General features: G+C 68.7%; 35 protein-coding genes and 1 pseudogene (1 of these 36 running past the window's edge). 17 read left to right on the plus strand and 19 right to left on the minus strand.

The features are described from left to right. Window positions 1-93: 93 nt before the first annotated feature. Complete coding sequence (locus CA951_RS35570) at window positions 94-7,221, plus strand: non-ribosomal peptide synthetase (protein WP_256974219.1); 7,128 nt, start codon at window positions 94-96, stop codon at window positions 7,219-7,221. Window positions 7,222-7,291: 70 nt separating this feature from the next. Here the strand turns inward: CA951_RS35570 and CA951_RS35575 are convergent, their stop codons facing one another. From CA951_RS35575 to CA951_RS35585, 3 genes are all read right to left on the minus strand, one after another. Next, window positions 7,292-8,740: a dynamin family protein gene (locus CA951_RS35575; protein ID WP_087561345.1), complete on the minus strand. Its 1,449-nt coding sequence runs from the start codon at window positions 8,738-8,740 to the stop codon at window positions 7,292-7,294. Beyond that, a complete protein-coding gene (locus CA951_RS35580; RefSeq protein WP_087561346.1) occupies window positions 8,737-10,482 on the minus strand; it encodes a dynamin family protein in 1,746 nt (581 codons plus the stop codon). Before CA951_RS35580 ends, CA951_RS35575 begins: the two co-directional genes overlap by 4 nt. Before the next feature lie 87 nt (window positions 10,483-10,569). Continuing rightward, entirely contained in the window at window positions 10,570-12,036 is a 1,467-nt protein-coding gene (locus tag CA951_RS35585) for a hypothetical protein (RefSeq protein ID WP_087561347.1), read from the minus strand. Between the two features lie 248 nt (window positions 12,037-12,284). Between CA951_RS35585 and CA951_RS35590 the strand changes: the two genes are divergently transcribed. Next, window positions 12,285-13,805, plus strand: a complete 1,521-nt coding sequence (locus tag CA951_RS35590; RefSeq protein ID WP_087561348.1) for an Hsp70 family protein — start codon at window positions 12,285-12,287, stop codon at window positions 13,803-13,805. Between the two features lie 56 nt (window positions 13,806-13,861). Here the strand turns inward: CA951_RS35590 and CA951_RS35595 are convergent, their stop codons facing one another. Further along, window positions 13,862-17,158, minus strand: a complete 3,297-nt coding sequence (locus CA951_RS35595; RefSeq protein ID WP_087561349.1) for a (Fe-S)-binding protein — start codon at window positions 17,156-17,158, stop codon at window positions 13,862-13,864. A 620-nt stretch (window positions 17,159-17,778) separates the two neighbouring features. Here CA951_RS35595 and CA951_RS35600 point away from each other — a divergent pair. The 4 genes from CA951_RS35600 to CA951_RS35615 all read left to right on the plus strand — a co-directional run bounded on the left by CA951_RS35600 (window position 17,779) and on the right by CA951_RS35615 (window position 20,983). Continuing rightward, window positions 17,779-18,225, plus strand: a complete 447-nt coding sequence (locus CA951_RS35600; RefSeq protein ID WP_087561350.1) for a hypothetical protein — start codon at window positions 17,779-17,781, stop codon at window positions 18,223-18,225. Between the two features lie 292 nt (window positions 18,226-18,517). Continuing rightward, entirely contained in the window at window positions 18,518-19,192 is a 675-nt protein-coding gene (locus tag CA951_RS35605; protein ID WP_087561351.1) for a hypothetical protein, read from the plus strand. A 382-nt stretch (window positions 19,193-19,574) separates the two neighbouring features. Further along, window positions 19,575-20,285, plus strand: a complete 711-nt coding sequence (locus tag CA951_RS35610) for a hypothetical protein (RefSeq protein ID WP_256974218.1) — start codon at window positions 19,575-19,577, stop codon at window positions 20,283-20,285. After that, a complete protein-coding gene (locus CA951_RS35615; RefSeq protein ID WP_087561353.1) occupies window positions 20,282-20,983 on the plus strand; it encodes a hypothetical protein in 702 nt (233 codons plus the stop codon). The genes CA951_RS35610 and CA951_RS35615 overlap by 4 nt, the downstream gene beginning before the upstream one ends. A gap of 140 nt (window positions 20,984-21,123) precedes the next feature. On the opposite strand, the gene CA951_RS35620 is transcribed toward CA951_RS35615, so the two are convergent. The 5 genes from CA951_RS35620 to CA951_RS44980 form a co-directional block, all read right to left on the minus strand. Then, window positions 21,124-22,434, minus strand: a complete 1,311-nt coding sequence (locus tag CA951_RS35620; RefSeq protein ID WP_087561354.1) for a S1 family peptidase — start codon at window positions 22,432-22,434, stop codon at window positions 21,124-21,126. 258 nt (window positions 22,435-22,692) lie between these two features. After that, window positions 22,693-24,012, minus strand: coding sequence for a S1 family peptidase (locus CA951_RS35625; RefSeq protein ID WP_087561355.1), 1,320 nt, complete (start codon window positions 24,010-24,012; stop codon window positions 22,693-22,695). 112 nt (window positions 24,013-24,124) lie between these two features. Further along, the gene (locus CA951_RS35630) at window positions 24,125-25,288 is read right to left on the minus strand and encodes a hypothetical protein (RefSeq protein WP_087561356.1); all 1,164 of its coding nucleotides are present in this window, start codon (window positions 25,286-25,288) and stop codon (window positions 24,125-24,127) included. Between the two features lie 120 nt (window positions 25,289-25,408). Beyond that, entirely contained in the window at window positions 25,409-27,364 is a 1,956-nt protein-coding gene (locus tag CA951_RS35635) for a LuxR C-terminal-related transcriptional regulator (RefSeq protein ID WP_087561357.1), read from the minus strand. Between the two features lie 7 nt (window positions 27,365-27,371). Beyond that, window positions 27,372-29,195, minus strand: a complete 1,824-nt coding sequence (locus tag CA951_RS44980) for an Hsp70 family protein (RefSeq protein ID WP_087561358.1) — start codon at window positions 29,193-29,195, stop codon at window positions 27,372-27,374. A gap of 358 nt (window positions 29,196-29,553) precedes the next feature. On the opposite strand from CA951_RS44980, the gene CA951_RS35645 reads away from it, so the two are divergent. The 3 genes from CA951_RS35645 (at window position 29,554) to CA951_RS35655 (ending at window position 36,478) form a co-directional block, all read left to right on the plus strand. Then, window positions 29,554-32,955: an IniB N-terminal domain-containing protein gene (locus tag CA951_RS35645; protein WP_087561359.1), complete on the plus strand. Its 3,402-nt coding sequence runs from the start codon at window positions 29,554-29,556 to the stop codon at window positions 32,953-32,955. Between the two features lie 170 nt (window positions 32,956-33,125). Continuing rightward, a complete protein-coding gene (locus tag CA951_RS35650; protein ID WP_087561360.1) occupies window positions 33,126-34,970 on the plus strand; it encodes a dynamin family protein in 1,845 nt (614 codons plus the stop codon). Then, a complete protein-coding gene (locus CA951_RS35655; protein WP_087561361.1) occupies window positions 34,967-36,478 on the plus strand; it encodes a dynamin family protein in 1,512 nt (503 codons plus the stop codon). Before CA951_RS35650 ends, CA951_RS35655 begins: the two co-directional genes overlap by 4 nt. On the opposite strand, the pseudogene CA951_RS45255 reads toward CA951_RS35655, so the two are convergent. Next, window positions 36,475-37,694: pseudogene (locus tag CA951_RS45255) on the minus strand (RNA-guided endonuclease InsQ/TnpB family protein). The gene CA951_RS35655 and the pseudogene CA951_RS45255 sit on opposite strands and share 4 nt — an antisense overlap. A 22-nt stretch (window positions 37,695-37,716) precedes the next feature. Between CA951_RS45255 and tnpA the strand changes: the two are divergent. Next, the gene (gene tnpA / locus CA951_RS35665; protein WP_087561362.1) at window positions 37,717-38,133 is read left to right on the plus strand and encodes an IS200/IS605 family transposase; all 417 of its coding nucleotides are present in this window, start codon (window positions 37,717-37,719) and stop codon (window positions 38,131-38,133) included. Window positions 38,134-38,228: 95 nt separating this feature from the next. On the opposite strand, the gene CA951_RS35670 is transcribed toward tnpA, so the two are convergent. The 7 genes from CA951_RS35670 to CA951_RS35700 are packed head-to-tail and all read right to left on the minus strand — an operon-like array spanning window position 38,229 to window position 46,943. Next, window positions 38,229-39,548, minus strand: a complete 1,320-nt coding sequence (locus CA951_RS35670; protein WP_087561363.1) for a DUF2252 domain-containing protein — start codon at window positions 39,546-39,548, stop codon at window positions 38,229-38,231. A 28-nt stretch (window positions 39,549-39,576) separates the two neighbouring features. Next, entirely contained in the window at window positions 39,577-40,569 is a 993-nt protein-coding gene (gene galE, locus CA951_RS35675; RefSeq protein ID WP_087561364.1) for a UDP-glucose 4-epimerase GalE, read from the minus strand. Window positions 40,570-40,584: 15 nt separating this feature from the next. Then, window positions 40,585-41,667 (minus strand): ABC transporter ATP-binding protein, encoded by a 1,083-nt coding sequence (locus CA951_RS35680; protein ID WP_087561365.1) that lies wholly within the window; start codon window positions 41,665-41,667, stop codon window positions 40,585-40,587. Window positions 41,668-41,721: 54 nt separating this feature from the next. Beyond that, window positions 41,722-42,912 (minus strand): galactokinase, encoded by a 1,191-nt coding sequence (gene galK / locus CA951_RS35685; protein WP_087561366.1) that lies wholly within the window; start codon window positions 42,910-42,912, stop codon window positions 41,722-41,724. Next, the gene (galT, locus tag CA951_RS35690) at window positions 42,909-44,075 is read right to left on the minus strand and encodes a galactose-1-phosphate uridylyltransferase (protein ID WP_087561367.1); all 1,167 of its coding nucleotides are present in this window, start codon (window positions 44,073-44,075) and stop codon (window positions 42,909-42,911) included. Before galT ends, galK begins: the two co-directional genes overlap by 4 nt. Further along, on the minus strand, window positions 44,062-44,868 hold the full coding sequence (locus CA951_RS35695) for a DeoR/GlpR family DNA-binding transcription regulator (protein ID WP_087561368.1): 807 nt from the start codon (window positions 44,866-44,868) through the stop codon (window positions 44,062-44,064). Before CA951_RS35695 ends, galT begins: the two co-directional genes overlap by 14 nt. Then, window positions 44,865-46,943: a beta-galactosidase gene (locus CA951_RS35700; protein ID WP_087561369.1), complete on the minus strand. Its 2,079-nt coding sequence runs from the start codon at window positions 46,941-46,943 to the stop codon at window positions 44,865-44,867. The genes CA951_RS35695 and CA951_RS35700 overlap by 4 nt, the downstream gene beginning before the upstream one ends. A 231-nt stretch (window positions 46,944-47,174) precedes the next feature. Between CA951_RS35700 and CA951_RS35705 the strand changes: the two genes are divergently transcribed. From CA951_RS35705 to CA951_RS35720, 4 genes are read left to right on the plus strand one after another with little or no spacing between them, the layout of a single operon-like run. Continuing rightward, window positions 47,175-48,470: an ABC transporter substrate-binding protein gene (locus CA951_RS35705; RefSeq protein WP_087561431.1), complete on the plus strand. Its 1,296-nt coding sequence runs from the start codon at window positions 47,175-47,177 to the stop codon at window positions 48,468-48,470. 55 nt (window positions 48,471-48,525) lie between these two features. Further along, a complete protein-coding gene (locus tag CA951_RS35710) occupies window positions 48,526-49,449 on the plus strand; it encodes a carbohydrate ABC transporter permease (RefSeq protein ID WP_087561370.1) in 924 nt (307 codons plus the stop codon). Then, a complete protein-coding gene (locus tag CA951_RS35715) occupies window positions 49,449-50,384 on the plus strand; it encodes a carbohydrate ABC transporter permease (RefSeq protein WP_087561371.1) in 936 nt (311 codons plus the stop codon). The genes CA951_RS35710 and CA951_RS35715 overlap by 1 nt, the downstream gene beginning before the upstream one ends. Continuing rightward, window positions 50,381-52,645, plus strand: coding sequence for an alpha-galactosidase (locus CA951_RS35720; protein ID WP_087561372.1), 2,265 nt, complete (start codon window positions 50,381-50,383; stop codon window positions 52,643-52,645). Before CA951_RS35715 ends, CA951_RS35720 begins: the two co-directional genes overlap by 4 nt. Window positions 52,646-52,720: 75 nt before the next feature. On the opposite strand, the gene CA951_RS35725 is transcribed toward CA951_RS35720, so the two are convergent. Next, entirely contained in the window at window positions 52,721-53,263 is a 543-nt protein-coding gene (locus tag CA951_RS35725; RefSeq protein WP_087561373.1) for a DinB family protein, read from the minus strand. A 111-nt stretch (window positions 53,264-53,374) separates the two neighbouring features. Then, complete coding sequence (locus CA951_RS35730; protein ID WP_087561374.1) at window positions 53,375-53,941, minus strand: hypothetical protein; 567 nt, start codon at window positions 53,939-53,941, stop codon at window positions 53,375-53,377. A gap of 298 nt (window positions 53,942-54,239) precedes the next feature. On the opposite strand from CA951_RS35730, the gene dnaK reads away from it, so the two are divergent. The 3 genes in view from dnaK to dnaJ are tightly spaced (at most 22 nt apart) and all read left to right on the plus strand, a layout consistent with a single transcriptional unit that may run on beyond the window. Further along, window positions 54,240-56,084, plus strand: a complete 1,845-nt coding sequence (gene dnaK, locus CA951_RS35735; RefSeq protein ID WP_087561375.1) for a molecular chaperone DnaK — start codon at window positions 54,240-54,242, stop codon at window positions 56,082-56,084. Further along, window positions 56,081-56,731, plus strand: coding sequence for a nucleotide exchange factor GrpE (grpE, locus tag CA951_RS35740; protein ID WP_087561376.1), 651 nt, complete (start codon window positions 56,081-56,083; stop codon window positions 56,729-56,731). The genes dnaK and grpE overlap by 4 nt, the downstream gene beginning before the upstream one ends. Window positions 56,732-56,753: 22 nt before the next feature. Further along, window positions 56,754-57,671, plus strand: the 5' portion of a protein-coding gene (dnaJ, locus tag CA951_RS35745; RefSeq protein ID WP_087561377.1) for a molecular chaperone DnaJ. 273 nt of this gene lie beyond the right edge of the window; the window shows 918 of its 1,191 coding nt (coding positions 1-918); it begins with the start codon at window positions 56,754-56,756; its stop codon lies off the right edge, out of view.

Consider the following 57,671-nt stretch of genomic DNA (forward strand, 5'->3'; position numbering starts at 1 on the left):
CGGGTGATCTTCGAGGCGTCGACGGTCGCGGCGCTGGCGGTGCGGGCCGAGCAGCATGCCGGTGAGGGTGGGCGGCCGGCGTTGACGCGTCGGGTGCGGCCGGCGCGGATCCCGTTGTCGTTGGCGCAGCAGCGGATGTGGTTCTTCAATCAGTTCGACCCGGAGTCGGCGGCCTTCAACATACCCCTGGCAATTCGGCTGTCCGGTGATCTGGACATCGAATTGCTGCGGACCGCACTGGTCGACGTGATCGACCGGCACGAAGCGTTGCGCACGATGTTCCCGGACTCGGACCAAGGGCCGTCTCAGGTGGTCGTCCCCACGTCGGCGCTCTCGCTGAGTGTGACGCCGGAGCGGGTCGCTCCGGAGGAGGCTCATGCCCTCGTGTTCGACTTCGTCGGGCGCGGGTTCGACGTGGCCTGGGAAGTCCCGTTGCGCGTGAAGCTGTTCCAGCTAGACGGCAACGAGTTCGTCCTGGTGATGGTGGTGCACCACATTTCCAGCGACGGCGGCTCGGCCGCGCCGATGTCGCGCGACCTCGTGGTGGCGTATGCCGCCCGGCATGAGGGGCATGCGCCAGGCTGGTCGCCGCTCGAGGTGCAGTACGCGGACTACACCCTGTGGCAGCGGGAGATTCTCGGCGCGCAGGACGATCCGAAGTCACTGATCTCGGAACAAATGCGGTACTGGACCGAGGTTCTGGCGGATCTACCGGAGATGGTGGAGTTGCCGACGGATCATCTGCGTCCGGCCGTACAATCGCCGCGCGGCGCCAAGGTCGGCTTCACCCTGAGTCCCAATCTGGCCGGGCGTATCGACCAGCTCGCACGAGAATATAACTCGACCTTCTTCATGGTCGCCCACGCGTCGCTGGCAGTGCTGATGGCCCGCCTGAGTGGAACTGAGGACATCCCCATCGGCACACAGATCGCCGGACGCGGCGAGGCGGCACTCGACGACCTCATCGGCATGTTCGGAAACACGCTGGTGCTGCGCACCCGCGTCGACCCCGCGAAATCCTTCGCAGATATTCTGGCCGACGTCCGGGAAGTCGACCTCGCCGCATTCGGCAACCCCGACGTTCCGCTGGAACGCCTGGTGGAAGTCCTCAATCCCACGCGCTCCACGGCCCGTTCGGCGCTGTTCCAGGTACTGCTGGTTGTTCACAATTTCGCCCGGCCCAGGATAACTCTGCCGGGCCTCGAGATCGCCCCGCTGGAAACGGACGTCGTCGGTGCGAAACTCGATCTCGAGATCCACTTCACCGGCACTTCGGATTCCGAGGGGCATCGGACCGGAATCGAGGGATCGATCGTGTATGCGCTCGACCTGTTCCAGGAATCGACCGTCGCCCGATTCGCGAACCAACTCGTCACCATCCTCGAGGCGGTCACACGTGATGTGACCACACCGGTCGGCGAGATCGAGTTGCGAAGCGTCGACGAGTGTGCGGCGATGGATCGATGGAACGCCACCGCCGCGGTTGTCGAGGACGGGAACCTGGTTCAGCTCTTCGACGATCAGGTACGCCGGACGCCGGACGCGGTGGCGGTGGTATTCGAGGAACAGTCGTTGACCTACGCCGAGTTCGATTCTCGCGCGAATCGGCTCGCCCGCTACTTGATCTCACGAGGGGTGGGACCGGAGTCGCTGGTGGGGCTGGGCATGAGTCGCTCCCTCGAGATGATGGTGAGCATTTACGCCGTGCTCAAAGCCGGTGCCGGGTACCTGCCGCTGGATCCGGAACATCCTGCACACCGCACCGAGTACGTGATTGCGACCGCGAAGCCCGTCGTGGTGCTGACCACGTCCACGGACCGTGGTGACCTGCCGGCGTCGGTGGACGCCGACGAAGTCGACATCCTGGACCTGTCGGTCTTCGACACGGAGACGGTGACCGACGCGTCCAGGCGGGCGCCGCTGCGGTCCGAGAATCTCGCGTACGTAATCTTCACGTCCGGATCCACCGGGCGACCGAAAGGCGTCGCGGTCAGCCACCGCTCGGTGGTGAACCAGATCGAGTGGATGCGTGGCCGCTACGCGCTCGGCGATCGCGACACGGTGCTGCACAAGACGCCCATCGCGTTCGACGCGTCGGTGTGGGAGTTGTTCTATCCACTCCAGGTCGGTGCTCGATTGGTGATTGCCGCGCCTGGCGGACATCGTGATCCCGAATACCTGATGCGGATGTCCGACCGGTGGCACGTCACGATCTTGGAATTCGTGCCGTCGATGCTCGCGTTGTTCCTCGCGGAATCGTCGTTCGCACTGCCGCGGTCGCTGCGGTACGTCTCGGTCGGCGGCGAGGCGCTGCCCTCGGACTTGACCGCTCGGTTCGCCGCGCGCACCGAGGCAGTGCTGGACAATACCTACGGTCCGACGGAAGCCACGGTGACCTCGACCGTGCATCGCTGCCTGCGGGGCGTGTCGGGTCCGATACCGATCGGGAGGCCGATAAGGAACACCCGCACGTTCGTGCTGGACCGCCGGTTACACCGCGTGCCCGTCGGCGTGCCGGGGGAGTTGTATCTCGCCGGAATCCAGGTCGCCCGCGGCTATCACACCCGCGGGGCGCTTACGGCAGAACGTTTCGTTGCCAGTCCCTTTGCCGACTCCGGTGAGCGGCTCTACCGCACGGGTGATCTGGTGCGGTGGAATTCGAACGGTAACCTCGAGTATCTGGGCCGCACCGATTCTCAGGTGAAGGTGCGTGGCCTGCGGATCGAACTCGGGGAGATCGAGACCGCACTGACGGCAGACGAGTCGGTGGACCAGGCCGTGGTGGTCGTGCGCGACGGTGAATTCGGTCAGCAGCTGGTCGGTTATGTGCTGCCGACCAGCGGGCGAACCGTCGACGTCGAGGCGGCACTCGAGGTGGTGAGTACTTCGCTGCCGAAGTACATGGTGCCCGACGTACTGATGGTCCTCGACGAGTTGCCTTTGAATCCCAGTGGGAAGCTCGACCGACGGGCGTTGCCCGCGCCGTCGTTCGTCGTCCGGGAGTTTCGGGCGCCGACCACGCCGGTCGAGGAGNTCGTGGCGGGGATTTTCGCGGAGGTGCTCGGGCTCGAGCGGGTCGGTCTGGACGACGATTTCTTTGCGTTGGGCGGTAATTCGTTGGTTGCGACGCAGGTGGCGTCCCGGTTGGGTGCGGCGTTGGACACCCGTGTGCCGGTTCGGGTGATCTTCGAGGCGTCGACGGTCGCGGCGCTGGCGGTGCGGGCCGAGCAGCATGCCGGTGAGGGTGGGCGGCCGGCGTTGACGCGTCGGGTGCGGCCGGCGCGGATCCCGTTGTCGTTGGCGCAGCAGCGGATGTGGTTCCTCAACCAGTTCGACCCGGAGTCGGCGGCATACAACATTCCGCTTGTCCTCCGCCTGTCCGGTGAACTGGATGTGGCAGCGATACAGGCCTCGGTGCTCGACGTGTTCGCTCGGCACGAGGCGCTGCGCACGGTGTTCCCGGATTCGGACCACGGGCCGACGCAGAACATCGTGCACGCGTCGGGAGTGTCGCTGGACCTGACGACGATTCCGGTCGAGGGCGAGGAAGAGCTGCGGATGCGGGTGGCTGCATTGCTCGCGGCGGGATTCGACGTCACGGAGTCGGTGCCGGTGCGCGGGGCGCTGTACCGGGTGTCGACGTCCGAGCACGTCTTGGCGGTGGTGGTGCACCATATTTGCGCGGACGGCTTCTCGACGGGACCGATGGTCCGAGACATGCTGGTGGCATATGCCTCCCGGCACGCAGGACATGAGCCGTCCTGGGCGCCGATGCCGGTGCAGTATGCGGATTACGCGATGTGGCAGCGGGAAGTGCTGGGTTCGGAGGACGATCCGGGGTCGCTGATGGCGCAGCAGGTCGCGTACTGGGCGGGTGCGTTGTCAGGGCTGCCGGATGCCATCGCGCTGCCGACCGACAGGCCACGGCCGCCGATGCGGACGGGCCTCGGTTCCAGCGTGGATTTCACCGTGCCGGCGACAACGGTGGCGCGTCTCGTGTCGCTGGCGCGAGGCGCGGGTGCGACGCCGTTCATGGTGGTGCATGCGGCGTTGGCGGTGCTCTTGGCGAGGCTGAGTGGGTCGACCGATATCGCGATCGGCTCGCCGGTCGCCGGCCGTGGGGATGCGGCGTTGGACGATCTGGTGGGCATGTTCGTCAATACGTTGGTACTGCGGGCTCGGTATGAGCCGGGCGAATCATTCGCGGAGCTACTGGGGCGGGTGCGCCATGTCGATCTCGAGGCTTTCTCTCGAGCGGATGTTCCGTTCGAGCGATTGGTGGAAGATCTGAATCCGATTCGGTCGCAGTCGTTCTCTCCGTTGTTCCAGGTGATGTTGGCGTTCCAGAATTTCAGTCGGCCCGCGGTGACGCTTCCGGGATTGACTGTCTCGCCGGTGGAGGTCGATCAGCAAGCGGTGCAGTTCGACCTGTCGATGACGGTGGGTGAGCCGCCGGATGGCGGGGATGGTTTCGTGGGACGGCTGGCCTACGCGACGGATGTTTTCGACAGCGCGACGGTGCGCGAGATCGCGGGGCGGTTCGTGCGGGTTCTCGAAGCGGTGGTGGATGATCCGATGATGCCGGTGGGCGACATCGCGATCGTCGAAGAGAACGAGCGGCGTCAGATACTGCGCGAATGGAACATCACGGGACACGACGTCCCGGAGGGACTGCTGCTCGACGGATTCGATGCGCAGGTGGCCCGAACACCGGATGCCACGGCAGTCGTGTATGACGACGAGTCGCTGTCGTACGCCGAGTTCGCTGCTCGGGTGAACCGATTGGCTCGCAGATTGATCGACGAGGGGGTGGGACCGGAGTCCGTGGTGGCCCTGGGGATGCGCCGGTCGCTGGAGTTGGTGACAGGGATCTACGCGGTGCTCCGAACCGGTGCCGCATTCGTGCCCTTGGACCCGGACCAACCCCCGGAACGCAACGACTACATCCTGGAAACCGCAGCACCCGTGTGTGTCCTGTCCACCTCCCGAGGCGGATTCGTCACGTCTCGGAATCGAGTGCTGAACATCGACACCCTGGACTTGTCGGCGTATTCGTCCGAATCGAGTGGGCAGTCCGAAGTCGTGGCATCCGCACGGCCGGACAATCTGGCGTACGTAATCTTTACCTCGGGATCGACCGGACGGCCCAAAGGTGTTGCGGTCAGCCACCGCGCGATTGTCAACCAAATGTCGTGGTTGGCTGCGGAATACGAGTTCGATGACTCCGATGTCGTGCTGCACAAGACGCTGGTGACGTTCGACGTATCGATGTGGGAACTACTGGTTCCGCTGGCCGTCGGTGCCCGGATGATCGTCGCGCGTCCCGACGGACATCGGGATCCGGACTATCTGCTGTCGCTGATGGAAGACGCCGGTATCACCGTGGCCGCGTTCGTACCGTCGATGTTGGCGGTGCTCCTGGCCGATCCCGAGGTGTGTCTACCGGATTCGTTGCGGTGTGTGTTTGCCGGTGGCGAAGAACTGCCGGTGGAATTGTCCGCGCGATGGGCTTCGCGGTCGAATGCTCGTCTCGACAACAAGTACGGTCCCACCGAATGTGCGGTCACTGCGACGTCCCACCGATGCGACGGACTCGAGCGGGAATCGGTACCGATCGGTGCACCTGTATGGAACACCACCGCACTGGTCTTGGATCGACGACTCCACCCGGTGCCCATCGGGGTCGAAGGAGAGCTGTATCTGGCGGGTGTGCAGCTGTCACGCGGCTATCATCGCCGCCCGGGGTTGACGGCGGAGCGATTCGTGGCCGATCCGTTCGGGGTAGCAGGGACGCGTCTCTATCGGACGGGAGACCTGGTCAAATGGAACCCACGCGGGCAGCTGGTGTATCTGGGTCGGTTGGACTCTCAGGTGAAGGTGCGTGGGCTGCGTATCGAGCTCGGCGAGATCGAGACCGCGCTCATGGCGCAGGAGTCGATCGCGCAGGCCGTTGTGATCGTGCACGACGGCGACTTCGGTCAGCAGCTGGTCGGGTATCTGGTCCCCGCGGCAGGTCGGTCGGTCGACGTGGAATCCGCCCGCACCACGGCGGCCAGGTCGCTGCCCCGGTACATGGTGCCGGATGTACTGATGGTGCTCGACGAATTGCCTCTGACCGCGAGCGGCAAGCTCGATCGGAAGGCCTTGCCGGCCCCGGGGTTCACGAAGCGGGAGTTCCGGGCGCCGACGACGCGCGTCGCGCGTGTCGTCACCGCGGCCTTCGCCGACATGCTCGGTGTCGAACAGGTGGGGCTGGATGACGACTTCTTCGCGTTGGGCGGCAACTCCCTTCTCGCGCCGAGGATCGTCGCCCGATTGCAGCACGACCTGAGTGCGGCAGTCCCGTTGCAGTGGCTGTTCACCGATCCCAGCGTCGAAGCATTGGCCGCCCGGATCGAGAACGGAGCCACGGGTACGGCAGGGGAAGGGTTCGAGCCGCTGCTTCCGATCCGGGCGGACGGTGAAGCGGGGGCGCCGCTGTTTTGTATCCATCCCATCGTCGGACTGTCGTGGTGCTACTCGGGTCTACGGCAGTACATCGACCCTGATCTGCCGATCTATGGGATCCAGAGTCCGTCGATTCTCGAGGACAGCTATCTTCCGGAGTCTCTCGATGACCTTGCGGACCGTTACGTCCGTGAGATCCGTAAAATCCAGCCATCCGGTCCGTACCGACTGCTCGGCTGGTCACTCGGCGGTGTCATCGCACACGCGATGGCGGTCCGGATTCAGGCAGCCGGCGAGAGTGTGGATTTGCTGGCGATGATGGACAGCTTCGCCGGTGCGGGGGTGGCCGAGGAAGAGTCGGCCACGGATGTCTCGGTGAGTGAGCTGCTGGGTGGGTTCGGCATCGAAGGGACAGCAGTCGAGCGCATCGCCGACCCGAGCCTGGGCGGTCTCGCTGCCGCGTTGGCTGAAATGTTCGGGCACTCCGTAGCGCAGACGGAGAAGGTTGTGGGGCGGCTCGTGTCGACGGCAGACCGGAACTCGAGGTTGATGTCGGAGTACCGGCCTGCGCGGTTCGACGGAGACATTGTGTTTTTCACCGCGGCGGCCGAGGATGCCACCGGCGAGAGGGCGGCCCGCGGATGGGAGAACGCGGTCACGGGAGTGGTGCACAACCACGCCGTGGCAGTCACGCATTGGCAGATGACGTCACCTGACGCGCTTGCCGTCGCCGGCCCGATCTTGAACGAGGCACTGGGAGAACAAGCAACGTGATGGGTGACCCGGTCAGTTGCGGTCGGCGGCGCTGTCGAAGCCGCCACCGACGTCTGCACGCACCGGCCGGTCAGCGCGCGAGCAGGGCCTCACAGGACCGCGCCGCACACGCGCATGCCTGCACCGTCGCCGTGTCGATGGTCGGGCGTCCCGCCTGGGACCGCCAGAATCGCAGAGCCGTCAGCGCGACGCGTGAGATCTGCTCCGGGGCGGCGTCGGCGGGCATGCCGAGGCGGGTGTGCGGTGACATGCCCTCACCGCCGAGCACCCGCTCGAGCAGCACGACGTCCGAGTCCCGGAGCTGCAGACCGGTCGAGCGCAGGCCCGACAGCACCCGCAGTTCCCGGAACACGTGGGTGTCGGCGAGCAGGCGATCCGCCGCCCGGCTCAGGCTGCGGCTCGCCGACGACGGGGTCCGGGCCAGCACGGCCTTCAGCGTACGGAGCGCGGAGTGCGCCTTCAGTTCGGTGCTGCGCTGACCGAACTGCAGGTGCAGCGTGCGGCGCAGGTCCTCGAGGCCGCTGTGCGTCGTCAACTCGCGGGCCAGTGCCGGCGCGTCGGTCGCGCCCGCGCGGATCAGCATGACCGCGAACCGGATACCGAACAGGCCGAAACTCTCGAGGAGGTCGCGGCGCGGCGTAGGCGGCAGCACGAGGTCGGTGTCCTCCGCCGTGAAGCGGGTGATCGAACGCAGCGCGGACTCGAGCACGCTGTCCGCAACGGTGGCGAGTACCGCCAAGTCGTCGAACTCGGTCTGGCGCAGAGTGCGACCGCGCAGCGCGAGAAGACCCGACACGGGCAGCAGGCTGCGTTGCACCCGGCGACCCGCATCATCGGCGGCAGCGCGGGCCGCGTCGAGGGTGCGTTCGCGGCCGCCCTTCACCTCGTCGGCCCGCGACAACACACCGACGATGCCCAGCGGGCCGGCCGCCGTGCCGACCCGCGTCTGCAACTGGTCGAGCAACCGCACGTCCGCGCCGTCGGTGCCCCGGGTCAGGTAGACGACGGCGTCGACGTCGCACGGGCCGTCCTCGGGGAGGAGCAGCGCCCGGGTCCGCGCCGACACGTCCCGCGAATTCGACGACGTTCCCGGCGTGTCGACGAGTGTGAACTCGCCGAGCAACGCCGACGGCCACCCCACCTGCAGCCGCTCGACCCGATCCGCGGTCACCGTGCCCAGGTCCAGCGACAGCCTGCCCTCGTCCCGGTGCACGGGCAGTCGCGTCCGGCGTCCGGAGTCGTGCGTGAGATCGATGCGCGGGGTGGCGGACTGCTCGAACCAGGTGACCACCCGGGTGCACTCGGTGGCGTCGGTGGGTGCGATCTCCTCGCCGACGAGCGCGTTCAGCAGCGTCGATTTGCCGGCCTTCAGCGTGCCGGTGAGCGCGACGCGGAGTGGCTCCTCGAGGCGGGCGCCGCAGTGCCGGAGTTCGTCGACGGTGGCGGGGTCGTTGCGCAGTTCGTGCCGGGCGGCGTCGATCAACTGGCGGGTCTGGGAGCCCAGACGAGTGACGCTCATGCCGCCACCTGCCCCGCGAATCCGGCGGCCTGCATTCGGATCTGCCGCAACGTGTCGAGTTCCGTGCGGATCTGAGCCGACCGCGTAGCACGGTGATCGTCGTGCATCTTCGACGCTTCGGTCGCCGCACGCAGCGAATCGTCGACGGAACGCAGCATCTCGTTCGCCAGGTCGGTGAAGTGGTCGCGCAGGACGCGTTGCACCTCCCGCAGTCGCTGTTTCGATTCCTTCCCCACCTGGAAGATCACGTCGTCCATCAGCCTCGACACCGCCACCTTCGCCTCCGCCTGCCTGCGGGCGGTGCGCGCCTTGCGGTCCTCGCGATACGTGTTGGCGCCGAGCAGCACTCCCGCGCCGATCGAGAAGGGGTTCACCAATGCCAGGCCGGCCAGGCTCGTGACGAGACCGACCATCAGCACACCGCCGTACGACCCTCGCATGCTGGACAGGACACGCTGCGTGAAACCCTGCGCGCTCTCCAGGGATTCGAGCGTATTCACGGGTTCGAGCACGTGATCCACATTGTCGATGTGCAGGGCGGGAACCGGGACCTTGCCGTCCTCGGCGAAGCGCCCCGCGACCGACAGCGCGAGGGCCTGCGAACGGGTGTGGGCCATCACGAAGTTCTCCCGCACACACGTCGCGATTTCGCCGTCGAGCCAGGAACCGAACTCCTCCCACCGCGGTGCCGGATCGGACTTGCCGATGTCCTCCTCCGCCGCGCGGATGACGGTGCGCAGACGGTGACGCAGGTCGTGCTCGATGTCGGTCATCAGTTCGATCGCGCCGTCGGCCAGGGTGTACTGCCAGTTCGCGGATCGCTGGCGGAGCTGATCCGCCGCCGCGCGGGCCCCGGTCATCTGTTCGACGAGCGCGGCACCGCGCTGCGGATCACGCAGTGTGTCCAGTTCGGCGCTCAGCGACAGCGACAGGTGGTCGGTGACCGTTCGGACGTCGGAGATCACCGAATTACGGAGCACCACATCCGCTTTCGCGACCACCTGGTTGCGCAGATAGTCGACCAGCTGCGGAATGCCGGATTCGACGTCGAGCGCGTCGTCGCCCGCCTCGAGAGCGTCCGCGTGCATCATCGCGGACACCGGCAGCAACGGCAGCGCGAGATCCGCATTCTGCAAGTGGGTGCGGTTGGCCTTCTGGATGTCTGCCCACCGCGGATAGAAGTCGATCTTGTTGACGACGCAGATCACCATCGGGCACAGCTTGTGCACCTGCGTCAGCAGGGCGACCTCGGGTTCGGTGTATTCCTGACTCGCATCGGAAACGAACAGCACCGCATCCGCCGTGGGGACCAGTGCCAGCGTGTCCGCCGCGCGGGCCGGCGCGTGACCGGAGAAACCGGGTGCGTCGACCAGCACCAAACCCTCCGCGAGCAGATCATGCGGGAGGGTGACCGTCGAATCCGGATCCGCCGCGACAGGCCCATACTCGACCACCACCGGCTCCTGCCGCGACCGTGCCGCCGCCGACACGTCCGCGTCGACGAGCGCACCCGCCACGGAACTGACACCCTTGTCGGTCAGGCCGAGCACCACCACCCGCGTCCGCGGATCGGCGAGACGAGACTCGGTGTGCGACAGCCGAGTCAGGAGATCGCCGCGACCCGCAGTCCGGGTCAGCGCCGCCAACTGCGACAGCAGCGCCATCATCGACGCAGTGGTCTCGGCGGGAAGATTCGGGCGCACAGGGGCGTTGGCGGCTGAGGATTCGAGGGTGGCGTTCATGATCTCCGCGAGAGTCGGTGACGGGCATTCGAGAGAGGGGAGTGGCGGGACCGCTGCAGGGGAGTGGGCGGTCCCGCCACGTCGAGGTCAGAACACGTGCTGGTCGACGGTCGTCGTCGCAGCCAGGCTCTGATCGTGGGTGTCGAGCGTGCTGCCGGAATCGGCCGTCAACCCCGACGAAAGACTCGTGGCGCTCGTCGCGTCGAGCGACGTGCCGGTGTCGAGCGTGGTGCTCGAGTCGTATGCGCTGCTCGAGTCGTACGAGGTGGTGGTGTCGAACGTCGTCGCGGTGTCAGTCGTCGCGGTGTCAGTCGTTGTGGTGTCAGTCGTTGCAGTGTCATGGCTGAGTCCGGTGTCCGGCGTCGAGTTCGTGAGCGTGCTGACCGCGGAACTGTGGTCGGTCGACGAGAGATCACTGCTCGCCGTCGTGGTGGTGGTCGGGGTGGACTGGGTGGCCGCTTGGGACTGGCCGAGGTCGACGGCGGGTGCTGTGGCCGTGGTTGTCGTTGCCGCCTCGGTTCGGCCGAGGTCCGCGGTGGGTGCCGTCGCGTTCTGCGCGGCGGTGTCGGTCTGGGCGGCGTTGGTCGATACGGAATTGTTCGGGGTGGTGTCCGTCGACGCTGCTCGCGCTCCCTCGTCGCCGGTGACCGAGGCAGTCTCCGCGCCCCGCGTGCTCTGCTGGTCCGTAACCTGATTCTGATTCTGATTCTGATTCCGGTCCGTGTCGGACGTCGTCGTCGCCGAGACAGGTTCGGTGTTCGTCTGCTGGATCGTCGTGTCGAGAGGCTGCGACGTCACCGTCGCATCGGAATGCGTCGACACCGGAGTCGCCGTGATCGGCTGGGCCGCGGACGTCGTCGTTGCGGGCGCCGCACTCGTCGCCGGACCGGCCGCGGCAGGCTGCACGGCCGACGACGTCTGCGCAGACACCGACGTCGGTGCCAGAGTCGACGGCTGCGTCGCAGCGGCGTTGCCCTGACCGAATGCCGGCTGAGACGCGGAAGCGCCGCCCGAGTTCACGGCCGCCTCGGCGCGGCCCGGGTTGCCGAACGACGTCGATGGTCCGGCCTGCACGTTCTCGTGGGCCTGGTTTCCTGTGGTGTGGTGACTTGCGTCGTTCCGGTGGCCGGCGTTGTCCTGGTGGCTGGTCTCTTCGCGGCCGTTGTTCTGCTGGCTGTCGTTGCGTGAGGTGTCGGCGGTGTGGTTGTCGTGTCCGGGGTTGGCGGTGTCGTTCGCGTGGGCCTGGTTGCCGATGTCGTGGCGGTCCTGGATTCCGGGGGAAGTGTGGCCGGTATTCTCGAACCCGCGACTGTCGTTGTCGCGGGAACCGTCATGCGAATTCTGTTGCGGCTCAACGTGCTGAGTAGGGTGCTCGCCGGTCGGGTTCGTGGGGCGGAGGTCGCGCAGGAGCCCGTCGAGTCCGTCGCGCAGTAGGTCCGCCGCATGGGGCGCGGCGCCCAGGTCGGGCTGCGGTGCCCGTGCGTCGATCTCGGCGTGCGGGGCGGGGACGTCGTGGTCGAGGACGGCCGACGGGTGGATTTCGCTTCTCGTCATGAGTGCTCTTTCATCTTGGTTTGCCCCTTCGAGGCGACTGCCGACGACGTTATGGACCATTCCTGGGAAGACCATGGGAGGACGCTGCACCTTCGCTAGGGGCGTGCGCACTCCACGCACACAGGAACATCGCAGGAAGCGCACAGCGGTCGGTACAGGAAGGCGGTCTAGCGTTTCGACCGGCAGGAAACCCGCCTGCCGTACCACGGATTGGAGATCACGACATGCGGACATCGATGGGGATCAGTATGGGTTCCGACTCGTTCGTGTCCGCACAGATGCACGGTGAATCGCAGGCGCACCACGAGCACGACGGAGTCACGGTGGTGCGGCACGCCGCCGAACTCGCGCTGTCGTCCAGCAGCGCACCGAGGCTCGGGCCGCACCGTGCAGGGTCGCTTCCTCAGGGCAGCATCGTCTTTCGTGACTTCATCGACAGAGTCGGTGACCCGGTTCCGGTGATCGGCGACGACGGGACCCGCACCCCGGCCGTGCAGTTGGTGACCACCGCGCTCGACTGTCTGATCCGGGGCCGCACCCCGGCGCCCGACCATGTGGTGGTCGCGGCCCCGGCGGGCTGGTCGGGATACGCGGTGGAGGAACTCGAGGACGAGATCCGCCGCTGGGGTCTGCTGCAGAACCGCACCGTCACCGCGATCCCCGAAACCACTGCGGCACTCACGTGGGTCGCCCGGGTCGAGAAACTCGACGACTACGACACAGTGCTGCTGTGCGACGTCGGAGCCCACTCCCTCGACCTGACCGTGGCCACCAGGCGCGGCGCCGAATTCGGTGTGCGCCCATCGACGCGGAGCACCGACTTCAGCGGAGACCACGCCGACCGATTGCTGATGGGGCATGTGGTCGCGCTGGTACAGAACGCGGACCCGGACTTCGACGTCGACGATCCCACTCACCGCGGTGCGCTGGCCGAACTCGCGGCCCGTTGCCGGACCGCGAAGGAGCGGTTGTCGCAGGACACGTCCACCGTGGTGACCGTCGAGCTTCCCGGCATCAGACGCCAGATACGAGTCATGCGTTCCGAATTCGAGGACGTCATCCGTGGCTCACTCACCCACGCTGCGAACGCGGTGGCACGTGAACTCGAACGACTCTCCGAGACCGGCACCCCCGTCGACGCCGTCGTCCTCCTCGGCGGCGGAGCGGCGGTTCCGCTCGTGACCGAACTGCTGTCGACTGCCGTGGACGTCCCCCTCGTCGTCTCGCCTGAACCGGCGACGGCGTCCGCCCGCGGCGCGGCGGTGATCGCCGAGCGGGCATCGCTCCGGAAGTCGGGTTCCCGGGTGATGTCGGCGCCGGGACCGCGGGTGCATCCGCCGGCGCCGCCGCGACCGATCGAGGCGGCAACGTCGCGTGTACTGCCTCCCTCCGCATCCGCCGGAGTGCCGACCAGGCCCGTTTCCCCGCCCGCACCGGCTGTCACACAAACCATCGACCCGGTCAGGAAGGCGCCGAAGTCGGGGATCCGGGGCTGGATGGTCGCGGCGAGTGTCGCCGCTCTCGTCCTCCTGGGCGGCGGCGCGGCAGCGACCCAACTGATCGGCCAGGACGACACGCCCTCGGCAACGACGACCACCACCTCGTCCGTCGAACAGGCATCGTCCGCCGACCAGTCCGCGCAGGACGACACCGCGCAGGACGACACCGCGGGGAATGACACGGCGCAGGAATACACCGTGCAGAACCCGGCGCCCGCTCAGCCGATGGGCGGCGGAGGGCTGGGACGCGGTGGCGCCGGGCCGCGGTAGAAAACAGCGACGCCCCCACCGTGATCGGTGGGGGCGTCGCTGGTCACTGCTGTCGGCTAGCTCTTCCGGCCCGGTGCCTTCGCGCCGGCCTTGAAACCGAGCCCACCGGGCTTGGCCTGCGGCGGGGCCTGCGCCGTCTCCGGTGCCTTGCCGTTGGACCCGTCGCCGTTCGACTCCTCTACCTTCGGAGCCTCGGCCGCGGGTGCTTCGGCTTTCGGTGCCTCGGCCGGGGGTGCTTCAGCCGGGGAAGCCTCGGGCGCCTCGGCCTTCGGTGCTGCGGCCTTGGGAGCCGCGGACTTGCGGGCTCCGGGAGCCTTGGCACCGCTCTTGAACCCGAGTCCACCGGCCTTCGCCACCGGAGGAGCCTTCGGAGCCTCGGCTGCGGGAGCTTCCGAAGCGGAGGAGGTGTCGACGACCTCCGGTTCGGCAGCCGGGGGTGCGGCAGCCTCGGGTTCGGCGACCGCCGGCTCGGCCGGAGCGGCCTTCGCGCCGGGAGCCTTCGCCTTGCCCTTCATCTGCAGGCCCTTGCCCGGTGCCTTGGCGCCGGACGCGAGTCCGAGTCCCTTCGGCTTCGCTGCGGGCGCGTCCTGAGCGGGCGTTTCGACGGCGGGAGCCTCAGCGGCCGGTGCGTCGGCGGCCGGAGCGGCGGCCTTCGCGCCGGGAGCCTTGGCGGCACCCTTCATCTGCAGACCCTTGCCGCCCGGTGCCTTCGCGCCGCCGGCGAGTCCGAGGCCCTTCGGCTTGGGTGCCTCCGCTGCCGGAGCCTCGGAGCCTGCGTCAGCCGCCGCAGCGGGAGCGGCCTTCTTGGCGCCGGGAGCCTTCGCCCCGCCGGCCATGCCGAGACCCTTACCGGGTGCCTTGGCGCCGGGAGCCTTCGCCCCGCCCGCCATGCCGAGACCGGGTGCTTTCGCGCCGGGTGCTTTCGCGCCGGGTGCTTTCGCGCCGGGTGCCTTCGCTCCGGGTGCCTTGGCCAGGCCCTTCATCGCCAGGCCCTTGCCCGCGGGAGCTTCCGTGGCGGCCGGAGTTGCGGCGGCCTCCTCGACCTCTTCGACGCGTTCCTTCTCGACCACCGCGGCCTTGGCCTCGGCTGCCACCGGTTCGGCCGGCTTCTCGCGGGGGACGACCTTGATGTTCTCGGTCAGCTTCTCCGGCTCGAGACGCGTGATGGACGAGAGCATCAGCTGGGCGACGTCGACGACCTCGACACCTTCACCCTGGCCGGACTCCTGGCGAGCCGTGACACCGTCGGTGAGCATGACGCGGCAGAACGGGCAGCCGGTCGCGATCTTCTTCGGATCCGTGCTGAGCGCCTCGTCGACCCTGTCGATGTTGATGCGCTTGCCGATGTTCTCTTCCATCCACATGCGGGCACCACCGGCACCACAGCACATGGACCGTTCGCCGTGCCGGGGCATTTCCTTCAGCTTCGCGCCGGAGGCTTCCATCAGCTCGCGGGGAGCGTCGTAGACCTTGTTGTGGCGGCCGAGGAAGCAGGGGTCGTGGTAGGTGATGTCCTCACCGACGGAGGCGACCGGAATCAGCTTCTTCTGGCGGACCAGGCGGTTGAGCAGCTGAGTGTGGTGCACCACCTCGTAGTCACCGCCGACCTCCGGGTACTCGTTGCCGAGCGCGTTGAAGCAGTGGGCGCAGGTGACGACGATCTTGCGCTTGCGCTGCTCGACGCCGTCGAAGACCGAGTTCAGCAACTCGATGTTCTGCATGGCGAGCTGCTGGAACAGGAATTCGTTGCCGGCGCGGCGAGCGGAGTCACCGGTGCACGTCTCGTCGGCGCCGAGCACCATGAACTTCACGCCTGCGGTGGCGAGGAGTTCGGCGACGGCCTTCGTGGTCTTCTTGGCCCGGTCCTCGTAGGCGCCGGCGCAGCCGACCCAGAAGAGGTACTCGTAGTCCTCGAAGCTGTCGGCATCCTGGCCGAACACGGGGATCTTGAAGTCCATCTCGCTGATCCAGTTGAGACGGTCCTTGGAGTTCTGACCCCACGGGTTGCCCTTGTTCTCGAGGTTCTTGAACAGGCCCGCGAGCTCGGATGGGAACTCCGATTCGATCAGCACCTGGTAGCGGCGCATGTCGATGATGTGGTCGACGTGCTCGATGTCGACGGGGCACTGCTCGACACATGCGCCACAGTTGGTGCAGCTCCACAGCGTCTCGGCGTCGATGACCGGGGCCAGCTCGCCTTCGACGGTCTCGCCGACCAGCTTGCGCTCGGCCTCCTGGCGGGCCGCCTCGGGGATCGCCGCCAGCTTGGCGTCGTCGACGGCGCCCTCGCCGTTCACCAGGCCGACCTCGTCACCGCCCATGTCCTTGCGGCCACCGGCGAGCAGGTACGGAGCCTTGGCGTAACCGTGGTCGCGCAGCGACGTGATGAGCAGCTTCGGGGACAGCGGCTTACCGGTGTTCCATGCGGGGCACTGCGACTGGCAGCGTCCGCACTCGGTGCAGGTGGTGAAGTCGAGCCAGCCCTTCCACGAGAAGTCCTCGATGTTGCCGGCACCGAACGTGTCGGTGTCGGGATCGGCGTCCTCCATGTTGATGGGCTTGCCACCGGACATCATGGGCTTGGCGGCACCGAGTGCGACGTCGCCGTCGTCCTCACGCTTGAAGTAGATGTTCGCGAATGCCGCGAACCGGTGCCACGCGACACCCCAGGTGATGTTGCGGCCGACGACGTAGAGCCAGATCATGCCCGACATCAGCTTGACGAAGGCGAAGAACGCAACCATGTTCGGGCTCGCGGGAAGAAGCTTCGCGAGGTTCATCGTGAAGAAGTCGGTCCACGGGTTGGAGTGGCCGTAGGTGGCGATCTTCCCGGCCTTCACGAAGATCATGCCGAGGCCCTCGATGAGGACGACGGCCTCGACGAAGTACGCGGCCTTGAAGTCGGAGCCACCGAAACGGGACAGCCGCGCGGGCACGCGGGGGTGGTTGAGCTGGCGGATGACGATCAGCGTGGTGATACCGATGACCGTGCCGAGGCCGAGAATCTCGTCGACGAAGTGGTAGACGGCGGTGTTACCGACCAGCGGCCAGTGGAACTCCGGGTCGAACGTCTGGCCGTACGCCTCGAACCACACGACGGCTCCGAGCATGAAGCCGACCATGACCAGCCAGTGGGCCCAGCCGACGGTGCGGAACTTGCTCATGCGCGTGTGGGCGATGAACTCGACACACATCTGCTTGAAGCGCGGGAAGAAGGGGCGCCATCGATCCGGGGCCGACTGGCCGATCCGGACGACGTTGACCATCTTCAATGCGCCTGTGATGAAGGAGAACCAACATACGAGGCTCAGCAGCACGCCGATGGTGCCCAACGTGATCGTCAGGGCATTCATGTCGCGGCCTTTCGTTTCAGGGCGGCAGGGCGGCCACCTCGGGACTGCTCGTGATCCTAACGCTTGCTAAGTTACCCGCTGGTAACTTATTGAGCCTACCTGTGGGTAACTTACCGGGTTCGAGCGGGATATCTGCAGCTGGGGCGCCGATGAGGCATGTGGTGCATGCCACAATCGGACTTTCTGTTCGCCACGTTAAAGGGTCGAATTTGCGGCGTTCACCCAAGGTCGCCCTAACTTCGGTGGACGGCTTCGCGGGGCCGTACGAGAGCTCTCTCGGGCGCGCTTCTGTCGGCATTCCGGTCACGAATTCAGCGCGGTTGCATTGCGGCGGGACAACGGCGGGCAAATATTCCGTGCGTCGATGTAGGCGCTGCCGAAAAACCGCCCGACGAGCCTAATTCACCCCATGTAATTCGGGCGAATTGCGTTGCAATCGACCAGCTTGCGAGCGACGCCTCGCCGCTGCGATGAATTTTTCGTCAATGAACATTTCCGCCGTGATTCCGCTGTTACTCTGAGCGTGTTTTCCGGCCCTGGTCAGCGGTCGTAACGGGGGTCGTGCAGTGCACTTCGATCACATCAGTACTTCGTCGCGTCGGTCCTGAAATGAGGCATCAATGATCGTGAGAAGAGCTGCAGTAACGGCAGGCGTGGCGGTCGGCGCCATGGGTCTCGCTGCCGGGGTTTCCCACGCGGGGCCGGCGGCGGCGCCCGCCCCGGTCGCGCCCGCGCCGACCGTGACGGTACCCGCCGGGCTCCCGCTGCCACTTCACGACGTCGCGTCCCGTGAGGAGAACGACAGGGCGTTCGGCCAGTTCGGTGCGCAGGTGGGTATCGCCGTCACGGTCGGCAGTCTGGTCGGAACCATTGCTGGAGCCGGAATCGGTTGTATCGCAACACTTCCTGCCGGATGTGTGCCCGGTCTCGTCACCGGAGCGGGTATCGGTGGGGTGGTGGGAACCATCGTCGCCGGCGGTCCCACTCTCGGCGTCAGTGCCTACCAGTTGTGGGAGACGTACAACGCCGCCCCGGGGACCTCGATCTACGCCGACAGGGACGAGTAGGGCCTCGCCTCGGTATCCGGCCCCGTCGTGTCACACACGGCGGGGCCGAGTCGTGCGCGGACGGCCTCGACGAAGAAACCGACCGGTTCCCCGCTTTCTGTGGGAATTACTGCATGAATGACTGGTGCAATTCTTGGAATTCGGTCCCGGCGCCGTTCTCGATGTGAACTTCCATAACCCTTCGTCGACTATTGGTGACGTGCCTTTTCTCGAGTCGAAACTCAATTGGGATCTGCCAGAGCAGCAAGTTACTGTTTAGCAACGGATGGGGTTGAAACCTTAAGGGGATGGAATGAAGTTGCGTCGTTTCGTTACGACTTCGGCACTTTTGGTGGGTGCCCTCGCGGCCGGAGCCGGGGTGGCGGTCGCGGAACCGGCAGCCGAGCCCGGAGCCGACATCGCATACGAGACCCGTGTAGAGGATCGGGCGGTCGTCACGAAGATCGATGCAGGTGCGTTCGTGGTGTCGTCGGATCGCACATCGGTGTCACTCGAGGACGGCGCTGGAAACGCCGTCCTCTCGCTGCCCCTCGCGTACCGCTTCGACGGTCTGCAGTTCCCCTTCGACGAGAAGGTCAGCGAGGACGGCAAGACTCTCACGTTGACTCCCGTCATCGATCGTGCGAAGGCAACGCCGATCGCGGACACCGACCTTCCGCTGAGTGACGTTGCTTCGGTCGAGGAGAACACGCGCGCGCAGGCCAACTTCGGTCAGCAGCTCGCCCTGGCCTCGGCGGTCGGTGGACTGGCCGGCACCGTTGTCGGTGGCGCGATCGGGCTGGTCGGCCTGATTGCGGGACCCGTCGCGCTGGCGACCGTCCCGGTGTTCGCGGCGGTCGGTGCGATTGCCGGAACCGTCATCGTCGGTGGGCCGACCCTGGTCATCGCGGGTATTCAGCTTGCGCAGACTCTGACGGCACCCGATGGCACCACGGTCTGGGCGAAGAACGACAAGGGTGCGAAGTAACCAGTTTCAGCGGCGCGTGCGCCCAGGGGAAGGTGTGAGTATTCATGGCGGAATTGTTCGGAATCCTGGCCGACATCTTCGGCTACGTGATCACGATCGTGACTGTCGGTCCGAAGCTGTTCTGATGTCTTCGCGAGAAGTGTGCACGCTTTGCGGCACCACGAAGCGGGTGACCTAGCCGCACGGCTGCCGGACCCCTGAACCGCCCGTCTCCTTCCGGAGGCGGGCGGTTCGTCGTCGTATGGACTTTCCGAAAGTGAACCTCGTCACAGCGGCCGAGCTGATGTGCCAGGCTTGCCCATGCTTAGGCTAACCTTCGTCCGTCACAGCGCTGCTCTTGAAACGGGTCTCGATGAACCTCCGACGGTTTACTGCCACATCCATGCTTGTCGTCGCGGCGATGGGAGTCGGCGCAGCCACGTCGTACGCCGATCCGGCCGCCGCACCCCAGCCGGCAGTGGAACAGGGCATCCCGAACATCAACTACCAGACCGCGCGTGACGGTGACGCCGCTGTGGCCACCCTCGACGCCGGCGCCTTCGCGGTCAACGCCGCGAACGACACCGTCGACGTGGTCGACGACAGTGGCCGCGTCGTCGCGTCCATTCCCACGTTCTTCCGGGTCGACGACCTGCAGCATCCCTTTTCCGTGGCGGTCGACGAGTCCGCGCGCGTCCTGCGACTCGTCCCGAACATGGATCCGTCAGCAGCGACCCCCGTCCCGGTGTCGGAGCGGATCACCCTCGACGACGTGGCCGCTCCGCAGGACAAGCAGGAACGCGACGACCGCGCGCTCGACGACTTCCAGCAGCAACTCGGCATCACGAGTGCGATCACCGCGATCGTCGCCGCCATCATCGGCGGGGCCATCGGCTGTGCGATCGGCATCATCCCCGGCACGGCCGCTCTGGTGATTCCGTTCCTCGGCCTTGCCGGGCCGGTGGCAGGGTGCATCGGAGGTGCGCTGATCGTCGCGCCTGTCGTCGCGCTCGCGGGCACCATCGTGGTCGGCGGCGGCGCCCTGGTCGTCCTCGGCATCCAGTACCTGAACACGATCAACAGCCCGTTCGTCGCACCGGAACCCACGGCATGAGCGGCCGGTTCGCACGGAATATGCGGGCCCTCACCGGAGCGGCGGTCCTCGTCGTCGCGGCGCTCGGCATCTCTGCCGGGACCGCACACGCGGCCCCGCCGGCCCAGCAGGAATCTGCCGACATCGGCTACGAGGCCCACGCCGAGGGCACGTCCGTGATCACGTCGATCGACGCGGGCGCCTTCCGGGTCACCGACACCCGTGACGCGATCGAGGTGGTCGACGGCAGCGGCAAGGTGGTGGCCGCACTGCCTCTCACGATTCGTGTCGGCGACGCCGTCTACCCGATCGACGCCGACCTCGACGGGCGGACCGCGACGCTCACCCCGCACGTCCCCGAGGACGTCGCGTCGTCGCTGAAGTCGGTGGCGCAGGACGGATTCGACACCCAGAAGGAGCGCGACGATTCGGCGCTGGCCGACTTCAACAGCTACCTCGGGTACGCGACGCTGATCGGCGGCCTGATCTTCGGTGTCATCTTCGGTGTCGTCGGGCTCGCGGTCGGGTGCGGACTGTTCGCCGTGACCGTGGTCGGCACGCCGGTCGGCTGCCTCGGCGGACTGCTGGCCGGATTCGCCGCAGGCGGGCTGGCCGGAACCATCTTCGTCGGCGGCGCCGCGCTGGTGATCCTCGGAATCCAGTACCACGTCACCGTCAACACCCCGTTCGTCCCGCCCGCGCCCGAACCCACTGCGTGATCGGTAGCCACCGCGAAATGGTGTGTGGCCCTGCGGGGGTCGCTGATGTCGCACCAGCGCTAGGCTCGTCGTGATCCGTCACAGACGACTACGGCCCGCTTCCCTTCCGGGAAGCGGGCCGTAGTCGTCTGGGGGGTGCGTTACGAGGTGCGCACGCGCAGACCGGGGTTCTCCGCCAGCACCTCGTTGATCGGCGTCGCGAACAACTCCGGGCTCTCGCCGAGGACGAACGTGACGACGTCCGCGACCTGGCAGATCGGGTACTGCCCGACGTTGGAGGCGCTCGAGATGCCCAGTGCCAGCGTGCCGGTCACGATGGTGCCGCCGCTGTCGCCCTGCAGGGCGCACATGCTCGTCGAGAAACTGTCGGCCAGCGTGCGCTCACCGACCGCGACGGTCTGCGCGACGGACGTGACACGACCACACGTGAAGCCGGTCGTCAGACCCGACTTGCACACCGGGGCGCCGACGATCGGGTCGGCGGTTCCGGTGATCGCGACCGGCGCCGCACCGGGCACCCGGACGCCGTTGTTCTCGAACCGTCGGGCGGCGTCGTCGTCGGCCCGGATGATCGAGTAGTCGTGGATGTCCAGGCTGGTCTTGGCGAACGTGCCGATCCGCGGACCGGTGCCACCCTGGACCAGGGAGAACGCTTCGGACGCCTCCGAGGTGCCTGCAGCGCCGCGGTTGGGGTCGCAGTGCCCTGCCGTGATGTTCACGGGCCGGCCCGAGCCGTCGGTGCCGTTGAATCCGAGCGAGCAGCGCAGCCCGACTCCGCCACCGAGCGAGCCGTACGCGTCGCCGCCCAGCAGGGCGTCGGCGGGCAGCGGTTCCGCGATGGGGGTGAGGTCGGTGGAGGGCAGCGGAGCGGCCGTCGCAGGCGACTGCACGACGCGGGCGCCCTTCAGGAAGTCCGGAAGCTGCAACCCGCCCACGTTGTCGGCGCGGAGCACGAGATCGTTGTTGACGATGTCGATGGCGACGCCGCGAACGAGATCGGCAACGGCGGGCGGCTGGGTGTCCAGCCACCCGTCGAGCGACTTCACCTGCGCCTGCAGGCTGCTCTCGCTCTGTGCCACATCCTTCACCTCGAAGCCCGCCTTGTCGGCTGCGGCGACGGCGGCCTCCTTGTCGGCGCCGTCGGCGAGCCCGACGATCGGGGTGCCTGCGTTGTCGAGCCACGTTCCGGCGAAGGCGTCCGGGAACTGGGTGCGGGCGATCTTCGCGAACTCGGCCAGCTTCTGGCCCAGCTCGGCGTGCTCCAGGTACTGGTCCGGGCTCAGCGACAGATCACGCGAAATTGCGTCGATCAGTTCCGCGGGAAGCTTGGCGGCCTGGCCGGACACTCCCGGCTCGACCGGATCGGCCTGAGCAGAGGCGGTGACCGGACCGAGGAGCAGCAGCGCGGCGGAGCCGAACACGGCGGCACGACGTGCGATGGAGCTTCGCATGGGGGCCTTTCTATGTTGTTTGTTCGCAGTTGCCTCGCGGGCGCACGCGAATACGACCCCCCGACAGGTAAGGCCGTACACAGTCGGAGTCGACTATATGGGTTCGCCCCGTCTATTCCCACCTGTAACACTCTCGGCGGACGACGCAGCTGGACAAAGCGGACACCGGAGCCGCCGGTACGCGTCTGCCGTGCACACACCTGCGCCCGGTGTCCGAGACGAAACGGACACCGGGCGCAGGCTGAAAGCGGTAGAGAACTAGTCGGAGATGGTGCGCACACGCATCCCGGAACCGACCGTGTCCACGATGTCCGCGACCGGGACGCCGAGGCTGGCCGTGCCGCCCTCCGGTGCCAGCACCAGGTTCGCCTCCGTGCAGTTGGGGGCGCCGGCGGCATTGGAACCACTGGTGATGCCCAGCGCGAGGGTGCCGGTGACGATGGCGCCGCCGCTGTCACCCGCGAGGGTGCACGCGGTGCCCGCGAAACCGTTGATCACGCGGCTCGAACCGTCGGCCACGAACAACTGCGTCTCGACGTGATCGGCGGCGACCACACCACACGTGAACGACGACGTCTGACCCGACTTGCAGATCGGGGCGCCGACGACGGGACGGGCGGTGCCGGTGATCTCCAGGGTGGTGCCGTTCGCACCGCGCACCGCGGGACGGTCCAGACCGGACTTGACGCCCGCGTCGTTCAGCTTGATCACCGAGTAGTCGAGCTTGTCGGCCGGGTTACCCACCGACGACTTCGAGAACGCGCCGATCTGCTGGCTGTCGTCGACGTTCTGATGGTTGGGGAGGAACACCGGCGACGGCTGCCCCTCGACGGGGTTGCAGTGCCCGGCGCTGATGTTGACGGCCTGGCCGCTGTCGTCGACGGCGTTGAAGCCGAGCGAGCAGACGGAGATTTCCGAGATCGGCGTCTTCGGCAGTTCACCCGCGGTGGTGATGTACGTGTCGCCGGCGAGGGGACCCCGCTCCACCGGACCGCCGCCGCCGGGGCTCAGCATCACCTTGACGTTGGCGAGCAGCGTCGGCAGGTTCAGTGCCTGGCCGACGGGGCTGTTGACGACGTCGATGACGACGCGGTTGTCGAGAACGTCGATCGACGCGGAGTTGACCTGGGAGGCCACGTCCTTCGGCAGGCCCGCGATCCAGCCGTTCACGTCGGAGAGGGTCTTCTCCAGACCGTTCGCGGACACCGGCGCAATCCGGGTGTCGTACCCGGCCTTGGCTGCTGCGGCGGCGGCCTCGTTCGTGGTGACCGCGACGACGGGCTTGCCGTCGAGGCCGATCCACGCCCCGGCGAAGTCGTCGGGATGCTGCTCCCGGAAGTCCTCGGCGTAACTACCCAGCTCCTGTGCCTTCGCGGCGCGGTCGAGGTACTCCTGCGGGCTGATCTTCAGGTCGCGGGTAATGGCCTCGACGAGTTCGGCCGGCAACTTGTCGGCGCTCAGCTGCGTGGTGTCGGGCTGCGTAACAGGGTCGGCCTGGGCGGCAGTGGAAAACGGAAAGAGAAGAAGCATTGCCGAGGCGCCTACAACAGCGGCGCGGTGCGCCAGCACGTTACGCATGAAATCCCTTCTGCACGGAATCCGTTCACTGGGGATTCCTTCTGGGGTGGGTATCAGCGCCCCACCTTAAGCTACGGACGGGTCGACCCGTCGGGGAGGTGTGATCGAAGCCTCACTGACCTGGCGTTTTCAGTGCAGGCTGCACCGGAGGCGTCGTGGTGGTGATCGCGGCCACCGATTCCTTCGTCGTTGTGGTGGTCGTCGTCTCCGGCGCAGTGGTCGTGGTCGTCGCGGCGGTCGTCGTCGTGGTGGTCTGCGGGACCGTGGTGATCGAGGGAAGGGTGATCACCGGCGTCGCCGTCGTGGTCGTCGTCGTTGGCGGGGGCGGCGGCACGAACACGGAGGTCGTCTCCACCGGGGCGGGCGGGGGAGCGACCGGGATCGGGGCCTCCACCTCCGTCGTCACGGCGACCTCCTGCGTGCTCGCCGTCGGGAACACCGCGGGCGCGACCGGTGTGGGCCGCGCGGTCGTCGTCGTCACCGCCGCGGTCTGCGCGTCCTGGATCGACGGGACCGCGGTGCTGCCGTTGCCGGTGAGCGCGAACGCGACCGCCCCACCGGCCACCACCAGTGCGGCCGCGGCGACGCCGGCGATGATCAGCGGCCGACGGTCGAGGCGCTTGGCGGTAGCGGTCGGCGTGCTCGCCGGAGTGGACGCCTCGGTCTCGGCCGGCGGAAACGCGTCGGCGGACGCGGCAGCAGCGGCCGCCGGCACCGCCGTCACGGCGGAGTACGCGGTGTGCAGCGGGGCCTCGACGACGGGAATCGACTCCGTGTCGGCGCTCGTGTCCTCGTCGGTCAGCGCCAGCCCGGCCGCCAGCAGCGCCGCACCGTGGGCCGGGGACTCGGATGACGCGGCGAGCGCCACCGACTCCGGGATGAGCGTCGCCTCGCCCAGACCCATGTAGTCGAGCGATTCACGCAGCTTGGTGACGATCTCCGGCGCCCAGTCCGACGGATGGGTCGCGGTGACCTTCACCGTCCCGGACAGTCCGTCCGACGCCTCCCGGAACAGGCAGAACATCGCCGTCGCGACGAGGTCCTCGGCGCGGGTCAGGGAACCCGCGTACTCGATGCCCGCGGGCTCACCGACGCGTGCGAGGAAGTCGCGGACGGCGCCCGTCGACTCCGTGCCGGGATCGCCGAGCTGAACAGTGCCGTCCGGTGCCGTGAACAGGACGGACGGGTGTTCGATCGTCCTCACGTCGGTTCCGGAAGCGGTCACCACCGCCGTGGAAACCGAATCGCCGACGGTGAGTCCGACTCCGGTGGTCATGGAAGATCCTTACTGGCACGGTTCAGAGGGGTGCATCATCGCACCATGTGCACAGTGTGTCGCGCGCCGCAGGCGAATGGTTACACACGGCACCCGTGAGTACTTCTTAACCGCCGGCGGTTAAGAAGTACTCACGGGCGGCGAAGCCGCAGAACCGTGGCCCATCGCACGCAGCATCGACAGCAATTCCGACCGCGACCCGGCGCCCAGCCGCCGCCGGATCCGGGCCACGTGGTGCTCGATCGTCTTCGCGGAGATGTAGAGGCGCGACCCGATCTCCCGGTACGTCAGCCCCTGGACGAGCAGTTCCGCGACCTCCGCCTCGCGGTCGGTGAGCGACCCCGGGGTGCTCGGGCTCGGCACGACCGCGGAGTCGGCGCCGGTGCCGGCGGACGTCGGCTGGCGCAGGGCCCGGGCGACCTGCAGCAGCGTCGTCGCCACCCTGGTGTCGGAGGCGCGCAGCGCGGCCTCACCGGCGAGGCGGGCGCCGTCCCACGGCAGGCCGATCCGGTCGAGAGTGCGGGCCGCGTCCTCGACGGAGGCGGCGTCGATGTCGCCCTGCAGCACGCGCAGCCAGGCGCGACCGGCGGTGGCGAGCCCGGACGCGTACGTGCTGACCTTCGCGGCCTCACCGAGGGCGCGGGCGTGCGGCATCAGGTCGGCGGGGCATTCGGCGAGGATCGAGGCCTGCACGCCGTACCAGTGCAGCGCCGATCCCCACATCGCCGGTTCGCCGAGGGTTCGCAGCAGCGACTGGGCGTCCTCGACGAGGTGGGTGATCCGGCCGGGTTCGCCGACGCGGATCGCGGTGAGCCACAGTTCGCCGAGCGGCAGCAGGCTCAGCAGGTCCACCGAGTACTCGGCGAGCACCCCCTGCGCGCCCGCCCACGCCTGAAGCAGGGCCGCGTTGTCGCCGGTGCGCCGCGCCAGCCCGACCCGCAGGCCGTGGACGAACAGCAGATCGCGCTGGTGCATCGTCGCGGCGTCGAGACCGTCGAGCCGGGACTGCGCCGACGTGAGGTCGCCGCGGACCATCGACGTCCACGCGGTGAGCAGTTGGTGCCGGTTCGCGGTGACACTGCCGGGGCGCTCGACGTCCCGGGCCCGGGTGAGGACGGCGTCCGCGTGGGCGAGTTCGCCGCAGTGGAGTGCGGCGAGGGCGGTGATCGCGGCGGGGGAGTCGGGCAGCATCCGGGGCCGCGACGCGCGGCCGGGCAGCGACAGGGCGCGGGTCAGTGAGTTCAGTGCCGCATTCGCGGACGCGGTCACCGACTGCACGAGTCCGGTCGCGACGAGGGCCGCGCCCGCGGTGGCAGCGGTGGGGGGTGCGCCCGCGCTCGTCGCGAGGACGGCTTCGGCGTCGTCGAGCCTGCCTGCGACCACGAGGACGGAGGCGGCGACGGAGGCGTCGGCGCCGGCCCGGTCCGCACCGAGCCAGGCGTACAGTTCGGCGCTGCGGTCGATCATGCCGCAGTACGCGGCGCCTGCGGCCGAAATGCGGACGGCCGCAGCGAGTTCCGGACCGTCGACGGTGGCCGATCGTTCGAGGACGGAATCGGCCAGGCCGACCGCGGTGTCGAGGTCACCGTTCAGGGCGCTCGCCTCGGCGTACGCGACGACGGCGCTGTCGGAGAGCCTGCCGGCCCGGCCCGCTTCGGCGTACAGCGCGACGGCGACGGCCGGCTCGGCGAGTTCGGCCTGGGCGCAGAGGAATCGGCTCAGCTCCTCGCTGGGTGTGCCGGTCGAGGCCACCGCGCGGGCGACGGGAAGCGTGAGCGTTCCGCCGTCGAGATGATGGGCGAGCAGGCGGCGCGCCAGCGTGTGCAGGCGGTTCTCGCCGAGCGTCGTCGTGAGATGCGTGCGATCGAGAACCAGCGTGTCCCGTTCGTCGACCCAGCCGTCCGAACGGAGCGCGTCGACGGCCGCGCGGGCACGGTCGGGTTCGACGTCGAGGACCCGGGCGACCACCGTCTCGTCGAGGTCGCTGCCGAGCAGAACCAGTGCGAGAGCGGAGAGTTGCGGGCCGTCGAGGTCCGCGAGTTCGGTGGGAGGAAGCGGTGAGGGCAGCGTGGACACCGGCGCCCTATCCGCCGTTGCCGAGGACGCCGGGCACCAGGCCGGTGACTCCGCCGACGACGCCGCCGACCGTGTCGCCCACCCCGGTGACGGTGTCGCCGACCGCGCCGGCACCACCGACGATGGTGTTGGCGATCGCGGCGCCGCCGTCGGACGGAACGCTCGGTGCCGGAGCGGGGGCAGGTGCCGGCGCGGGAGCAGCGGGTGCCGGAGCGGGTGCGGGCGCCGCAGCGGCGGGGGCCGGGGCGGTGCCGGGTGCCGCGGCAACCGGTGGGGCCGCGGCCGGTGCGACGGTGCCGGGTGGGACGGTGCCGGGCGCGGCGACCGGAGTCGCGACACCGGCCGCGGTGCCGGGAACCCCGGTCGCGGCGGCGACACCCGCAGCCTCGGTGCCGGGTGTGACGGCGCCCGTGGCGGCGGCCTCCGCCGGAACACCGGACGTGGAGGCCGCACCCGCCGACGTGCCCGACGACTGCGAGGTGGTCGAACCCGAACTGGACGCCGGTGCGACGTCGAAGGCCGTGCCGAGCGACAGCCCGCCCGCGGCGAGCAGGGCGATGGCGGCGACGGACGCGGTGATGATCCCGGCCTTCTTCTTGCGCGACATGCCGGTGGGCGCGGGGTCGACGGGTCTCGGTGCGGGCGGGCGGGCGGCGAGGACGACGGTGTCGGCGTCCGACTCGACAGCCGGGGCGGCGGGCGCTGCCGCTGCCGGCGCGGCGGCGGGAACGACGACCGGCATCCGCGCGACGGTCGGGGCGGCGCCGCGTCCCGCATCCCGGTCGGCGGCGAGCAGCGCCGCACCCAGGGCGGCGGTGTGGCCCGGACGTTCGGCCGCGACGACGGGGACCCGCAGTTCCGCGGACAGAAGTTCGGCGACGAGCGGGATCGCGGCGCTGCCACCGGTGAGCACCACCTGGGTGACGTCGCTGGATTCGAGACCGGCGGCGTGGATGCTCTCGCGGACCAGCGTCACCGAGTCCTGCAGGGGTTCGCGGATGAGGTCTTCGAGTTCCGAGCGGACGAGGCGCACATCGGTGGAGATGCCGGGCAGTTCGATGCCGATGGTGGCCTCGGTGTCGGAGGACAGTGCCTCCTTCGCCGCGGTGCACCGGGTCCGCAGACGGGTCAGCGCGGCGACGGTGTCGGGGGCGAAAGGGTCGATGTCGCCGAACTCCTCGGCGACGTTGCCGAGGACGTACTGCATGGTGGCGTGGTCGAAGTGGGCGCCGCCGAAGTCCTCGGACCGCACCGGCTTGCCGAGGACACCGGTCTCCGTGCCGTGTGCGTCCGAACGGAACAGGGTGATGTCGAGCGAGGTGCCGCCGAGGTCGTAGATGACGGTCAACGCGTCGTCGTGGGTGCCGCGGGTCCGTTCGAGCCACGTCATCACCGCCTGCGCCTCCGAGACGAGGGTGGCGTCCGCGACGCCGGCCTCCTCGAGCGCGTCGGCGAGGACCCCGACGGTGTACGGCGGCCAGACGGTCGGGTGGGCGACGACGGTGGCCGGGAGACCGTGCCTGCCCGACGCCGCCTCGTGCACGATGCAGCTCACGGCGGTGGCCACGAGGTCTTCGCCGGAGTAGGTCGAGCCGTCGTCGGTGAGGATCCCGACCGGGTCGCCCACGCGGTTCGCGAAGTCGGACACCGTCACGGCGTCCGGTTCGCCGCCGTCGCCGCCGAGTACGGGTGCGCGGTCGGGGGAGAGGTGCAGGACACTCGCGCGGGACAGGACGGTGAGGTCGGCGGCATCCGTCACGCTCGCCCCGTCCGTGTCGACGGCGGCCACCGTATTGACCGATCCGACACCGATACCGAGCGCTGCAGCCATGTTCCACTCCTGTGATCCTGGCGGGCGTCACGCCGCCTGTGTCAGACGGACGGTGCCGCCGTCGCATGTGACGGCCGGGGCCGTCGTGGTCACTCGAATTGTCGCGTGCGGCGGCCGTTTCGTTACGCCGATGCGCAGGTCGACGGCAGTTACGGGGCCGATCCCCTAATGCCCCCTAATCCCCTAACGGTGGGGGCCCGACCCCCGATGGGAGATCCCCGATACCGGGGCCGGCGAGTAGGGGGCGCCGCCCCGTTGGGAAGGGGGCCGCCGATCCATAACGTGTATTTCACTCGCCGTCACAGCAGTTGTGGTGGCCACCCGAACTCCCCGAACCTCGACCACAGGAGAGATTGCCATGGCTACCAACGCCGTCCTCGACTTCATCCTCGGCCTTCTTCGCGACGAGCAGGCTGCGGCGGCCTACTGCGCCAACCCGACCGACGCGCTGTGCGCTGCCGGCCTGCAGGGTGTGAGCCACGCGGACATCGTCTCCGTCGCTCCCCTGGTCGCGGAGTCGGGACTGTTCGCGGGCAGCGGAGCCGACCTGGCCGCGATCGTCAACGCCGGTGCCGGCGTCGTCGGTGACGTTGCAGGCGGTCTCGGCGCGGGTGTCGGCGGCGGACTCGGTGGCGGCCTGGGCGCAGGCCTCGGTCTCGGTGGCGGCCTCGGCGGTGCGGTCGGTCTCGGTGCCGGCGCAGGCCTCGGTCTGGGCGCCGGCCTGGGCGGCGACTTCGACTTCGCCGCGGATCTGGCGGCCGGTCTGAGCTCCGCACTCGGCGCCGCACTGGAGATCGGCGGCGAGATCGGTGCACAGCTCGGTGCCGCGCTGGGTGCGGCCCTCGACGCGGCACTCTCCCTCACCGGTGGCCTCGACCTCGGCAGCGCCCTCGACCTCGGCACCGTGATCAGCGGAGCCCTCGGGGGAGCGCTCGGACTGGGCACCGACCTGACCGCGCAGCTCGCCACCACCCTCACCGCAGCGATCACGGCCCTGCCGGTGGTCAACGTTGCCGGTGGTCTCACCGGGATCCTCGCGCCGGCCCTGTCCATCGGCGGTGACCTCGGCGCCGAGCTGGGTGCGGCTCTCGGTGCCGCCCTCGCAAGCGTCGTCGACCTCGGTGGCAGCGTGGACGGCGACATCCTCACCGGAGTCGGTGCCGGCCTCGACCTCGGTGGCCTGCTCGGAACGACCCTCGGCAGCGTGCTCGGTGTCGACGCCGGTCTCGGTGGAACGCTGGGCGGTGCCCTCGACGCGGCGATCGGCGCCGGCGGCGGACTGGGCGCGACGCTCGACGGCCTGCTCGGCGGTGACCTGCTCGGCGACGTCGCCGGTTCGCTCGGCGGAGTCCTCGGCACCGACCTTAGCGCCGTCCTCGGTGGCGCGCTCGGCGGTGTTCTCGGTGCGGGCGGCGACCTCGGCGCAGACCTCGGTGGCGCGCTCGGTGCGACGCTCGGTTCGATCGCGGACCTGGGCGGCGGGCTGGACCTCGACGCGATCCTCGGCGCGGGCGGCAGCCTCGGCGGTGCGCTGAGCGGGCTGCTCGGCGGTGAACTCGGAGTCGGCGGCGACCTCACGGCCGGTCTGGGCACCGCACTGGACGCGGCGCTCGGTGCCGGCGGCGGACTCGACCTCGGTGCCGTGCTCGGTGCCGACGGTGACATCGGTGGCGCGCTGAGCGGCATCCTCGGTGGCGTCCTCGGCGCAGGCGGCGACGTCAGCGGTGATCTCGGCGGAGCCCTGGGCGGTCTGCTCGGCGGCGCACTCGACCTGGACGGCGGCCTCGGCGGCGCACTGTCCGGCGCACTCGACAGCGGCCTGGGTCTGGATGCCGCACTCGGCACGGTCCTCGGCGGCGCCCTCGGCCTGGACGGTGGCCTGGCCACGCAGCTGGGCAGCACCCTCGACGCCGCACTCGGTGCCGGTGGCGTGACGGGCCTCGACCTCGGTGGCCTGCTGGACGGCGGACTGGACCTCGGTCTGGGCGGCGACCTCGGTCTGGGCGGCGACCTCGGTCTGGGCGGCGACCTCGGCCTCGGCGGGGAACTGACGTCGGAGCTGACGACGGCCCTGAGCGGTGCCCTCGGTCTGGGCGGCGACGCAGGCGCGAACCTGGGAACGGTCCTGGGCGGCGCGCTGGAGAGCGGCCTCGGACTGGGCGGCGTCCTCGACACCGGTGCCGATCTGGGAACCACGATCAGCAGCGCGCTCGGCGGAGTGCTCGGAGTCGACGGTGACGCCACCGCCGGACTGGGTGCGGCGCTCGACGCGGTGCTCGGCGCGGACGGCGGAGTCGACCTCGGTGGGGCGACCGACCTGGGTGGTCTGCTCGGTGGCGCGTTCGGTGCCGGTGGCGCCGCGGGCGCCGATCTCGGCGCGGCCCTCGGCGGAGTGCTCGGCGGTGCGCTGGAGACCGGCGGCGCCCTCGACCTCGACAGCGTCCTCGGCGCGGAGGGAAGCATCGGCAGCACGCTGGGCACCGCTCTCGGCGGCGTCCTCGGCGCGGACGGCGACCTCAGCGCGACCCTCGGTTCCGCACTGGAGACGGCACTGGAGGCCGGTGGCGGGCTCGATCTCGACTCCGCTCTGGACGCCGACCTCGGACTCGACGCGGCAGCAGGCGTGGGCGGCGCCCTCGACGGTGCGCTGGACGCAGGCACCGGTCTCGCGGGTGGCCTGACGAGCGGCATCGACGGTGCGCTGGGCGGGCTGCTCGACGTCGGCACTGACGTCACGGGCAACGTGGGCGGCGCCGTCGGCGGCGGTGTGGCGGGCGGCGCGGACGCTGCGGCCGGCATCGGTGCCGGTGTCGCGGCGGGTGTCGGCGCGGTTGCCGACGCCGGAGCGGACCTGGGCGGCAGCCTCGGAACCAACCTGGTCGGCGGACTGGACACGGCCGGTGGCCTGGGCGCCGGACTGACCAGCAGCCTCACCGGTGGTCTCGGTGGAATCTTCGAAACCGGTGCGGGCCTCGGCTCGGCACTGACCGGCAGCGTCGGCGGTGCCGTGGACGCGGTCGGTGAGGCGGGCGCCTCGGTCGGCGCGGTCGCCGACGCCGGTGCGAGCCTGGACGCCAACCTCGGCGGTGCTCTGGACACGGCCGCCAACCTGGGCGGCACGGTCGGTGGCACCCTGGACACGGCCGCGAACGTCGGCGGAGGCCTCGGCGGCACCGTGGACGCCGCTGCCGGAATCGGCGGCGACGTGGCAGGCGGACTCGAAGGCAGCGTGGACAGCGCCGTCGACGCCGCCGCCGGTCTGACCGGTGGCCTGGACGCAACCACCGACGCGGCCGCCGACCTCGGCGCCGGACTGTCCGGTGGCGTGGGCGGACTCGGATCGCTCGGCACCTCGGTCGGCGGCGCCCTCGACGGTGCCGTCGGTGGAGCGGTCGACGGCGGAGCCGCAGTGGGCGGCGCCCTCGACGGCGCAGCGTCCGCCGGTGGATCGGTCGCGGGTGGCGTTTCCGCCGGTGCGGATGCCGGTGCGGACGCCGGCGCGGACGGTTCCGCGGACCTCGGAGCGGTCGGCGGCGCCGTCGCCGACACCACCGGTTCGATCGCCGGCGGCCTGGGATCCACCCTGGGCGGTGCCGTCGACACCGGGGCCGACACCTGGTCGTCGATCGACGCGGACAACGCGTTCGGCGCCGACTCGGGCCTGCACGCCGACACCGACGGTTCGCTGTTCGGCGACACCGACTCCTCGGTGGACCTCTCGCACGACGTCACGGGCGTGGTCGATCACCTCGAGCCGTGATGAAACGGCGGTTCCGGCATCCCCCAGACGGGGCGGCCGGGACCGCCGTACGATGTAACGAAATCAGCCCCGGACGCGTTATGCGTGCGGGGCTGATTTACACAGTCGGGTGTCGGGGCACCGAACAGGTGCCCGCACGAGGTCGGAAGAATTGCGGGTCAACGAAGCTCATGGACAGTGCAGCCGCCGAGAAGAGTCCAGCCCGATCGCAGTCGATGACGGCGCTGCTCGAGCAGGCCCTGGACGTGGCGAAGCGGTTCGGTCGCGGCGACCTGGCGCAGCGCCTCGACTCGGCCCGGAGCCGGGTGCAGGACCCGCGGATGCGGATCGTGGTGGTCGGGCCGCTGAAGCAGGGCAAGAGCCAGTTCGTGAATTCGCTTCTCAACCTCACCGTGTGCTCGGTGGGCGACGACGAGACCACCGCGATCCCCACCGTCGTCCAGAACGCGGAGACCGCGTCGGCGGAACTGGTCCTCGCCGATCCGGGAGCCGACCCGATCCGGGTGCCGCTGCCGCTCGAGGAGCTGAACGGCATCACCCCGGCCTCGCCTCGCGCCGGGGGCCGCGAGGTGCTGCGGGTGGAGGTCAACGTCCCGAGCCCGCTGCTCGCCGACGGACTGGTCCTCGTCGACACACCCGGGGTGGGCGGCGCGGGCAACCCGCACGCCGCGAGCACGCTCGGTCTGATTCCGGCGTCGGACGCCGTGTTCGTCCTGTCCGACGCCAGCCAGGAATTCACCGAGCCGGAACTCGGTTTCATCCGCCAGGTCACGAGCCTGTGCCCGTCGGTGGCCTGCCTGATCAGCAAGACCGACCTGTACCCGCACTGGCGCGAGATCGTCGAGGCCGATCGCGGGCACCTCGCACGCGCCGGTCTCGACGTTCCCCTGATCCCGATCTCCTCGGTGCTGCGTTCGCACGCGCTGCGACTGCAGGACGAGGAACTCAACACCGAATCCGGTTTCGTCGACCTGTACGCGTTCCTGCGCGACCGGGTGGTGGCGCGCGCGGAGGCGAACACCCGCCGGGCCGTGTCGCTGGACGTGTCGTCGGCGGCCGAGCATCTGACCCTGGGGATCGGCAGTGAGCTTGCCGCCCTGCGTGATCCGGCGAAGGGCGTCGCCGCGGTCGCGGAACTGCAGAAGGCGAAGGCCGCCGCCGAGGAACTCCACAAGAAGACGTCGCTGTGGCAGCAGACGCTCGGCGACGGCATCGCCGACCTGGCCGCGGACATCGACCACGACCTGCGGGACCGGTTGCGCCGCGTCACCCGGGAGGCGGAGGAGACGGTCGACGAGGGCGATCCCGGCAAGGACTGGGACGCACTGGGGCAGTGGCTCGAGCAGGAGTTCGCCACCGCGATCGGCGACAACTTCGTCTGGGCCCACGACCGCGCGCTGTGGCTGGCCGAGGTGGTGGCGCAGCACTTCGCGGAGACGGGTTCCGTCGAGTTGCCGCACCTGGACGTCGCGAACGTGGACGGGGTCCTCGAACCCGTGGCGTCGCTCGCCGACCTCGAGGCGGGGCGCATCGGCATCACGCAGAAGGTCCTCGTCGGGATGCGCGGGTCCTACGGTGGCGTCCTCATGTTCGGTCTGATCACCACCATGATGGGGATGGCCCTGGTCAATCCGATCTCGATCGGCGCCGGAGTCCTGCTGGGCACCAAGGCGTACCGGGAAGACCGGGAGAGCCGGATCCTGAAGCGGCGGGCCGAGGCGAAGGCCGCGATCCGCCGGTTCGCGGACGACGCCAGCTTCCAGGTGGGCAAGGAGTCGAAGGACCGGCTCCGGTCGATCCAGCGGTTGCTGCGTGACCATTTCACCGCGATCGCCGAGCAGGCGCTGCGGTCGATCAACGAGTCGCTGCGGGCCGCGCAGGAGGCGGCGAACCTCGAGTCCACCGAGCGGACCCGCCGCATCGCGCAACTCGAGAAGGATCTGCACGTCGCCTCCGAGCTGAAGCAGCAGGCCGCGCAACTCGTCGCAGGCGACGCGGGAGCGGTCACGGCATGACCGCCGCTCCGCTCCACGAGGCCCGGGCACTCATCGCCTCCGCCCGGCAGTTGTACGCGGGCCGCCCCGAGATCCGGGACCAGCTGACCGAATGCGCCCGGCGATTGGAACAACCGCTGCGGGTGGCGCTGGCGGGTTCGTTGAAGGCCGGCAAGTCCACGCTGCTCAATTCGCTGGTGGGCCAGGACATCGCCCCCACCGACGCGACCGAGTGCACCCGCGTCGTCACCTGGTACCGAAGCGGGTCGACGCCCACCGTGACGGCCTGGTACCAGCCGGACCCGGGCACCGGCGGCCGGCGTTCGGCGAACGTCCCGGTACTGCGCCGGGACGGACATCTCACGTTCGACCTCGGTCACCTCACCGCCGACCAGGTGGACCGCCTCGACGTGGAGTGGCCGTCGTCCGCGCTGGCGCACACGACGATCATCGACACCCCGGGCACGTCCTCGCTGTCGCGGGACGTCTCGGCCCGCACCCTCGAGATGCTCACCCCGGACAACGAGGCGTCCGGTGCCGACGCCGTGGTCTACCTGCTGCGCACGCTCAACGCGACCGACGTCCAGTTCCTCGGTCAGATCGGCGACCACGTCGGCGACGAATCGGGACCGCTCGGTGTGGTCGGGGTCGTGTCGCGGGCCGACGAGGTGGGGGCCGGGCGCCTGGACGCCATGATGTCGGCGAAGGAGGTGGCGTCCCGGTTCGCCGGCGAACTCGAGCGCACCGGGCTGTGCCAGGCCGTTGTCCCCGTCGCGGGTCTGCTGGCGCTGGGGGCCCGCACGATGCGCCAGGCCGAGTTCACGGCGTTCCAGCATCTCGCCGAGGTGCCGGTGGACGATCTGAACCTGGCGATGCTGTCGGCCGACCGGTTCGCCCGGGAGGACAGCCCGCTTCCCGTGGACGCCCGGATGCGGGCCCAGCTGGCAGACCGCTTCGGGCTCTTCGGGATCCGGATGGCCGTCACCCTGATCCGGCTGGGCACCAAGGACTCGCCGACGCTGGCGGCCGAACTGGTGGAACGCAGCGGGCTCGACGAACTGCGTCAGGTGATCGACATCCAGTTCGGGCAGCGGGCCGATCAGTTGAAGACCCACTCGGCGCTCGTCGCACTCAAGCGGGTCCTTACGGCGCATCCGGTGCCGGGGGCGGGCGAGATCCTGATGTCGGCCGAACGACTGCTCTCCGACGTGCACGGTTTCCAGGAACTGCGGCTGCTCGGGCGGCTGCGGTCCACCGAGGTGGGTCTGCCCGCCGACGACGTGGCCGAACTGCAGCGCTTGATCGGCGGGTTCGGAATCCAGATTTCCGAACGACTGGGCACCGACGGTGACGACTCCGTGGAGTTGCAGCGCATGCGGGCGCTCGCCGCGGTGCGGAAGTGGCGCGAACGCGCACGGCACCCGTTGCTCGACCAGTTCACGGCAAGGGCGTGCACCGTCGCGGCCCGCAGCGCGGAAGGTGTTCTGGAGGAACTGAACGGTCCGCCTTTGACGCCCTCCTCGGCCTAAAGACCGGGGATTCCTACCAGCGCCGATTGACGCTCTCGGTGGGTTCCTGCTTCGCCGCGCTGCGCCGGAACACGTTCCGGTCTTACCTGCGCTCCACAGGCGTTTAGCCTCTCCGCCCGTCCGGCGGCGAGAATGTTTCGTGCTGCATTGAGGTCCCGATCGTGCTCGGCTCCGCACGGGCAGGTCCACGAGCGCACCGACAGTGGCTTGAGGCCGTCGATCCGTCCGCACGCCGAGCACAGTTGCGAGGACGGGAACCACCGATCGACCTTCGAGAAGTGCCGTCCGTACCGGGTGGCCTTCTCCTCGAGCAATCGGGTGAAGATGGACCATCCGGCATCGTGCACCGATTTCGCCAACCTGGTCTGTGCCAGCCCCTTCACGCACAGGTCCTCGACGTACACCGCTTGGTTCTCGCGGATGATCGCCGTGGACTGCTTGTGCGCGAAGTCGAGTCTGGCAGCCCGGATCTTCGCGTGTGCCCGGGCAACCTTGATGCGGGCCTTGGCCCGATTCTTCGATCCTTTCTGCTTGCGGGACAGATGCTGTTGCGCCTTGCGGAGTCGACGTTCGGCGCGGCGGAAGAATTCGGGGAGTCGACGCTCTTCCCGTTCGAGAGAACCACGAACGTCGCCAATCCGAGATCGATACCGACTTCGGTGTCCATCTCCGGCATCGGTTCGTCGTCCACCGCCACCACGAACGACGCGAAGTACCGACCCGACGCATCCTTGATCACGGTCACACTCGACGGCTCGGACGGCAACTCCCGAGACCAGCGCACTTCCACGTCCCCGATCTTCGGCAACCGCAGTGCGCGTCCGTCCGTGATCTGAAATCGCGCGTTTTTCGTGAACCGGATCGACTGCCGGTGATCGTGACGGGACCGGTATCGCGGCGATCCGAGCCTCGGCCCTTTGCGCGTGCCGGTGATCGAGGCGAAGAAGTTGCGGTACGCGGAATTCAGATCGGCCAGCGCCTGCTGGAGTATAACCGACGACACCTCGGACAGCCATGCCCGATCCGGGCTCTTCTTCGCTTCGGTCAGCGCCCTCGACAGCTCGGCGTCCGCGAGGTACGGCAGCCCGTCCCGACGGGCTCGCTCCCGCGCTGCGAGCGCATCGTTGTACACCACGCGGGCGCATCCGAACGCCCGAGCCAGCGCCGTCTGCTGCCCCGGCGTGGGGTACAAGCGGAACTGGTATCGCAGCTGCACGTCACGACAGTAGCATTGGTTTATGGCTGAATATGGCGATATACGTACTGGCAGGCATTGTATTTTTGCTCTCCATGCCCACTTGGTTTTCGTGACGAAATATCGGCACCGGGTGTTCTCCGACAAGCATCTGAGCCGGATGGAGGAGATCATGCGAGCAGTATGCGAGGACTTCGAATGCGAGCTGGTCGAATTCAACGGCGACGCCAACCACGTTCACCTGCTGGTGAACTTCCCTCCGAAGGTTGCCGTGTCGCGGCTGGTGAACAGCCTTAAGGGCGTGTCCTCGCGGCGGATGCGGCAGGAGTTCCCGGAATTGGTGCGGCACTACTGGCGCGCGCAACGGCTGTGGTCCGGGTCATACTTCGCGGGGTCGGTCGGCGGTGCCCCGATCTCCATCCTTCGCCAATACATCGAGCAGCAGCACCGGCCCGCCTAGCCAGGACGCGCTCGGGCCTGCCTGAAGGGGCCCTCCCGTGCGCCTTCACCCCCGCCGTGAACGGCGGAGCACTGGCGCACAACCTGGTAGCCGAGCTACGTCGCGGACACGCCCGCGATTTCGCCCTCCCGGAACGCGTCCACGAACAGTTGGTGATCCTTGCGGCTGACCTCGGCGTAGGCGATGCCGAAGTCGACGATCTCGCCGACGAACTCGTCCAGCCTGCCGTCGACGACGTTCTGGATCGCGTCCTCGGTCTGGAACGTCACCAGGGTCTGGTCGCTGTCCTCGTCGGAGACGCAGTGCACCTTCGCCGTCGCCCGGCCGAGGTCCTCGAGCAGCGGCGCGATGTCCTCCGGTTCGGTGAGGTCGGACCAGTCGAGGTCCAGTTCGTACGGAGAGAGTTCGGCGACGACGAAGCCGCTGCCGTCGATCTCCGTGTAACCGAGCAGCGGATCCGTGTGGACCTGCAGGGCGCGCTGACTCACCGCGGTGCGGTGGCCCTCGTGCTCGAAGTACTCGCGGACACCGGGTTCGTCGACGATCCGGCTCGGAGCGGCGACGTTGCCCTGCTTGAGAGACAGCACGATGTCGTTCTCGAGCGCCTGGGACGCCCCTTCGATGAGCACGTTGTACGCGGGCAGGCCGGCGCTGCCGATCCCGAAGCCCTTCCGGCCCACCACGTCCTTGATGCTGTAGAACACCGGGCGTGAGGACCGCTTGCTGCGGGGGATCCTCTCGACGTACGTCTCCACCGCCTCACAGACCGTGGTGCGTTCCGCCTCCTCCAGTTCGCGGACCCCGCGGGCGCGGCGGAAGTGCCGGTCGTAGTCCTCGAGCACCGTCACCGATTCGAGCAGGCTCACCCGGGTGGCGAGGCGCGCGCTCAGCAGGAGGTCGTGAATGGCGCCGCGCGAATTGTCCAGGCGCAGCGCATACGCCTCGTCCGCCTCCTCCCGCGCATACTGCAGGACCTGCTCGACATAACTGCGCAGATACGTCTCGGCGAGTTCCCGGACATCACTCTCGGGGAGCGCCTTCTGCCAGCCCATCAACGCCAGGCTCGCGACGAAGCGCCGCAGATCCCAGCTGAAATGCCCCACGTACGCCTCGTCGAAATCGTTGACGTCGAAGACGAGCGTGCCCTCCGAGTTCATGTACGTGCCGAAATTCTCCAGATGCAGATCGCCGTGAATCCACACGCGGCCGGTGCGCTCGTCCGCCCACGGGTCGTCGAAGTCACGCAGGTCGTCGTAGAACAGGCACGCGCTGCCCCGGTAGAACGCGAACGGGTTGGCGGCCATCTTCCGGAACTTCGTGCGGAACGCGCTCGGATCCGCCTCCATCAGGTCGGCGAAGGCCTCGACGAGGACCTCCACGATCCGCCTCTGCCTCGTGGAATCGGCGTCGTCCACAGCAGCCTCCTTCTCGCGGCAGAAGTCGTCACGACCGCACCGAACCACGGTAACGCTGCCGCCCGGCCGGCGACTGCAGATACGCCCAGGCATCGGCCACGATCTCGTCGAGATCGGTGTGCCGTGGCTGCCAGCCCAGTTCGGCCTGCACCCGGGCCCCGGATGCGACGAGTACGGCCGGATCCCCGGCGCGGCGCGGGGCGTCCCGGGTGGCGACGGACCGCCCGGTGACGCGTTCGCAGGACGCGATCACCTCCCGCACACTGAACCCGGTGCCGGTGCCGAGGTTGTAGATCCGGTGCGTTCCGGGCCGCGAGAATTCGAGAGCGAGGACGTGCGCCTCGGCCAGGTCGCGGATGTGGATGTAGTCGCGGACGGCGGTGCCGTCGGGGGTGGGCCAGTCGGTGCCGAACACCGAGATCTCGTCGCGGTGCCCGGCCGCGACCTGCAGCACCAGCGGGATCAGGTGTGTCTCCACGGCCCGGTTCTCGCCGAGCCCGGCGTACGCGCCTGCGACGTTGAAGTACCGGAGGCTGCACGCCGCCAGCCCGTGGGCGTGCGCGTACGACGTGATCGCGTGGTCGATCGCCAGTTTGGTGGCGCCGTACGGGTTGGTCGGCCGGGTGGGTGCGTCCTCGGTGATCGGCACGGAATCCGGGGAACCGTACGTCGCCGCCGTCGAGGAGAACACCAGCCGGCCGGTACCGGAGGAGCGCATCGCCTCCAGCAGCGTCAGGGTCTTGACGACGTTCGCCTGCCAGTACGTTTCCGGGGTCTGCACCGACTCGCCGACGAGAGAGCGGGCGGCGAAATGCAGCACGCCGTCGATATCCCCGGCGCCGAGAACCCGGTGGGCTGCGCTCGCGACGTCGTCCTCGACGAATTCCGCTCCTGCCGGCACCGCGTCGGCGTTGCCGGTCGACAGGTCGTCGACGATGACGACCGTGTGGCCGCACTCGAGTAGTCGCTGTGCGCAAACGCTGCCCACGTACCCGGCGCCGCCGGTGACGAGAAGTTTCACCGTTCTCCTTCCGTTTCAGTCGCCGAGCCGGGCGCCGGTGGTGGGCGAGAAGTAGTGCAGGCGGGCCGGATCCGGTGCCAGCCGGATCACGTCGCCCTTGGCCGGCGTGGCGGAGTCGCTGACGCGGGCGACGATGTCGTGGCCGCCGAGGTCACCGTCGCGGACGAGGCGCCCGTAGATGTAGGCGTCGGCGCCGAGTTCCTCGACCACGTCGACCTTCACGGCGGTGCCCTGATCGGACACGGTCCACGCCTCCGGGCGGACACCGACGACGACCCGGCCGGTGTCCAGGGCGCCCAGCACCGACCGCTCGATCGGCGTCGACAGCGAACCGATCCGGGCGTCGCCGTGCACGACGTCCACCTCGAACAGGTTCATGGCCGGTGACCCGATGAACCCGGCGACGAAACTGTTGACCGGCTTCTCGTACAGGGTCTTCGGGCTCGCACATTGCTGCAGGACGCCCGCCTTCATGACGGCGACGCGGTCGCCCATCGTCATTGCTTCCACCTGGTCGTGGGTGACGTAGACGGTGGTGGTGGACAGTCGTCGCTGCAGCAGCGAGATCTGGGTGCGGGTCTGCACCCGGAGTTTCGCGTCGAGGTTGCTCAGCGGTTCGTCCATGAGGAACACCTGCGGGTTGCGGACGATCGCCCGGCCCATCGCGACCCGCTGCCGCTGCCCACCGGACAGTGCCTTCGGTTTGCGGTTCAGGTAGTCGCCGAGGTCGAGGATCTTCGCGGCCTCCTCGACGCGGCGCCCGATCTCGCTCTTGTCCATGCCGGCGATCTCGAGGGCGAAGCCCATATTCTTCGCGACCGTCATGTGGGGGTACAGCGCGTAGTTCTGGAACACCATCGCGATGTCCCGTTCCTTCGGGGCGAGCGCGGTGACGTCGCGTTCGCCGATGCGGATGGCGCCGTAGTCGACGTCTTCGAGACCGGCGAGCATCCGCAACGACGTCGACTTGCCGCAGCCGGACGGGCCGACGAGGACGAGGAATTCGCCGTCCTCGATGTCGAGGTCCAACGAATCCACTGCCGGCACGTCCGAGCCGGGGTACATCTTGGTCGCCGCGTCATACGTGACTCGTGCCATGGTCTTCTCCTCGCAGTTCGAGAAATCGGTTGTTCGAGAAATCGGTGGGGAAATTCAGAGTCGGTGGGCCGAGCCCGACGGCTCGGCGGACAGGAACTGCGGTGTGGGCAGGGACGCGGATTCGGCGCGGCGGACGATGTTCTCGGTGACGGCGTCGACCCGGTCGAGGGGGACGAGCGCGATCGCGGAACCGCCGAAGCCGCCGCCGGTCATCCGTGCTCCCCAGGCGCCGGCCTCGACCGCGGCGTCGACGGCGGAGTCGAGTTCGACGGAGCTGACCTCGTAGTCGTCGCGCAGGGAGGCGTGCGAGCGGTTGAGGGCGTCACCGAGGTCCGCGATCCGGCCGCGGTCGAGCAGATCGGCGACCTCCCGGACGCGGCCGATTTCGCCGAGCACGTGCCGGGCCCGCTGCGCCGCAGGGGAACTCAGCGCCGCGACGGCCGCGTCGGGGTCGGCGACGTCGCGCAGGGTGACGACACCGAGGTCGGCGCAGGCCTTCTCGACGGCGGCGCGCCGGTTGCCGTACTGGCCGTCGACCAGCCGGTGCGGGGCGTTGGTGTCGACGACCACCAGCCGGGCGCCCGCGGAGCGGAAGTCGAGCGGGACGTGCCTGCTCGTCCCGTCCCGGCAGTCGAGGAGCAGTGCGTGGCCGGGGCGGGCGAGCATCGCGACCGACTGGTCCATGCCGCCGGTGGACGCCCCGGCGATCTCGTTCTCCGCGCGGATGGACGCGTCGATCAGCGGCTGGCGGCCGGACTCGTCCGTGGGTAGCCCGGCGAGGTCTGCGACGGCGAGCGCGAACGCGCACTCGAGCGCGGCCGAACTCGACAGGCCGGAGCCGACCGGGACCGTCGAATGCACTGCCACATCGAAACCTGTTCCGGCCGTGAGATGTCCGGATCGGCGCAGCGCCCACACCACCCCGGCGACGTACGCGGCCCAGCCGGACGGATGGCCCGGGGCGACGTCTGCGAGCGCACCTTGCCAGGACTCGCCGGTGTGGGTGGACACGGCGTGCAGGATCCCGTCGTCCCGCACGCGGACGGCGACGACGGTGAGGTAGGGGAGGGCGAACGGCAGGACCAGTCCGCCGGCGTAGTCGACGTGCTCGCCGATGAGGTTGACGCGGCCGGGCGCCGCCCAGACACCGTCCGCGTCGCCGCCGAACGTGGTGCGGAACAACGCCTCCGCGGTGCCGGCGACCGTGTGCTCTTCGGCGGGGGTCACCCACTGTGCGGCATTCACGACGCCACCTCCCGCAGCCGGTCGGCGATGCGCTCGGGTGTGGTGTCGTTGACCCACGCACCCATCCCGGATTCCGAGCCGGCCAGGTACTTCATCCGGCCGGGTGATCGCATCATCGAGAACAGTTGCAGGTGCAGCCGTCCGAGCGGGCGGTCCTCGCCGACGGGTGCCTGGTGCCACGCCGCGATGTAGGGCACGGCGTCGACGCCGTCAAAGAAACGGTCGACCCGCCGCAGCAGTTCGAGATACACCTGCGCGAGTTCGTCGCGTTCGTCGTCGGTCAGTTCGGCGAGGTCGCGGACGTCACGGTGCGGTGCGAGGTGCACCTCCAGCGGCCAGCGCGAGGCGGCCGGAACGTACGCGGTCCAATGTTCGCCGGCCAGCACCACCCGTCTGCCGGAGCGGCGTTCGGCGTCGAGGACGTCGGCGAGCAGCAACCGCCCGGTGCTCTCGAAGTGCTCGCGGGAACGCCGGATCAGCGCGTCCGTGCGCGGCGGCAGATACGGGTAGGCGTAGATCTGCCCGTGCGGATGGGTGAGGGTGACACCGATTTCCTTGCCCCGGTTCTCGAAGCAGAACACCTGCCGCACCCCCGGCAGCGCCGACAGTTCGGCGGTGCGGTCGGCCCAGACGTCGACGACGGTGCGGACCCGGTCGATGCTCAGGGTGGAGAACGCGGCATCCGGGTTGCTGGTGAAGCAGACGACCTCGCACCTGCCTGCTCCCGGTGCCAGCGGCCACAGCGCCTCGCCGTCGACGCAGTCCGGGAGGTCCTGCTCGGCGGCGGCCGTGGCCAGCGAGGGGAAGCGGTTCTCGAACACCACCACGTCGTAGTCGTCGGCCGGAATCTCGGTGGGCGCCTTGCCCGGCCGGCTCGGCGCGAGCGGCGACGCGTCCGGCGGCGGCAGGAACGTGCGGTCCATCCGCTGCGCGGCGATGACCACCCACTCCCCGGTGAGCACGTCGAAACGCATCTGCGACTGCGACTCCGCGGGCGGCAGCGGACGCGAATCCACCAGTTCGCGGGTGGCGCCGCCCGACACGTAAGGCTCGGAGTCGTCGAAGTAGAGGAGTTCGCGGCCGTCCGCGAGCGTCGTCCGGGTCTTGCGCATCCGGACCCGCGCGGGGGCCTCCCGCGCCTCCTGTTCGTCACGCACGGTCATCGTCAAGTCCTTCCGCGTTCTCCCGTGTCACCACGAGATCGCCGACGTGGTCGGCGAGGGCTTCCTGGGCGGTGCGCTCGAGGCCGGCGTCGGTGATGAGGATGTCGACGTCGGACAGCGGGATCGTGTTGGCCAGCGCGGTCACCCCCCACTTCGTGTGGTCGGCGAGCACCACGACGCGCCGCGACGACGCGACGAGCGCCTGATTGGTCTGGGCTTCCATCAGATTGGGGCAGGTCAGCCCCGAGTCGATCCCCATGCCGTGCGTGCCGAGGAACAGCATGTCCACGTGGATGCCGCGCATGGCGGCGACCGTGAGCGGTCCGACCAGGGCGAACGACGGGGTGCGCTGACCGCCGGTGAGGAGGATGGTCTGGTCGTCGCGGCCGCCCTCGTGGAAGGCGTCGGCGACGGGCAGCGAGTTGGTGACGACGGTGATGTCGGGGACGTCGAGGAGTTCGCGGGCGAGGGCGTGCGTGGTGGTGCCGCCGGAGATGCCGACCGACGTGCCCGGCCGCACCAGCCTGGCGGCGGCGCGGGCGATGGCCCGCTTGGCCTCTCGGTCGAGTTCGGACTTCGCCGAGAACCCCGGTTCGTGGACGCTCGCCGAGCGCGGCAGCGTCACCCCGCCGTGCACCCGCTCGACGAGACCCTGCTCGACGAGTTCGTTGATGTCGCGCCGGATGGTCATGTCGGATACCCCGAGCGTCGCACCGAGGTCGACGACCTTCACCGCACCGTGCGTGGTGACCTCGTCGAGGATCACCTGCTGGCGCTGACGAGCGAGCATCATGCGTCCGCCTTCCGTGTCGGGGCGCCGGTGCCGGCGCTGTCTTCGCGAATCACAGCACAGTTGCCCGGTTCCAGCGTGAGCGGTCCGTCGAACACCCGTTCGGTCACGAGGTCGGTGCCGGAGACGTCGACGGTCACCTTCTCGTTCGTGTGATTGAGGACGAACAGCCACGACCCGTTCTCGCCCCGCCTGCGTACGATCTCGACGTCGGAGTTCCGTCCGGTGTGCAGGTCGAGACCGGCTGCGGCGCAGACCGTCTCGGCGAGCCGCTCCAGGCCCCGCGTGTCGGGGACGGTCGCGAGATACCAGGCGGCGCCGCCGCCGACGGGACGCCGGGTGACGGCGGGCACGCCCTGCAGGTGTCCCTCGGTGTGGCGGGCGAGGACGTCCACGTCCCCGGCGACCGTGAGGTATTCGGTCCAGACGCGGGCCGACGTGCCGTCGTCGAGGGCGACCGTCTCGTCGGCGCCGAGTGGGAAGAACTCCTCGGTCCGGACGCCGAGCAGGTCTCCGAACGCCCCCGGGTAGCCGCCGAGCCGGACGTGGTCGTCGCGGTCCGCGATCCCGGAGAACGCCGTCACCAGTACCTGCGCGCCTGCGCGGGCCGCCGCGGCGATGCGGTCCGCCTCCTCGTCGCTGCACAGATACATCGCGGGCACGACCAGCACCGAGTACCGGCCGAGGTCGGCGTCCGGGGGGACGACGTCGCAGGTCACCCCGGCGAACGCGCGGTGCATCCGCTCGGCGATCGTCATCGGCTGCATCAACCGCGACGGGTGCCCGTCCTGCTCGCACGCCCACTGCGACTCCCAGTCGAACAGGATGCCCACCGGGGCCTCTACGCGGCTGCCGCGGACCGGCTCCAGCCGCCGCAGCACCGCCCCGAGTTGGACGACTTCGCGCCACCGGGCGGAGTCGGTGCCCGCGTGCGGCACCAGCGCGGAGTGGAACTTCTCGGCCCCGGCCTGCGACGCGCGGAACTGGAAGAACGCGACACCGTCCGCGCCGCGAGCCACATGGGCGAGGGAGTTGCGCAGCATCTCGCCGGGCGCCTTCGCCCGGTTGACCGGCTGCCAGTTGACGGCACTCGTCGAGTGCTCCATCAGCAGCCACGGCTTGGAACCGGCGATGCCGCGGGTGAGGTCGGCGGAGAACGACAGCCGGTGGTGGGCGGCGCCGTCACCGGTCGCGGGTCCGACCAGATAGTGGTCGGTGGAGACGAGGTCCTGTTCCGGCGCCCACTGCGCGTAATTCATGTCGCCGGCGAGGGACAGCGGCGAGCCCATGCCCACCATGAAGTTCGTCGTCACCGGGACGTCGGGGGTGATGCGCCGCAACACCTCCCGCTCCGCGAGATACTGGTCGAGGAGCGCGTCGGAGCAGAAGCGGCGCCAGTCCAGCAGATGGGTGGGGTTACCGAACGTCGTGCTCGCGGCGGGCGGCACCACCTCGTCCCACGCGCTGTAGTGCTGGCTCCAGAACGTCGTGCCCCATACCCGGTTGAGTTCGGTGAGGTCGCCGTAGCGACGCTGCAGCCACCGCCGGAACGCCCGCGCGCTGTCGGGGGAGTAGCAGCGCGAGTTGTGGCAGCCGAGTTCGTTCGACACGTGCCAGAGAGCGAGTGCGGGGTGGTCGCCGTAGCGGGTGGCCATCTTCTCGACGAGGGTGAGGGAGTGGTCGCGGTAGATCGGGGAACTCGGGCTCCACGTCTGCCTGCTGCCGATCTCGTACCGGTAACCGCGTTCGTCCACGGGCCGGATCTCGGGATGCGCCGCCGTGAGCCAGGGCGGTGGGGACGCGGTCGCGGTGGCCAGGTCGACGCGGACGCCGCCGTCGTGCAGGAGGTCGAGGACGCGGTCGAGCCAGCCGAAGTCCCAGGTGGAGGGGGTGGGCTGCAGTCGCGCCCAGGAGAAGACGCCGACGGTCGCGAAGTCGACGCCCGCCTCGCGCATGAGTTCGACGTCGTGCTGCCAGACCTCTTCCGGCCACTGCTCGGGGTTGTAGTCACCGCCGAAGGAAATGCCCCGGGTCGGCCACCGCAGGTGCCGCCCGCCGGAATCGCTCGCTGTGTGCATGCTCACAATCTGTCCGATCGCTGCTCAAAAGTCAACACGAATGAACATTTCTGCACTTACGCAGGTAAACGCGGTGTGTAGCGGTTGACAACGCGTGACAAGGCGTGGTTTTGTAACCTGCATCACGTAACGGCGTGAGGCGACACCAGCGAAATGTGATCGAAGTTGTTCGATTTCGATCGGATGGTGAGCGACTCCGCCCCACCCCGCTACTCGAGCGAAAAGGGCACCATGAACCGAAACGAGCTGCCGCACCCGTGGCAACCCTCCCGGCGCACCTTTCTCAAGGCCGCGCTCGGCGCCGCGGGCGCCCTGTCGACGGCCGGCCTGCTGTCCGGGTGCACCAGCGGCGTCGACCCCCACGTGATCACCCTCGGATCGCGGCTGTCGGACAAGAACGCCAAACTCGGCGTGCAGGACGTCGTCAGGATGTTCCAGCAGCAGACCGGCGGCGCCGTGCGCATCAACTCCGTCGACTCCACGTCGTTCCAGGAGAACGTCAACAACTACCTGCAGGGCACCCCGGACGATGTCTTCACCTGGATGTCGGGATACCGGATGAGGTATTTCGCCGACAAGGGCCTCGTCGACGACGTCAGCCCGGTGTGGCAAACGCATGGCAGCGGCTTCAGCGACAGCTTCCGCGAGGCGTCCACCGGCACCGACGGCAAGCAGTACCTGATCCCGTTCTTCTACTACCCGTGGGCCGTGTTCTACCGCCCCAGCCTCTGGCAGCAACGCGGTTACGCGCCGCCGAAGACGTTCGACGAATGGGTGGCCCTGTCGAAACGCATGCAGTCGGACGGGCTCACCCCCATCGGTTTCGGGGTCCGGGACGGCTGGTCGCCGTTCGGCACGTTCGACTATCTCGATCTGCGCCTCAACGGCGTCGACTTCCACCGCTCCCTCCTCGCGGGCGACGTGAGCTGGACCGACAACCGCGTCCGGTCGGTGTTCGACACCTGGCGCGAGATCCTTCCGTTCCATCAGCCGCAACCGCTGGGCCGCAAGATGTCCGAGGCGCAGCAGGCGCTCCTCAACAAGGAGGTCGGGATGCTGGTGGCCGGCATGTTCGTCGCACAGAGTTTCCCGGCGGGCCCCGACCGCGAAGACCTGGACTTCTTCGCGTTCCCCGAACTCGACTCCGCGGTCGGCACGTCGGCGGTGGAGGCGCCGATGGACGGATTCATGATGCGCAAGGATCCGCGGAATCCCGACGGGGCGCAGCAGTTCCTCTCCTTCCTCACGAACGCCGACGCCGCCGTCGCGTACGCGAAGCAGGACCCCCAGGCGATCCCGGCGCACCGCGACGCCGACCTGTCGAGTTTCCCTCCGCTCGTGCAGAAGTCGGCTGCCCTCGTCCAGGGTGCGGGGTCCATCACCCAGTTCCTCGACCGGGACACCCGCCCCGATTTCGCGTCCGTCGTGATGATCCCCGCGATGCAGCAGTTCCTCGGCAACCCGAACGACGTGGACGGCCTGGTCCGGAGCATCGAGCGGCAGAAGGCGGCGGTGTTCGGGCAATGAGCGCACACGAGAAGACAACGACCGCCATCACGGTCCCGACAGGTCAGGTGAATTCATGACCAGCACAGTTCCTCCCCAGGCCGGAACCGAACCCAGGATCCCGGCGCCGAAGATCCGACGCAGCCGCGGCGACCGGTGGACCATCGCCGTCATGCTCGGGCTGCCCGCCGCGATCGTGATCGGGCTGGTGTGGATTCCCACCGTCTTCACGGTGATCCTGTCGTTCGCCCGCTGGGACGGCATCGGCGGCACATCGAGCATCGAGTGGATCGGCCCGCAGAACTACGTCGACGCGGTCCAGGCGTACCCGCCGTTCCAGCAGGCGCTCCACAACAACGTCCTGTGGCTGGCGTTCCTCTTCGTCTTCCCGACGATCCTCGGCATCTTCCTCGCCGTGCTGCTCGACCGGGGCCTGAAGGGAAGCCGGCTGTACCAGAGCATCTTCTACATCCCCGTGGTGCTGTCGATGGCCCTCGTCGGGTTCGTGTGGCAGCTGATCTACTCCACCGACGGCGGCGTGCTCAACACGATCCTCGGCACGGACGTCGACTGGCTCGGCAACCCGGACGTCAACATCTGGGCCGTCATGGTCGCCGCGAGCTGGCGACACACCGGCTACATCATGCTGTTGTACTTGGCCGGTCTCAAGGCCATCGACCCGTCGGTGCGCGAAGCCGCCCTGATGGACGGTGCCGGGCCGATCCGCACGTTCTTCCGGATCGTGTTCCCCCTGATGAAACCCACCAACCTGCTGATCATCGTCATCACCGTCATCGAGGCCCTGCGCGCCTTCGATCTCGTGTGGGTGATCAACAAGGGCCGCAACGGACTCGAACTGATCTCCGCCCTCGTCACCGCGAACGTCGTGGGTGAAGCGGGCCGGGTCGGATTCGGTTCGGCCCTGGCGACGATCATGCTCGTGATCTCGCTGGTGTTCATTGCCCTCTATCTCTGGATCGTGATGCGGAGCGACGACTGATGACCATGACGACACCCCTCGCCGACCGCAGTGCGCCCGCCGATCGGACCGGGCCCCGCAACAGGGCCGCGGTGGCCAACCGGCGCCGGCTCAGTGCCGCGCACGCAGCGATGTACTTCCTGCTCACCGCGCTCGCGTTGCTGTGGATCTTCCCGCTGCTGTGGGCGCTCTACAACTCGTTCCGCGACTACGACTACGTCCTCACCCACGGCTACCTGTCCGTCGGCGGCTTCACGCTGAGCAATTACACCGAGTCGTGGGAGGTCGGCGGAATCCCGCACTACTTCCTCAACTCGATGATCATCACCGTCCCGGCGGTGCTGTTGATCCTGTTCATCGGGTCGATGGCGGCGTTCGTGCTCGCCCGGTTCCCGTGGAAGTTCAACGTGATCATGCTGGCGGTGTTCATCGCAGGCAACCTGCTGCCGCAGCAGACGCTGCTGACCCCGTTGTTCCGTCTGTACAACGCGATTCCGCTGCCGTACTGGATGAGTTCGTCGGGTTCTCTCTACGACAGCTACTGGGGACTGATCCTGGTGCACGTCGCATTTCAGACCGGCTTCTGCGTGTTCGTGCTGAGCAACTACATGAAGACCGTTCCCCCCGAGCTGCTCGAGGCCGCGACGGTCGACGGGGCCGGCCTGTTCCGCCAGTACTGGCAGGTGGTGCTGCCGCTGTGCCGTCCGGCGCTGGCCGCGCTCGCGACGCTCATGATCACCTGGATTTACAATGATTTCTTCTGGGCCCTCGCGTTGATGGTCAGCGGCGACAAGCTGCCGGTGACCACCGCGCTGCAGAATCTGCAGGGCAGCTTCTTCACCGACACCAACCTGCTCGCCGCCGGATCGGTGCTCGTCGCGTTGCCGACGGTGCTCGTATTCGTGGCCCTGCAGCGACATTTCGTTTCCGGACTCACGATGGGAGCCAACAAGTGAGCGACACCGCCTCACCGCACGCATACGTTCACCTCACCGCCGGCGGCGTGTCCGTCGTGCTCGACGTCACCGGGGGCCGGTTGCCGGCGGTCGTGCACTGGGGTGCGGCGCTCGGCGACCTGAACGTCGGCGATGCCGTGGCCCTGGCGCAGGCGAACATCGAGCCCCTTGCGGGCAATGTCGTCGATCTTCCGGTGCGACTGTCGATCCTCCCGGAACACCACACCGGATGGGTGGGAAAACCAGGGATCGCGGGCCATCGGGACGGCACCGACTGGTCGCCGCTGTTCACGACCACCGCGCTGACCGTCGACGGGGCCGAACACCGGCCGTCCCCGGACGCGGAACTCGTCTCGGCCGGTGCGGGCACCGTCCGGGTCTCGGCGCACGACGCCATCGCCGAACTCGGGCTGACCCTCGACATCGAGCTGCGGCCGAGTGGTCTCCTGCGGGCGCGCGCCGAGGTCACCAACACGGGCAGCTCCTTCTACGTTCTCGACGACCTCCAGCTCGCGTTCCCGGTCCCGCCGCAGGCCCGGGAGATCCTCGACTTCGCAGGCCGGTGGGGGAAGGAACGAACCCCGCAGCGCCGCGAACTCACCGTCGGGATCCACGAACGCGAAGGGCGGAAGGGGCGCACCGGCCCGGACGCGGCAACGGTGCTCTCCGTCGGCGTGCCCGGTTTCGGTTTCGGCCGCGGTGAGGTGTGGGGCACCCATGTCGGGTTCAGCGGCAACCATCGCCACTACGCCGAGCGGCTCTTCACCGGTTTCCAGGTGGTCGGCGGCGGAGAACTGCTGCTGCCGGGCGAGATTCGGCTGTCCGACGGCGAAAGCTACGAATCCCCCTGGATCTACGGCGCCTACGGTGACGGGCTCGACGCCCAGGCCCACCGCTTCCACGACCATCTCCGGTCGCGGCCCACCCACCCGCGGCGCGCGCGCCCGGTCACGATCAACGTGTGGGAGGCCGTCTACTTCGATCACGACCTCGACCGGTTGAAGGACCTGGCGGATCGAGCGGCGAAGCTCGGCGTCGAGCGTTACGTGCTCGACGATGGCTGGTTCCGGTACCGGCGCAACGATCTGGCGGGGCTGGGGGATTGGCACGTCGACGAGACGGTGTGGCCGGACGGACTGCACCCGATCATCGATCACGTGCGCTCGCTCGGCATGGAGTTCGGCCTGTGGTTCGAACCGGAGATGATCAACCTCGATTCCGATCTCGCGCGGGAACATCCCGAATGGGTCATGGCGACCGGCGGGCGCACGCCGGTGCCGTCCCGGAACCAGCAGGTGCTCAACCTGGGGATCCCCGAGGCGTACGACCACATCCTCGAGCGGATGTCCGCGATTCTCGGCGAGTACGACATCGCGTACATCAAGTGGGACCACAACCGCGACCTGATCGACGCGGGCACCGCCCCGCACGGGCGTGCCGGGGTCCACGACCAGACGCTCGCGACGTACCGGCTGATGGACGAGCTGAAGCGCCGGTTCCCCGGACTGGAGATCGAATCCTGCTCCTCGGGTGGCGCGCGGGTCGACCTCGGCATCCTCGACCGCACCGACCGCATCTGGGTCTCGGACTGCATCGATCCGCTCGAACGCCAGCAGATGAACCGGTGGACGATGCAACTGCTTCCCCCCGAACTGCTCGGCTCGCACATCGCGTCGGGGATCTCCCACACGACGGGCCGGTACCACCGGCTGTCGTTCCGGGCGGGGACGGCGCTGTACGGGCACCTCGGGATCGAGTGGGATCTCGCGACCGCCACCGACGACGAGAACGCACAGCTCGCCGTGTGGATCGACCTGTACAAGCGGCACCGGGAACTGCTGCACACGGGAACGATGGTGCGCGCCGACGAGATCGACCCCACCCTGCTGGTCTACGGTGCCGTCGCCGACGACCGCGCGGAGGCACTGTTCTTCCTCGCGTACGTGGGGCGGTCCGACGTGTCGCCGCGCGGCCGGTTCACGCTCCCCGGGCTCGACCCGGACCGGCGGTACCGCGTGCGGCCCGTCTTCGCCGGTGAACCGGACGAGGGCCTGAAACCGCCCGCCTGGTTCAACGTGCCGCCGCAGCCTCACCCGACCGTCACCACCCTGCCCGGCGGCGGCCGAGCCGACGGACTGTCGGCGGGCAGCGAGGTTCCCGGCGTCTCGATGACGGGACGGGCCCTCGCCGTCGTGGGCCTGCAGACGCCCGCGTCCTTCCCCGACGACGTGGTGGTGCTGTCCGTGACCGAGGAGACGTAACCACACACCGAGACGAGAAACACCTCACCGGAACCCGAAGCCGGTGAGGTGTTTTCGTCTGTGCCGGCGGGTGGGTCAGAACTCCATGCCCGCGTCGGCGCCCATCTGCCTGGTGGTGTTTCCGCCGTCGAGGGATTCCCGGATGATGTCGGCGTGACCGGCGTGGTGGCTGGTCTCCCGGATGATGTGCAGCAGGGTGCGGCGGACGGTCCACCACTGCCGCTCAGGGGCCCAGGGGGCGGTGGGCAGCGGAACGAGCACATCCAGGTCGTCGAGTCCGGCCACGGCGGCCTCCGTCGCGCGGGCCACCTCGGCGTACTCGGCCAGCAGTCCCTCGAGGGTTTCGTCGTCCCGCATATAGTACTGCTGCATCGACCACTCCATGTCGAACTCCGCGTTCTCGTCGGGTTCGAGAATGGTTTCGATCCAGTGCTTTTCCGTCTGGGACACGTGCTTGATCAGACCCCCGAGCGTCAGGTCGCTGACGGTCGAGCGCTTCCGCGCCTGTTCGTCGTCGATGCCGCGGATCGTGATCAGCAGGGTGGCGCGCTGCTCCTGCAGGATCTGGAGGAGGTCGGCGCGTTCGCCGGTGGCCGGGGAATTCTGCGAAGTGGTCATGAGAAGAACGATAGAAGCGATTGAGGTCAGAAACGGTCCTCATTAGGAAGGGCTTTTCGGGGTGTCGCTCGGTTGGGTGTCCTGTGTGGAGTAAGAAAAGCGCCGGCCGAGTCAGCGACTCGGGCGCAGCCACGGCGACACACCGGGAGCGAACAGCGCGAGCACTCCCACCACGACGAGGGCGCTGTAGGCGAGCGGCGCCCACTGCAGCACACCCGCGGTCGCGTCCCCGGCGTCGGACAGCAGCATCCACAGGCCCACCCCGCCCGCGGCGCTGAGGACGCCGACGATGGCGAGGGTGATCCGCCCCGCCGTCTTCCGCGCGCGCAGCAGTTGAATCCCCAGCAGTCCGAGCAGGATCAGCACGACCGCGATGGCACCGCTGCCGATCAGCGTCAGGTTCACCGTGTCGGTGATGTCCGTCGCCGAGTCGCCGGGATTGTCCGCGGCCACCGACGCCTCGAGGGCGTGGCGGACCGCGCCGAGGTCGAGGGCGACGGCACCGGCGATGCCGGCGAGAACGACGAACGATCCCACCCAGGCGGACAGCGACACCGCGACGGCCTTCGGGGTGGCGTCGGTGGGGGCGGCGCGCAGCGGAGTGACCGCGAACTCCGGGCGCGGCGGTACGGGTCGCGGCGGTGCCGGCCGGCGTGGCGGCTGTTCGGGTGTCGTCACGCTGCGATCCTATCGACCGGTCGCGTGTAGGTTGGCCGACGCGCACGAGACCGCGTCGGCGGAGCCGACAGAAGTCCGGGTGGCGGCGGCGAAAGAAAATTTGGGCGGCCGGGAACAAATCTCCTCACCCCTCCGTTGTGCCCTACGACAAGATTGAGCGTGCTCGACTCAAGTTCGAATTGACTCCCGACGGTGTCGGAGTGCAAACTTGAGCGGAGGGCGCTCACTAAGCGCCAACATCGCAGTTCAGTACTGAACAACCTGCCCACAGGACTGCAAAACGGAAGTGAGGAACACTATGGCTCGTGCCGTCGGTATCGACCTCGGTACAACGAACTCGGTCGTGTCTGTGCTGGAAGGCGGCGAGCCCGTAGTGGTCGCCAACGCCGAAGGTTCACGCACCACCCCGTCGATCGTCGCCTTCGCCAAGAACGGTGAGGTGCTGGTCGGCCAGCCCGCCAAGAACCAGGCCGTCACCAACGTCGACCGCACCATCCGCTCCGTCAAGCGCCACATCGGCACCGACTGGAACGTGGAGATCGACGGCAAGAAGTACACGCCGCAGGAGATCAGCGCGCGCACGCTCATGAAGCTGAAGCGCGACGCCGAGGCCTACCTGGGTGAGGACATCACGGACGCCGTGATCACCGTCCCCGCGTACTTCGAGGACGCCCAGCGTCAGGCGACGAAGGAAGCCGGCCAGATCGCCGGCCTCAACGTCCTGCGCATCGTCAACGAGCCCACCGCGGCCGCACTGGCCTACGGCCTCGACAAGGGCGACAAGGAACAGACCATCCTGGTCTTCGACCTCGGTGGCGGCACGTTCGACGTCTCGCTGCTCGAAATCGGCGACGGCGTCGTCGAGGTCCGCGCCACGTCCGGCGACAACCACCTCGGTGGTGACGACTGGGACGAGCGCATCGTCACGTGGCTCGTCGACAAGTTCAAGGCTCAGAACGGCATCGATCTGACCAAGGACAAGATGGCCCTGCAGCGTCTCCGTGAGGCTGCCGAGAAGGCGAAGATCGAACTGAGCTCCTCGCAGAGCACGTCGATCAACCTGCCCTACATCACCGTCGACGCGGACAAGAACCCGCTGTTCCTCGACGAGCAGTTGTCCCGCAGCGAGTTCCAGAAGATCACGTCCGATCTCCTCGACCGCACCCGCGCGCCGTTCCAGGCCGTGATCAAGGACAGCGGCATTGCCGTCAAGGACATCGACCACGTCGTGCTCGTCGGTGGTTCCACCCGTATGCCCGCCGTCTCCGACCTGGTGCGCGAGCTGACCGGTGGCCGTGAGCCCAACAAGGGCGTCAACCCGGACGAGGTCGTCGCCGTCGGCGCCGCCCTGCAGGCCGGCGTGCTCAAGGGCGAGGTCAAGGACGTGCTGCTCCTCGACGTCACCCCGCTGTCCCTCGGCATCGAGACCAAGGGTGGCGTGATGACCAAGCTCATCGAGCGCAACACCACCATCCCGACCAAGCGTTCCGAGACCTTCACCACGGCTGACGACAACCAGCCCTCGGTGCAGATCCAGGTGTTCCAGGGTGAGCGCGAAATCGCGTCGCACAACAAGCTGCTCGGCTCGTTCGAGCTGGCCGACCTGCCGCCCGCCCCGCGTGGCGTGCCGCAGATCGAGGTCACGTTCGACATCGACGCCAACGGCATCGTGCACGTGACCGCCAAGGACAAGGGCACGGGCAAGGAAAACACGATCAAGATCCAGGACGGCTCCGGTCTGTCCAAGGAAGAGATCGAGCGGATGGTCAAGGACGCCGAGGCGCACGCCGAGGAAGACAAGGCCCGCCGCGAGGAGGCCGAGGTTCGCAACCAGGCCGAGTCGCTGGTGCACCAGACCGAGAAGTTCATCAAGGACAACGAGGACAAGGTGCCCGCCGACGTCAAGGAGAAGGTCGAGGCGGCCATCAAGGAAGCCAACGACGCTCTCGCAGGCACCGACATCGCGGCCGTCAAGACCGCGGTCGAGAAGCTGGCCACCGAGTCGCAGGCCCTCGGCCAGGCGATCTACGAGGCCAGTGCCGCCGAGGAGGCCGCCAACACCGACGGCGCCGGCGCGAGCGGTGCCGACGACGTCGTCGACGCCGAGGTCGTGGACGAGCCGTCCGACGCGGAGAAGAAGTGACGTCCGACAACACCGAGCAGGAACCGGTCACTTTCGTGGACAAGCGGAAGATCGACCCCGAGACCGGTCTCACACGGGACGCGGAACCGGTAGTGGAGCCCCTCGCGGGCGCCGCTGCCGCTCCGCAGCCCGGCTCGGTGGACGAAGGGGCCCTGTCGGAGACGGCGGCACCGGAGACGGACGAGTTGGCGGAGCGCACCGCTGACCTGCAGCGACTGCAGGCGGAGTACGCGAACTACCGTCGCCGCGTCCAGCGCGACAAGCAGTCCGACATCGCGAACGCGAAAGCGTCCGTCGTCGGTGAGCTCATCGCGGTGCTGGACGACCTCGACCGCGCCCGCAGCCACGGCGACCTCGACTCGGGGCCGCTGAAGGGTGTGGCGGACAAGCTCACCGGCACCCTCACCTCGCTCGGTCTGAGCGAGTTCGGTGCCGAGGGCGACGCATTCGACCCGGCGCTGCACGAGGCAGTGCAGCACGAGGGCGAGGGCCACGACCCCGTTCTCGGCACGGTGATGCGAAAGGGCTACAAATTCGGTGATCGCGTCCTGCGGCATGCGATGGTAGCTGTGATCGACCGCGCCGGCGATGCCGACGCGAACACCCCCGACGGGGCGGCGAAGCCCGCCGCGTCGGAACAAGAGTAAGAGCGAGAGGAGGAGACGCCCAGTGAGCCAGCGGGAGTGGATCGAAAAGGACTTCTACAAGGAGCTGGGCGTCTCGTCCAACGCATCCGCGGACGAGATCAAGAAGGCGTACCGCAAGCTCGCCCGCGACCTGCATCCGGACGCGAACCCCGGCGACACGAAGGCCGAGGAGCGTTTCAAGTCCGTCAGCGAAGCACACGCCGTGCTGTCCGATCCGGCCAAGCGTAAGGAATACGACGAGGCGCGGCGGCTGTTCGCGAGCGGCGGCTTCGGTCAGGGCGGCGGCGGATTCAACCCCGGAGCCGGCGGTTTCGGCCAGGGCGGATTCGACATCAACGACCTGTTCGGCGGCGGCGGCGCGGCGGCCGGTGACGGCGGCCTCGGCGACATCTTCGGCGGCCTGTTCAACCGCGGCGCCGGCGGCGGTGGCGGCGGCGCGACCCGCACCACCAACCGCCCCCGCCGGGGCAGTGACGTCGAGACGGAGACGACCCTCGAATTCCGCGAGGCCACGCTGGGTGTCACGGTTCCGCTGCGACTGACCAGCCCGTCGCCGTGCACCACCTGCCACGGCAGTGGCGCCAAGCCGGGCACCAGCCCGCGAGTCTGCCCGCGCTGCAACGGGACCGGGATCGTCAGCCGCAACCAGGGCGCGTTCGGGTTCAGTGAGCCGTGCGACGACTGCCGCGGCACCGGATCCATCATCGACTCGCCGTGCGAGGTGTGCCACGGCAACGGGGTCACCAACCGGACCCGCACCATCACCGTCCGCGTCCCCGCGGGTGTCAGTGACGGACAGAAGATCCGGCTGGCAGGCCAGGGCGAGGCGGGCCTGCGCGGCGCGCCGTCCGGCGACCTGTTCGTGACGGTCCGGGTGCGTCCCGACAAGGTGTTCGGCCGCAACGGCGACGACCTCACCCTCGTCGTCCCCGTCAGTTAC

The organism is Rhodococcus sp. NCIMB 12038 (assembly GCF_002165735.1).
Classification (GTDB): domain Bacteria; phylum Actinomycetota; class Actinomycetes; order Mycobacteriales; family Mycobacteriaceae; genus Rhodococcus_F.

Coding starts and splice junctions, on each gene's coding strand:
- CA951_RS35615 (WP_087561353.1), top strand. CDS start 20,282: ATGAGCGGCCGGTTCGCACGGAATATGCGGGCCCTCACCGGAGCGGCG.
- CA951_RS35705 (WP_087561431.1), top strand. CDS start 47,175: ATGAACCGAAACGAGCTGCCGCACCCGTGGCAACCCTCCCGGCGCACC.
- CA951_RS35605 (WP_087561351.1), top strand. CDS start 18,518: ATGAAGTTGCGTCGTTTCGTTACGACTTCGGCACTTTTGGTGGGTGCC.
- CA951_RS35600 (WP_087561350.1), top strand. CDS start 17,779: ATGATCGTGAGAAGAGCTGCAGTAACGGCAGGCGTGGCGGTCGGCGCC.
- CA951_RS35585 (WP_087561347.1), bottom strand. CDS start 12,036: ATGACGAGAAGCGAAATCCACCCGTCGGCCGTCCTCGACCACGACGTC.
- CA951_RS35695 (WP_087561368.1), bottom strand. CDS start 44,868: ATGATGCTCGCTCGTCAGCGCCAGCAGGTGATCCTCGACGAGGTCACC.
- CA951_RS35630 (WP_087561356.1), bottom strand. CDS start 25,288: ATGACCACCGGAGTCGGACTCACCGTCGGCGATTCGGTTTCCACGGCG.
- CA951_RS35575 (WP_087561345.1), bottom strand. CDS start 8,740: ATGAGCGTCACTCGTCTGGGCTCCCAGACCCGCCAGTTGATCGACGCC.
- CA951_RS35610 (WP_256974218.1), top strand. CDS start 19,575: ATGCTTGTCGTCGCGGCGATGGGAGTCGGCGCAGCCACGTCGTACGCC.
- CA951_RS35710 (WP_087561370.1), top strand. CDS start 48,526: ATGACCAGCACAGTTCCTCCCCAGGCCGGAACCGAACCCAGGATCCCG.
- CA951_RS35595 (WP_087561349.1), bottom strand. CDS start 17,158: ATGAATGCCCTGACGATCACGTTGGGCACCATCGGCGTGCTGCTGAGC.
- CA951_RS35725 (WP_087561373.1), bottom strand. CDS start 53,263: ATGACCACTTCGCAGAATTCCCCGGCCACCGGCGAACGCGCCGACCTC.
- CA951_RS35625 (WP_087561355.1), bottom strand. CDS start 24,012: ATGCGTAACGTGCTGGCGCACCGCGCCGCTGTTGTAGGCGCCTCGGCA.
- dnaK (WP_087561375.1), top strand. CDS start 54,240: ATGGCTCGTGCCGTCGGTATCGACCTCGGTACAACGAACTCGGTCGTG.
- CA951_RS35655 (WP_087561361.1), top strand. CDS start 34,967: ATGACCGCCGCTCCGCTCCACGAGGCCCGGGCACTCATCGCCTCCGCC.
- CA951_RS35580 (WP_087561346.1), bottom strand. CDS start 10,482: ATGAACGCCACCCTCGAATCCTCAGCCGCCAACGCCCCTGTGCGCCCG.
- CA951_RS35645 (WP_087561359.1), top strand. CDS start 29,554: ATGGCTACCAACGCCGTCCTCGACTTCATCCTCGGCCTTCTTCGCGAC.
- CA951_RS35700 (WP_087561369.1), bottom strand. CDS start 46,943: ATGCACACAGCGAGCGATTCCGGCGGGCGGCACCTGCGGTGGCCGACC.
- galT (WP_087561367.1), bottom strand. CDS start 44,075: ATGACCGTGCGTGACGAACAGGAGGCGCGGGAGGCCCCCGCGCGGGTC.
- CA951_RS35590 (WP_087561348.1), top strand. CDS start 12,285: ATGGGTTCCGACTCGTTCGTGTCCGCACAGATGCACGGTGAATCGCAG.
- CA951_RS35650 (WP_087561360.1), top strand. CDS start 33,126: ATGGACAGTGCAGCCGCCGAGAAGAGTCCAGCCCGATCGCAGTCGATG.
- CA951_RS35715 (WP_087561371.1), top strand. CDS start 49,449: ATGACCATGACGACACCCCTCGCCGACCGCAGTGCGCCCGCCGATCGG.
- CA951_RS35680 (WP_087561365.1), bottom strand. CDS start 41,667: ATGGCACGAGTCACGTATGACGCGGCGACCAAGATGTACCCCGGCTCG.
- CA951_RS44980 (WP_087561358.1), bottom strand. CDS start 29,195: ATGGCTGCAGCGCTCGGTATCGGTGTCGGATCGGTCAATACGGTGGCC.
- CA951_RS35620 (WP_087561354.1), bottom strand. CDS start 22,434: ATGCGAAGCTCCATCGCACGTCGTGCCGCCGTGTTCGGCTCCGCCGCG.
- tnpA (WP_087561362.1), top strand. CDS start 37,717: ATGGCTGAATATGGCGATATACGTACTGGCAGGCATTGTATTTTTGCT.